General features: G+C 65.7%; 55 protein-coding genes. 34 read left to right on the top strand and 21 right to left on the bottom strand.

What is annotated here, in order from left to right; translation table 11 throughout:
* Nucleotides 1-309 precede the first annotated feature (309 nt).
* Nucleotides 310-1,200, top strand: coding sequence for a LysR family transcriptional regulator (locus KVT32_RS17525; protein ID WP_217618576.1), 891 nt, complete (start codon nt 310-312; stop codon nt 1,198-1,200).
* Nucleotides 1,201-1,251: 51 nt separating this feature from the next.
* Here KVT32_RS17525 and KVT32_RS17520 read toward each other — a convergent pair whose 3' ends face one another.
* From KVT32_RS17520 to purT, 8 genes are all read right to left on the bottom strand, one after another.
* Nucleotides 1,252-1,806 carry an adenine phosphoribosyltransferase gene (locus KVT32_RS17520; protein ID WP_056319625.1) on the bottom strand — a complete coding sequence of 185 codons (555 nt, stop codon included), beginning with the start codon at nt 1,804-1,806 and terminating at the stop codon, nt 1,252-1,254.
* Between the two features lie 54 nt (nt 1,807-1,860).
* Nucleotides 1,861-3,558 carry a thiol reductant ABC exporter subunit CydC gene (gene cydC, locus KVT32_RS17515; protein WP_217618575.1) on the bottom strand — a complete coding sequence of 566 codons (1,698 nt, stop codon included), beginning with the start codon at nt 3,556-3,558 and terminating at the stop codon, nt 1,861-1,863.
* Nucleotides 3,555-5,303: a thiol reductant ABC exporter subunit CydD gene (cydD, locus tag KVT32_RS17510; protein ID WP_217618574.1), complete on the bottom strand. Its 1,749-nt coding sequence runs from the start codon at nt 5,301-5,303 to the stop codon at nt 3,555-3,557. The genes cydC and cydD overlap by 4 nt, the downstream gene beginning before the upstream one ends.
* The gene (gene cydX / locus KVT32_RS17505; protein WP_056319618.1) at nt 5,300-5,425 is read right to left on the bottom strand and encodes a cytochrome bd-I oxidase subunit CydX; all 126 of its coding nucleotides are present in this window, start codon (nt 5,423-5,425) and stop codon (nt 5,300-5,302) included. The genes cydD and cydX overlap by 4 nt, the downstream gene beginning before the upstream one ends.
* 16 nt (nt 5,426-5,441) lie before the next feature.
* Nucleotides 5,442-6,596, bottom strand: coding sequence for a cytochrome d ubiquinol oxidase subunit II (gene cydB, locus KVT32_RS17500; protein ID WP_217618573.1), 1,155 nt, complete (start codon nt 6,594-6,596; stop codon nt 5,442-5,444).
* A 14-nt stretch (nt 6,597-6,610) separates the two neighbouring features.
* Complete coding sequence (locus KVT32_RS17495) at nt 6,611-8,185, bottom strand: cytochrome ubiquinol oxidase subunit I (RefSeq protein ID WP_056319612.1); 1,575 nt, start codon at nt 8,183-8,185, stop codon at nt 6,611-6,613.
* A 126-nt stretch (nt 8,186-8,311) separates the two neighbouring features.
* A complete protein-coding gene (locus tag KVT32_RS17490; RefSeq protein WP_056319609.1) occupies nt 8,312-8,857 on the bottom strand; it encodes a GbsR/MarR family transcriptional regulator in 546 nt (181 codons plus the stop codon).
* Between the two features lie 312 nt (nt 8,858-9,169).
* The gene (gene purT, locus KVT32_RS17485) at nt 9,170-10,387 is read right to left on the bottom strand and encodes a formate-dependent phosphoribosylglycinamide formyltransferase (protein ID WP_217618572.1); all 1,218 of its coding nucleotides are present in this window, start codon (nt 10,385-10,387) and stop codon (nt 9,170-9,172) included.
* A gap of 104 nt (nt 10,388-10,491) precedes the next feature.
* Here purT and KVT32_RS17480 point away from each other — a divergent pair, with 104 nt between their 5' ends.
* From KVT32_RS17480 to KVT32_RS17440, 9 genes are all read left to right on the top strand, one after another.
* Nucleotides 10,492-11,481, top strand: a complete 990-nt coding sequence (locus KVT32_RS17480) for an SIS domain-containing protein (RefSeq protein ID WP_056319605.1) — start codon at nt 10,492-10,494, stop codon at nt 11,479-11,481.
* Nucleotides 11,478-12,086, top strand: a complete 609-nt coding sequence (locus tag KVT32_RS17475; protein WP_175156596.1) for an HAD family hydrolase — start codon at nt 11,478-11,480, stop codon at nt 12,084-12,086. Before KVT32_RS17480 ends, KVT32_RS17475 begins: the two co-directional genes overlap by 4 nt.
* Nucleotides 12,087-12,123: 37 nt before the next feature.
* Nucleotides 12,124-12,756 (top strand): LPS export ABC transporter periplasmic protein LptC, encoded by a 633-nt coding sequence (gene lptC / locus KVT32_RS17470; RefSeq protein WP_056319599.1) that lies wholly within the window; start codon nt 12,124-12,126, stop codon nt 12,754-12,756.
* Nucleotides 12,753-13,376 (top strand): lipopolysaccharide transport periplasmic protein LptA, encoded by a 624-nt coding sequence (gene lptA, locus KVT32_RS17465; protein WP_152382887.1) that lies wholly within the window; start codon nt 12,753-12,755, stop codon nt 13,374-13,376. The genes lptC and lptA overlap by 4 nt, the downstream gene beginning before the upstream one ends.
* A gap of 33 nt (nt 13,377-13,409) precedes the next feature.
* Nucleotides 13,410-14,204: an LPS export ABC transporter ATP-binding protein gene (gene lptB, locus KVT32_RS17460; protein ID WP_128829541.1), complete on the top strand. Its 795-nt coding sequence runs from the start codon at nt 13,410-13,412 to the stop codon at nt 14,202-14,204.
* 217 nt (nt 14,205-14,421) lie between these two features.
* Entirely contained in the window at nt 14,422-14,760 is a 339-nt protein-coding gene (gene hpf, locus KVT32_RS17455; RefSeq protein ID WP_056319592.1) for a ribosome hibernation-promoting factor, HPF/YfiA family, read from the top strand.
* A gap of 337 nt (nt 14,761-15,097) precedes the next feature.
* Nucleotides 15,098-15,553 carry a PTS sugar transporter subunit IIA gene (locus KVT32_RS17450; RefSeq protein WP_056319588.1) on the top strand — a complete coding sequence of 152 codons (456 nt, stop codon included), beginning with the start codon at nt 15,098-15,100 and terminating at the stop codon, nt 15,551-15,553.
* A 20-nt stretch (nt 15,554-15,573) separates the two neighbouring features.
* Nucleotides 15,574-16,500, top strand: coding sequence for an HPr(Ser) kinase/phosphatase (hprK, locus tag KVT32_RS17445; protein WP_006216298.1), 927 nt, complete (start codon nt 15,574-15,576; stop codon nt 16,498-16,500).
* Between the two features lie 25 nt (nt 16,501-16,525).
* A complete protein-coding gene (locus tag KVT32_RS17440; RefSeq protein WP_152382888.1) occupies nt 16,526-17,959 on the top strand; it encodes a PLP-dependent aminotransferase family protein in 1,434 nt (477 codons plus the stop codon).
* Here KVT32_RS17440 and KVT32_RS17435 read toward each other — a convergent pair.
* Together KVT32_RS17435 and KVT32_RS17430 are read right to left on the bottom strand one after the other, a co-directional pair.
* Nucleotides 17,956-19,239 (bottom strand): cytochrome c, encoded by a 1,284-nt coding sequence (locus KVT32_RS17435; protein ID WP_217618571.1) that lies wholly within the window; start codon nt 19,237-19,239, stop codon nt 17,956-17,958. The two genes, KVT32_RS17440 and KVT32_RS17435, sit on opposite strands and share 4 nt — an antisense overlap.
* A 12-nt stretch (nt 19,240-19,251) precedes the next feature.
* Nucleotides 19,252-20,010 (bottom strand): c-type cytochrome, encoded by a 759-nt coding sequence (locus KVT32_RS17430; RefSeq protein WP_217618570.1) that lies wholly within the window; start codon nt 20,008-20,010, stop codon nt 19,252-19,254.
* 193 nt (nt 20,011-20,203) lie between these two features.
* On the opposite strand from KVT32_RS17430, the gene rapZ reads away from it, so the two are divergent.
* Together rapZ and KVT32_RS17420 are read left to right on the top strand one after the other, a co-directional pair.
* Nucleotides 20,204-21,076: an RNase adapter RapZ gene (gene rapZ, locus KVT32_RS17425; RefSeq protein ID WP_056319767.1), complete on the top strand. Its 873-nt coding sequence runs from the start codon at nt 20,204-20,206 to the stop codon at nt 21,074-21,076.
* Nucleotides 21,073-22,032, top strand: a complete 960-nt coding sequence (locus KVT32_RS17420) for a septal ring lytic transglycosylase RlpA family protein (RefSeq protein ID WP_152382890.1) — start codon at nt 21,073-21,075, stop codon at nt 22,030-22,032. Before rapZ ends, KVT32_RS17420 begins: the two co-directional genes overlap by 4 nt.
* Nucleotides 22,033-22,114: 82 nt before the next feature.
* Here KVT32_RS17420 and KVT32_RS17415 read toward each other — a convergent pair whose 3' ends face one another.
* A complete protein-coding gene (locus KVT32_RS17415; RefSeq protein WP_152382891.1) occupies nt 22,115-22,699 on the bottom strand; it encodes a methylated-DNA--[protein]-cysteine S-methyltransferase in 585 nt (194 codons plus the stop codon).
* Between the two features lie 3 nt (nt 22,700-22,702).
* On the bottom strand, nt 22,703-23,638 hold the full coding sequence (rsmI, locus tag KVT32_RS17410; protein ID WP_152382892.1) for a 16S rRNA (cytidine(1402)-2'-O)-methyltransferase: 936 nt from the start codon (nt 23,636-23,638) through the stop codon (nt 22,703-22,705).
* Nucleotides 23,639-23,702: 64 nt separating this feature from the next.
* On the opposite strand from rsmI, the gene KVT32_RS17405 reads away from it, so the two are divergent.
* From KVT32_RS17405 to KVT32_RS17390, 4 genes are all read left to right on the top strand, one after another.
* Entirely contained in the window at nt 23,703-24,182 is a 480-nt protein-coding gene (locus tag KVT32_RS17405; protein WP_152382893.1) for a YraN family protein, read from the top strand.
* A gap of 86 nt (nt 24,183-24,268) precedes the next feature.
* Complete coding sequence (locus tag KVT32_RS17400) at nt 24,269-24,862, top strand: phosphoheptose isomerase (protein WP_056319572.1); 594 nt, start codon at nt 24,269-24,271, stop codon at nt 24,860-24,862.
* Nucleotides 24,859-25,605, top strand: a complete 747-nt coding sequence (locus KVT32_RS17395; protein ID WP_217618569.1) for a BON domain-containing protein — start codon at nt 24,859-24,861, stop codon at nt 25,603-25,605. Before KVT32_RS17400 ends, KVT32_RS17395 begins: the two co-directional genes overlap by 4 nt.
* Nucleotides 25,602-26,096 carry a peroxiredoxin gene (locus KVT32_RS17390; protein WP_152382894.1) on the top strand — a complete coding sequence of 165 codons (495 nt, stop codon included), beginning with the start codon at nt 25,602-25,604 and terminating at the stop codon, nt 26,094-26,096. Before KVT32_RS17395 ends, KVT32_RS17390 begins: the two co-directional genes overlap by 4 nt.
* 121 nt (nt 26,097-26,217) lie before the next feature.
* On the opposite strand, the gene KVT32_RS17385 is transcribed toward KVT32_RS17390, so the two are convergent.
* Nucleotides 26,218-27,006, bottom strand: coding sequence for a MetQ/NlpA family ABC transporter substrate-binding protein (locus KVT32_RS17385; protein WP_056319563.1), 789 nt, complete (start codon nt 27,004-27,006; stop codon nt 26,218-26,220).
* Nucleotides 27,007-27,281: 275 nt separating this feature from the next.
* Here KVT32_RS17385 and argB point away from each other — a divergent pair, with 275 nt between their 5' ends.
* From argB to KVT32_RS17360, 5 genes are all read left to right on the top strand, one after another.
* Nucleotides 27,282-28,184 (top strand): acetylglutamate kinase, encoded by a 903-nt coding sequence (gene argB, locus KVT32_RS17380; RefSeq protein ID WP_013396740.1) that lies wholly within the window; start codon nt 27,282-27,284, stop codon nt 28,182-28,184.
* A 43-nt stretch (nt 28,185-28,227) separates the two neighbouring features.
* Nucleotides 28,228-28,974 carry a pyrimidine 5'-nucleotidase gene (locus tag KVT32_RS17375; protein WP_062839048.1) on the top strand — a complete coding sequence of 249 codons (747 nt, stop codon included), beginning with the start codon at nt 28,228-28,230 and terminating at the stop codon, nt 28,972-28,974.
* Between the two features lie 53 nt (nt 28,975-29,027).
* Nucleotides 29,028-29,603, top strand: a complete 576-nt coding sequence (slmA, locus tag KVT32_RS17370; RefSeq protein ID WP_056319559.1) for a nucleoid occlusion factor SlmA — start codon at nt 29,028-29,030, stop codon at nt 29,601-29,603.
* Between the two features lie 303 nt (nt 29,604-29,906).
* Complete coding sequence (locus KVT32_RS17365; protein WP_062838929.1) at nt 29,907-31,400, top strand: DASS family sodium-coupled anion symporter; 1,494 nt, start codon at nt 29,907-29,909, stop codon at nt 31,398-31,400.
* A gap of 9 nt (nt 31,401-31,409) precedes the next feature.
* Nucleotides 31,410-32,459 (top strand): Ldh family oxidoreductase, encoded by a 1,050-nt coding sequence (locus tag KVT32_RS17360; protein ID WP_217618568.1) that lies wholly within the window; start codon nt 31,410-31,412, stop codon nt 32,457-32,459.
* A 1,150-nt stretch (nt 32,460-33,609) separates the two neighbouring features.
* Here KVT32_RS17360 and rodA read toward each other — a convergent pair.
* The 5 genes from rodA to KVT32_RS17335 form a co-directional block, all read right to left on the bottom strand.
* Nucleotides 33,610-34,746, bottom strand: a complete 1,137-nt coding sequence (rodA, locus tag KVT32_RS17355; RefSeq protein WP_152382896.1) for a rod shape-determining protein RodA — start codon at nt 34,744-34,746, stop codon at nt 33,610-33,612.
* A complete protein-coding gene (gene mrdA, locus KVT32_RS17350; protein WP_056319545.1) occupies nt 34,743-36,671 on the bottom strand; it encodes a penicillin-binding protein 2 in 1,929 nt (642 codons plus the stop codon). Before mrdA ends, rodA begins: the two co-directional genes overlap by 4 nt.
* 15 nt (nt 36,672-36,686) lie before the next feature.
* The gene (gene mreD / locus KVT32_RS17345; protein WP_371825598.1) at nt 36,687-37,193 is read right to left on the bottom strand and encodes a rod shape-determining protein MreD; all 507 of its coding nucleotides are present in this window, start codon (nt 37,191-37,193) and stop codon (nt 36,687-36,689) included.
* A 49-nt stretch (nt 37,194-37,242) separates the two neighbouring features.
* The gene (gene mreC / locus KVT32_RS17340; RefSeq protein WP_056319540.1) at nt 37,243-38,127 is read right to left on the bottom strand and encodes a rod shape-determining protein MreC; all 885 of its coding nucleotides are present in this window, start codon (nt 38,125-38,127) and stop codon (nt 37,243-37,245) included.
* 84 nt (nt 38,128-38,211) lie between these two features.
* Nucleotides 38,212-39,255, bottom strand: coding sequence for a rod shape-determining protein (locus KVT32_RS17335; protein WP_006216320.1), 1,044 nt, complete (start codon nt 39,253-39,255; stop codon nt 38,212-38,214).
* A gap of 229 nt (nt 39,256-39,484) precedes the next feature.
* Here KVT32_RS17335 and gatC point away from each other — a divergent pair, with 229 nt between their 5' ends.
* From gatC to KVT32_RS17310, 5 genes are all read left to right on the top strand, one after another.
* Entirely contained in the window at nt 39,485-39,793 is a 309-nt protein-coding gene (gene gatC, locus KVT32_RS17330) for an Asp-tRNA(Asn)/Glu-tRNA(Gln) amidotransferase subunit GatC (RefSeq protein WP_056319538.1), read from the top strand.
* A 3-nt stretch (nt 39,794-39,796) separates the two neighbouring features.
* Nucleotides 39,797-41,332, top strand: coding sequence for an Asp-tRNA(Asn)/Glu-tRNA(Gln) amidotransferase subunit GatA (gene gatA / locus KVT32_RS17325; RefSeq protein WP_217618566.1), 1,536 nt, complete (start codon nt 39,797-39,799; stop codon nt 41,330-41,332).
* A gap of 4 nt (nt 41,333-41,336) precedes the next feature.
* Nucleotides 41,337-42,794 (top strand): Asp-tRNA(Asn)/Glu-tRNA(Gln) amidotransferase subunit GatB, encoded by a 1,458-nt coding sequence (gene gatB / locus KVT32_RS17320; protein ID WP_152382898.1) that lies wholly within the window; start codon nt 41,337-41,339, stop codon nt 42,792-42,794.
* A gap of 124 nt (nt 42,795-42,918) precedes the next feature.
* Nucleotides 42,919-43,164 carry a hypothetical protein gene (locus tag KVT32_RS17315; RefSeq protein ID WP_056319758.1) on the top strand — a complete coding sequence of 82 codons (246 nt, stop codon included), beginning with the start codon at nt 42,919-42,921 and terminating at the stop codon, nt 43,162-43,164.
* Entirely contained in the window at nt 43,161-43,634 is a 474-nt protein-coding gene (locus KVT32_RS17310) for a type II toxin-antitoxin system VapC family toxin (RefSeq protein WP_152382899.1), read from the top strand. Before KVT32_RS17315 ends, KVT32_RS17310 begins: the two co-directional genes overlap by 4 nt.
* Nucleotides 43,635-43,685: 51 nt before the next feature.
* On the opposite strand, the gene pyrE is transcribed toward KVT32_RS17310, so the two are convergent.
* Nucleotides 43,686-44,372: an orotate phosphoribosyltransferase gene (pyrE, locus tag KVT32_RS17305; RefSeq protein WP_056319532.1), complete on the bottom strand. Its 687-nt coding sequence runs from the start codon at nt 44,370-44,372 to the stop codon at nt 43,686-43,688.
* Nucleotides 44,373-44,503: 131 nt separating this feature from the next.
* On the opposite strand from pyrE, the gene KVT32_RS17300 reads away from it, so the two are divergent.
* Together KVT32_RS17300 and gdhA are read left to right on the top strand one after the other, a co-directional pair.
* Nucleotides 44,504-45,298: an exodeoxyribonuclease III gene (locus KVT32_RS17300; protein ID WP_056319529.1), complete on the top strand. Its 795-nt coding sequence runs from the start codon at nt 44,504-44,506 to the stop codon at nt 45,296-45,298.
* Between the two features lie 412 nt (nt 45,299-45,710).
* A complete protein-coding gene (gdhA, locus tag KVT32_RS17295) occupies nt 45,711-47,057 on the top strand; it encodes an NADP-specific glutamate dehydrogenase (protein WP_152382901.1) in 1,347 nt (448 codons plus the stop codon).
* A 150-nt stretch (nt 47,058-47,207) separates the two neighbouring features.
* Here the strand turns inward: gdhA and KVT32_RS17290 are convergent, their stop codons facing one another.
* Both KVT32_RS17290 and KVT32_RS17285 read right to left on the bottom strand, forming a co-directional pair.
* On the bottom strand, nt 47,208-47,699 hold the full coding sequence (locus tag KVT32_RS17290; protein WP_217618565.1) for a copper chaperone PCu(A)C: 492 nt from the start codon (nt 47,697-47,699) through the stop codon (nt 47,208-47,210).
* An 18-nt stretch (nt 47,700-47,717) separates the two neighbouring features.
* Nucleotides 47,718-48,617 (bottom strand): LysR family transcriptional regulator ArgP, encoded by a 900-nt coding sequence (locus KVT32_RS17285; protein WP_056319519.1) that lies wholly within the window; start codon nt 48,615-48,617, stop codon nt 47,718-47,720.
* Between the two features lie 156 nt (nt 48,618-48,773).
* On the opposite strand from KVT32_RS17285, the gene KVT32_RS17280 reads away from it, so the two are divergent.
* The 6 genes from KVT32_RS17280 to KVT32_RS17255 all read left to right on the top strand — a co-directional run bounded on the left by KVT32_RS17280 (nt 48,774) and on the right by KVT32_RS17255 (nt 55,589).
* Nucleotides 48,774-49,406, top strand: a complete 633-nt coding sequence (locus tag KVT32_RS17280) for a LysE/ArgO family amino acid transporter (RefSeq protein ID WP_056319516.1) — start codon at nt 48,774-48,776, stop codon at nt 49,404-49,406.
* 76 nt (nt 49,407-49,482) lie between these two features.
* Entirely contained in the window at nt 49,483-50,424 is a 942-nt protein-coding gene (locus KVT32_RS17275) for a LysR substrate-binding domain-containing protein (protein WP_217618564.1), read from the top strand.
* 321 nt (nt 50,425-50,745) lie between these two features.
* A complete protein-coding gene (locus KVT32_RS17270) occupies nt 50,746-51,909 on the top strand; it encodes an ABC transporter substrate-binding protein (protein ID WP_217618563.1) in 1,164 nt (387 codons plus the stop codon).
* Between the two features lie 140 nt (nt 51,910-52,049).
* Complete coding sequence (locus KVT32_RS17265) at nt 52,050-52,922, top strand: branched-chain amino acid ABC transporter permease (protein ID WP_006216335.1); 873 nt, start codon at nt 52,050-52,052, stop codon at nt 52,920-52,922.
* Between the two features lie 3 nt (nt 52,923-52,925).
* Nucleotides 52,926-54,848, top strand: coding sequence for a branched-chain amino acid ABC transporter ATP-binding protein/permease (locus KVT32_RS17260; RefSeq protein ID WP_152382904.1), 1,923 nt, complete (start codon nt 52,926-52,928; stop codon nt 54,846-54,848).
* A gap of 18 nt (nt 54,849-54,866) precedes the next feature.
* Nucleotides 54,867-55,589, top strand: a complete 723-nt coding sequence (locus tag KVT32_RS17255) for an ABC transporter ATP-binding protein (protein WP_175156951.1) — start codon at nt 54,867-54,869, stop codon at nt 55,587-55,589.
* Nucleotides 55,590-56,061 lie beyond the last annotated feature (472 nt).

The following is a 56,061-nucleotide window of genomic DNA, read 5'->3' as shown; positions in this document are numbered from 1 at the left end:
GGACGAAGTATCTGGCGATTGGCGCTTAGTAAAAACCCTTAATTTGGGGAACATATTTGCACGGATGGGACAATTGCGTGCCGGATCCGGGTCATGTCTCTATGTGAAAGGGGCCCGCAATGGTTGCGCTGGATGATGCCAAACCTCGCATTTGTTCAGTTTCCCGCAAGGTGGGTATCGCAATATGAAGCCCCCACGCGATGGAATTGTTGTTCAAAGTGGAGAAATAGACATTTCTACTGGCGGGACAATGATTCCATTTATCATACGAATCTGCCAGAAATGGAAACTTGAGTCTCGAGGACATTCATGGACATTCAGCTTAACGACATCGCGCTATTCGTCGAGGTCGCCAAGCGCAAGAACTTCAGCCACGCCGCCGAAGCCTTGAATATCCCGACCTCCACGCTCTCGCGCCGGGTCAGCGAACTGGAACGCAGCGTGGGCATGCGGCTGCTCAACCGCAGCACCCGCAAGATCGATCTGACCGAAGCCGGCGCCATCTACTTCGAACGTTGCCGCCATATCGTCGACGAGGCCCGCATCGCGCACGACCAACTGCTGGACATGGCCGTGCAGCCCAAGGGCCGTCTGCGGATCTCGCTGCCGACCAGCCTGGCGCAATTGTTCCTGCCCGCCGTGATCCGCGAATTTCGCGAACAGCATCCGGATATCGAATGCGACTTCGATCTGAGCATGCGCCCGATCGATCCCATCAGTAATCCATTCGACCTGATCCTGCGTTTCGGGCAGCAGCCCGATTCCAGCCTCATCTCGCGCAAGATCGTGCTGATGGCGCACCAGCTCTATGCGTCGCCCGAGTATCTGGCCCGCCACGGCGAACCGCGCGTACCGGCGGACCTGACCCACCACGAATGCCTGCGCCCCACCATGCGCGAGGAATCGTCCTTCTGGATGCTCCATTCGGGCGACAAGGTCGAGCGCGTGCAGGTGTCTGGCCGCCTGTCGGCCAATAACGTGGGGATGCTGGGACGATTGGCCGGTCAGGGGTTGGGCATCACCCCGCTGCTGGTGTTCGACGCGATGGAGCGCGCCATCAAGCAAACGGGGTTGGTGCGCGTGCTGCCGGAGTGGAGCCTGACGCCCCTGCCCTTGTTTGCGCTGCTGCCCTCGCGCATGCTGCCGGCCAAGACCAAGGCTTTTCTGGATTTCATCCAGCCCCGCTTGTCTGACGCCTGAGGAAGGTGCGCAGGGCGGCCTCCTGCGAAGGAGGCGGCTGATGCCGTACCGCTACGGCGTCGTGTCTGCGCCGTACTGACAGACCGTGTAGAGCGGCGTGCCGGTGGCAGCCACCTTGGCGGACCCGCCCAGATCCGGCAAATCAATGATCGCGGCGGCTTCCACCACGTTGGCGCCCAGGCGCTGCAGCAGCTTGATGGCCGCGAGCATGGTGCCGCCCGTGGCGATCAGATCGTCCACCAGCAGGACACGCTGGCCCGTACGGACCGAATCCGTGTGCATCTCGACGGCCGCGTTGCCGTATTCGAGCGAGTATTCCTCTGCCACCGTGCGGTAAGGCAGCTTGCCCTTCTTGCGCACGGGCACGAAGCCCAGGTTCAGTTCATAGGCCAGTACGCTGCCCACGATGAAGCCGCGCGCGTCCACACCCGCCACCAGATCCAGGCGCTGGCGCATGTAGCGATAGACGAAGAGATCGATCAGGACGCGGAACGCACGCGGATCCTGCAGCACCGGCGTGATATCGCGGAACGTGACACCGGGTTGGGGCCAGTCCGGAACGCTGCGGATGGTGCGCCGGATGAACTCGGCGTTGTCGGTCTGCATGGATACGGCCCTGAGTGAATTGAAGCAAGGCGAACTATAACCGCGCCGCCGCGCTTAAGCCAGGATTGCCGCATGCGATGACATGTCATGCAGTCGACCGTTGCGCAACACATGGCAACGGTGCACCGCGCCCTCGGGCAGGGCCGCGTGCGTGGCCAGCACCACGGTGCGTCCGCGCACCGCGTGTTCCAGGTCCGCAAAGAATGCCGCTTCGGCCGCGCCATCCAATCCCGCGGTCGGCTCGTCCAGCACGATGACCGCGGCGGGCGCCAGCAACGCCCGGGCCAGGCACAGGCGCCGCGCTTGCCCGGCCGACAGCTGCGAGCCGGTTTCGCCAGCCCAGGTGTCCAGGCCATCGGGCAGACCGCGCACGAAATCACCGAGTCTTGCTGCATCCAGCGCCTGCCAAAGCGCGCCATCGTCGGCGTCGGGATTGCCGATCAACAGGTTCGTGCGCAGCGTGCCCAGAAACAGGGGCGAATCCTGCGAAAGCAGGACGATCCGCCGGTGCCAGTCGGCCTGCGCACATTCGCGCGCATCGCACCCGCCGAAGCGGACCTGCCCTGCCTGCGGATCCTCAAGCCTTAGGATCAGATGCAGCAGCGTGGACTTCCCCGCGCCGCTTGGGCCCAGGATGGCCACGCGTTCGCCCGGTTCGATTCGCAGGTTGATGTCTTTCAGTACCCGCACGCCATCGCCGGCGGCGCGGGCCGGATAGGCGAAGCCGACACCATCCAGTTCCAGCGCGCCGCTGTGGGGCAAGGGGCGCGGCCCCGCCGGATCCTGCATGTCGGGTTCGCATTGCGTGACCTCGCGGATGCGCGCGGCGGCCGACATTGCCGATCCCATCCGGGATGCGCCCCGCATGATCGGACCGGCGACCTCGAAAATGCCGATGACGGCCAGCAGCAAGCCCGCCAGGACGGGGGCTTCGATCCGCCCCGCCTCATGCGCGGCAAGCCCAAACCACAACAGCGCCATCACCGCCACGCCCGCGGCCACCTGCAGGAACCATTGCCCGCGCACCGCCACCCGCGCCTGGCTGCGGCGCGCCTGGGCGCTGGCTTCGCACAGACGCTCGAAATGCGCCAGCGTCTCGGCCTGGGCATGCAGGGCCACCATGTCGGCGTGGCCGTCAACCGCATCCAGCGTGGCGGCGCGCAACCCCGCCGCGCTTTCCTGCGCGGCTGCGCCCGGCTTGCGCGCCGCGCGCAGCAGCCACAGGGGCACGATCACGCACGCCGTCAGCAGCGCCAGTGCAAAGACCAGCGCCGCCGCGGGAACCCATTGCCCCAGCACGGCGGTCAGCACCGCGCCGGCAACGATGGCGGTGGCCAGCGGCGCCAGCACAAACAGAAAGACCGTATCCAACGCATCGACGTCGTTCGTCATGCGGGCGACCAGATCGCCGCTGCGATAACGCGCAAGCTGACGCGGCGTCAGCCGGATCAGCGCCGAAAACACCAAGGCGCGCAGATCCGCCAACAAGCGCAGCGTGGCGGCATGACCGACCACCCGGTCGGCATAGCGCGACACGATCCGCAGGAAGGACAGTCCCCGCACCAGCGCGGACGGCGCAAACAGGTTGAAGACGCTGCCGGCGCCGGCCAGGAACGCGCCCGTCAGGAACCAGCCCGACACGCCCAGCAGTCCCACGCCGGCGGCCACGGTCGCCAGCGCACAGAACAATGCGAGCAAAAGCCCGCCTTTGCGGCGTGCGTATAGCGGCAGGAGCAACAACAGATTCTTCATGCGTCTTCCACGGCGCCGGCGGCGATGCGCGCCACGCGCGGCAAGCGCGCGGCCACCGCGGGCGCGTGCGTCGCCAGCACCAAGGTGCGGCCAGCGGCAAATTGCAGAATCTCATCCAGCACCCGGGCCTGCGTCGCGTCGTCCAGGTGGGCGGTGGGTTCGTCCAGCAGGATAAGCCCCGGATCGCGCAGGAACAGGCGGGCCAGCGCCACGCGCTGCGCCTGCCCGCCGGACAAGCCATGGCCGCGGCTGCCCAGCACGGTATCCAATCCTTGCGGCAGGTCCTGCGCGAACTCCAGCACGCAAGCGCGGCGCGCGGCATCCTCGATCTGCGCATCCGTGGCGCCGGGCCGGCCCAGCCGGATGTTGTCGGCGATCGATCCGGCCAGCAATTGCGGCCGCTGGCCGATCAGCGCCACACGCTGGCGCAAGGCGGTCTCGTCCCATTGCGCCAGCGGCAGGCCATCGATGCGAATATCACCGTCGGCGGGCCGCAGGCGCGCGATGGCTTCGATCAGGGTGGACTTGCCGATACCGCTGGGTCCCATCAGCGCCATGTGCTCGCCGGGCGCGAGCGCAAGCGCCGCATCGGCCAGCACCGCGTGGCCGCGGCCCGGCGCCTCGACCCGCAATCCATCGATGACAACCGCGGCGCCCTTGCCGGCATGCGCGGGCTTGCCGCCCAAAGCGGGCGCTGCTTCGGCCTCGGCTTGCGGCAGGCCATCGAACAGGACGGCAATTTGCGTGACGGCGGCCAGCGCCGTCGCGCGGTCGTGATAATGGGCGGCAAACTGGCGCAGCGGCGCGTAGACCTCGGGCGCCATCAACAGGCAGAACAGCCCGGCCTGCAGCGTCAGCGGCGACCAGCGCATGTCCAGAAATCCCAGGTAAGTCAGGCCGATGTAGACCGCAATGCCCGCCACGCCCAACGCGGCAAAAAATTCCAGTACGGCCGAGGACAGAAACGCGATGCGCAGCACCGACATCGTCCGCTGGCGCAGCGCATCGCTGGCGGCCACGACGGACTGGGCCTCGGCCTGCGCGCGCCCATACAGCTTCAGCGTGGACAGCCCACGCAACCGGTCCGCGAAAAACCCCGACAGCCGGGCGAACGCACGCAGGTGGCGGCGGCTGGCGCCTTGCGCGCCCCACCCCACCAGCGCCATGAAGAGCGGAATCAGCGGCGCCGTGATCAGCAGCACCAGGCCCGCGATCACGTCGACGGGCAGCAGCACCACCGAGAACGCCACCGGCAGCATCGCGGCCGCAGCCATCGCGGGCAGATACTTCGCAAAGAAGCCATCCAGCGCCTCGACCTGGTCGACCACCGCGCTCGCCAGTTCGCCTGACGCTTTGCCGCGGCTCCAGTAAGGGCCTTTTTGCACCAGCCGCAGGAACAGCGACTGGCGAACGTGGCGCTTGATGCGCTCGGAGGCATCCGCGCCGGCGCGCTCGCCCGCCCAGGCGATGCAAGCGCGCAGCAGCATCAGCCCCGCAATACCGGCGATGCCGCCCAGCAGTTCGTGCCGCGGCGTGCCACCCACGATCGCCGCGTCCAGCACGCTGGCAAGAAGCCAGGCCTGCACGACGAGCAATGCGCCGCTGACCAGCGGCGCGGCGCCCGCCACGATCAGCGGATACCGCGCCGTCCTGGCCAGTCCCATCAGCCACCGCGACTGTTCGCGCGGCGGCTTCTGCAGGGACGCCGACGGGTCGTGCTCGAGGCTGCTTGCGCCGCCGCTCACTCGACGTCGCGGCTGGCGCGCGGGTCATGGGTCTGACCTTCGCGCAGCTCGAACCACATCGCATTGAGAATGGCGAATGCGCACGCCAGGCCAAGGCCGAGAATCCACGAGAAATACCACATGGACGAGGCTCCTTTATCAGTACGAGTTGGGCGTGTCGCCCACCGAATCATGGGTGACCTTGCCGCGCATGACGCGGTACACCCAACCGGTGTAGACGGTCACGATCGGCAGGAAGATGGCCACTGCAATCACCATGATCCACAGCGTCAGGTGGCTGGACGAGCCGTCCCAGATGGTCAGGCCGGCCTTCGGATTGGTCGAGGACGGCATGATGAACGGAAAGAGCGAGAAGCCCACCGTCAGGATTACGCCGGCGATCGATGCCGAGGACGACAGGAATGCCAGCATGTTTGCGCGCACGGTCAGCAGCAGCGCAGCCAGCACCGCGCCGGCCACGCCCAGCGCGGGCGCGATCCACATCCACGGCCACTTCGCGTAATTGGCCATCCAGGCGCCGGTCTGCACCGACACGGTCTTGAGCATCGGATCGGACGGCGCGGACATATCGACCGCGCTGGTGATTGCATGGCCCGGCACGCCGCCCGCGACCCAGAAGCCGCCGGCCACGAACAGCGCGGCCGTCAGCACCGCACACAGACGGCCCCAGTTGCGAGCGCGCGAGGACACGGGATCATCCGTGCGCCAGGCCAGCAGCACCGCGCCGTGCATGGCCAGCATCACCACGCTCAGCACGCCTGCAAGCAGGGCGAACGGCATGAACAGCTGGAAGAAGTGCCCTTCGTAGATCGGGCGCAGCGTCACGGCATCGAAGGTGAACGGCACGCCCAGCACGATGTTGCCCATCGCCACGCCGAACACCAGCGACGCCACCACGCCCGAGAAGCACAGCACGGCGTCCCAGCGATTGCGCCAGCGCGTGCCTTCCATCTTGCTGCGGTACTTGAAGCCCACCGGCCGCAGGATCAGCGCCAGCAGGACCAGCATCATCGCCAGGTAAAAGCCCGAGAACGATGCGGCGTAGAGCAAGGGCCACGCGGCAAAGATGGCGCCGCCCGCGGTGATGAGCCAGACCTGATTGCCTTCCCAGACCGGCCCCACCACGTTGATGACGATGCGGCGCTCGGCGTCGGTCTTGGCGACCACCGGCAACAGCGCCGCCACGCCCAGGTCAAAGCCGTCCATGACGGCAAAGCCGATGAGCAAGGCGCCCAGCAGCACCCACCACACCACGCGCAGCGTGCCGTAGTCAAAAGGAATTAGGGTATCCATTTGCGTTTCTCCCCTCAGGCGCGCACGGCGGCGTGGACGGGATCGGCGGCGGCGTCACCCGGCGCCGGCCCGTCGGATTTCGGTCCGGCCTTGATGGCGTGCAGCATGACCTTCACGCCGATGATGAGCAGGATCGTGTACAGCACCAGGAAGATCGACAGGCTGATGACGAGGTCGGTCATGGTCAGGCCCGACGCCGCGTAGTACGTGGGCAGCACGCCTTCGATCACCCAGGGCTGGCGGCCGTACTCGGCGACGAACCAGCCGCTTTCGATCGCGACCCACGGCAGCGGCAGGCTCCACAACGCCACCTTGAGCAACGCCGGACGCTTGTCCAGGCGGCCGCGCGAGGCAAGCCAGAACGCCACGCCGAAGAACAGGATCAGGTACATGCCCACCGCGACCATGATGCGGAACGCCCAGAAAAGCGGCGCCACGGTCGGCACGGTATCGATCGCGGCCTGCTTGATGTCCGCTTCGGTGACCTTGCTGATGTCGGGCTGATGGCGCTTGACGAGGAGCGCGTAACCCAGGTCCGGCCAGGTCCTGTCGAACACCATGCGCGCATCCACATCCTTCGGGTTCGCGCGGATCTTCTGCAGGGCCTCGTAGGCCACGATGCCGTCGCGGATGCGATTCTCGGCGCGCAGGATCAGGTCGTTGATGCCCAGCAGCGGCGTGGTCAGCGAACGCGTGCCGATAATGCCCATGACATAGGGAATCTCGATCGCGAAGTCGTTGCGGCGCTCGGCCTGGTTCGGGATGGCGATCAGATTGAAGGACGCGGGCGCGGGCTCGGTGTGCCACATGGATTCCATGGCCGCGATCTTCATCTTCTGGTGTTCGGTGGTCAGATAGCCGCTTTCATCGCCCAGCACGACCACCGACAACGCGCCGGCCAGGCCGAAGCTGGCAGCTACCGCCATCGAGCGCTTGGCCAGGTCGATATGACGGCCGCGCAGCAGATACCACGCGCTGATCGACATGACGAACATGGCGCCCGCCACGTAACCGGCGCTGACGGTATGCACGAACTTGGCTTGCGCGACCGGGTTGAAGATGACCGCGGCGAAGTCGGTCATTTCCATGCGCATCGTGTCCGGATTGAAGACCGCGCCGACCGGGTTCTGCATCCAGCCGTTGGCGATCAGGATCCACAGGGCCGAGAAGTTCGTGCCGAAGGCCACCAGCCAGGTCACGGCCAGGTGGCTGACCTTGGACATGCGGTTCCAGCCGAAGAAGAACAGGCCGACGAAGGTGGCTTCCAGGAAGAACGCCATCAGCCCTTCAAGGGCCAGCGGCGCGCCGAAGACGTCGCCCACGTAGTGGCTGTAGTAGGACCAGTTCATGCCGAACTGGAACTCCATCACCACGCCCGTGGCCACGCCCAGCGCGAAGTTGATGCCGAACAGCGTGCCCCAGAACATCGTCATCTTCTTCCAGATGGCGCGTCCGGTCATGACGTACACGCTTTCCATGATGGCCAGGATGAACGACAGGCCAAGCGTGAGCGGGACAAAGATGAAATGGTAGAGCGCAGTCGCGGCGAACTGGAACCGCGAGAGATTCACGACATCGAGATCAATCATGAGGCTGCTCCCAAGGCGTCGACGCGCTGCGGCAACCGGCATGGTTCCCAGGCCGTCTACCGCGCCATGTTAGGGGCGTTGCATACAACTTCATAGAGGTTTCCTGAAAAATCGAGGCGTGACGGGTCAGCCCTTGCCCCGCAATTTGCCGGCGAAACCCAACACCTTCTGAACCTTGGAACCAAGTTTCATGAGGCTTTGCAGGGTTTCGGGCGGCAGCCGTTGAACCTCATCGAACCACCCCGTGGATAGTTCGATGAGCTCCAGCATTTCGGTCATTCGTTGTTGCGCGTAAGCCTCGTCGGGCCCGGACGGCGACTCCAGCAGCGTGTCGCGCAGGAGCGTGAGGGTGGGGTCGACTTCGCGCTTGCGCTTCTCTTCCATGAGGATGCGGAAGATTTCCCAGACGTCCTTGGGGGTCTCGAAGTAGTCGCGGCGGTCGCCCACCTGATGCATCAGCTTGACCAGGCGCCAGGACTGCAGCTCTTTCAGCCCGAGGCTGACGTTCGAGCGCGAAAAGCCCAGGGCCTCGGCGATATCGTCGGCGTTCAGCGGCTGCGGCGCGAGAAACAGCAGCGCGTAGATCTGGCCGACGGTGCGGTTCACGCCCCAACGGCTGCCCATTTCACCAAAGTGCAGGACAAATCGTTCGATCTGGGGGGAAAGCGCCATGAGGATCAGCCAGTAACACAGCGAAGGGCAGCACGACACATGCAGTTACTTCGATTTCAGAAATTTCTGAAATTATCGAACAAACGATGAGAAAGCGCAAACCACACTGCGCTCAGGGGCGAAGGCGCAACTGGGCGCCATTCAGGGCGCGGGCAGGCCAAATTAGCCGCCGAACGTGACAGCCATACAACACAAATCGGGGAATGGCGCGCAGCAAAAACGCCACCGGCCGGTTGGCGGGTGGCGTTGATGGGGGTGAAAAAACGGGGAACGGCGGGCGTTAACCGGTCCGGGACAGGCCAGCGCGGACGATCAGCCGGCCTTGACGGTCACGGCGGCCGACACGCGCTTGGCCTTGGCGCGGGCGGCGGCAACGTCTTGCGCCACGGCCAGACCCACGCCCATGCGGCGCTTGACGAAGGATTCGGGCTTGCCGAAGAGGCGAATGTCCGTGCCGGGCTCGGCCAGCGCCTCGGCCACGCCATGGAACGTCACCGCCCGGGCTTCCACACCGCCATAGATGACGCTGCTGGCGCCGGGCTGGCGCAGGCTGGGGTCGACCGGCAGCCCCAGCAGCGCGCGCGCGTGCAGTTCGAACTCGTTCTGCACCTGGGTAATCATGGTGACCATGCCGGTGTCGTGCGGACGCGGGCTGACCTCGGAGAACCAGACCTGGTCGCCCGCCACGAAGAGCTCGACGCCGAAAATGCCCAGTCCGCCCAGCTCGGACGTGACGGCCAGCGCGATGTCGCGCGCACGCTGGAGCGCCGCCGGAGACATGGGGTGCGGCTGCCAGCTTTCGACGTAGTCGCCGTCGACCTGCTTGTGGCCGATGGGTTCGCAGTAGCAGGTCTCGACCTGGCCGTCGGCCCCGCGGGCCCGTACGGTCAGAAGCGTGATTTCGTAGTCGAAGCGGATGAACCCCTCGACGATGGCGCGGCCGCCCCCGACCCGTCCCCCTTCCTGGGCGTAGCGCCACGCGGAGGCCACGTCGTCGGCGCTCTTGATGACCGACTGCCCCTTGCCCGACGAGGACATGACCGGCTTGATGACGCAGGGATAGCCGATGCCGCCGTCGATGGCCTGGCGCAGCTCGTCCTCGGTGTCGACAAAACGGTAGGGCGAGGTCGGCAGCCCCAACGTCTCCGCCGCCAGGCGGCGGATGCCTTCGCGATTCATGGTGAGCTGTGCCGCGCGGGCCGTCGGGGTGACCCGCGCCACGCCGGCCGCTTCCAGTTCCACCAGCAAGCTGGTGGCAATGGCCTCGATTTCGGGGACAATAACGTCCGGTTGCTCCGCTTCGATGACCTGCCGCAAGGCCTGCGGGTCGGTCATCGACACCACATGCGCCCGGTGCGCCACCTGATGGCCCGGGGCGTCGGCATACCGATCCACTGCAATGACTTCGACGCCCAGGCGCTGCAGGGCGATGATGACCTCTTTGCCCAGTTCACCGGAACCCAGCAGCATGACGCGGGTAGCCAAGGGGGACAGTGGCGTGCCAAGGACGGGACTGGAAATGCTGGACATGGAGCGGGCCTGGAAGGAAAGTTTGAAAGCCGTTGAAAGACTCGCCAGCATGCCATACGCCCCTGCGCGGGGCAAACTAGCGTACTGCGATTAAAATCCGCCCCATGAACGACCATCCCACCTCTTCGTCCGGCACCGCGCTGGCATCTGCGCGCAGAACGCTTCAGATTGAAAGCCAAGGGCTGCAAGACCTGTCCGCCCGGCTGGACGACAGCTTCACGCGTGTCGTTGACCTGCTGCTCGCCTGCCGCGGACGGGTGGTCGTCAGCGGCATCGGAAAAACGGGACACATCGCCCGCAAGATCGCCGCGACGCTGGCCTCCACCGGCACGCCCGCCTTCTTCGTGCATGCGGCCGAGGCCGTCCACGGCGACCTGGGCATGATCACCCGCGACGACGTTCTCATCGCGATCTCCTATTCCGGCTCAGGCTCGGAATTGCTGACCATCCTGCCCGTCGTGCGCCGCATGGGCGCGGGGCTGGTTGCCATCACTGGCAACCCGCAATCCGAACTGGCCCGGCAGGCCGACATCCACCTGGATGCCAGCGTGGCCCAGGAAGCCTGCCCGATGAACCTGGCGCCCACCGCCAGCACGACCGCCGCCCTGGCGCTGGGCGACGCCCTGGCCGTCGCCTGCCTGGAGGCCCGCGGTTTCGGGCCGCAGGACTTCGCCCGCTCGCACCCGGGCGGCGCGCTGGGCCGCCGCCTGCTCACCCACGTGCGCGACGTCATGCGCCAGGGAGACGCCCTGCCCATCGTCATGGCGGGCACCCCGGTATCGCAGGCGCTGGAGGTCATGTCGGCCAAGGGCATGGGCATGACCGTCGTCACCGACGCGCAGCACCGCCCGCTGGGCATCTTCACCGACGGCGACCTGCGCCGTCTCATCGCGCGGCACGGCGACATCCGCAGCCTGACCGTCGAGGCGGGCATGACGCGCTCGCCGCGCAGCATCAATCCCGAGGCGCTGGCGGTCGAGGCCGCCCGGCAGATGGACGAACAACGGCTCAATCACATGCTGGTGTTGGACAATGACGGCGCGCTGGTCGGCGCATTGCACATGCACGATCTGATGGCCGCTAAAGTGGTATGACTATGAACCTTTCTGCTTCCGTGAATCACCCGGCCGAAGCGCTGGTGCTTGCCCGTATCCCTGCCATCGTGCGCGAACGCGCCGCGGCCGTGCGCCTGATGGTTTTCGACGTGGACGGCGTGCTGACCGACGGCAGCCTCTATTACGGCGAAGGCGGCGAACTGCAAAAGCGCTTCCACGTGCTGGACGGCCACGGGCTGCGGCTGCTGATGGAAGGCGGCCTGAAAGTGGCGCTGATCACCGGACGTTCCGGCCCCATCGTCGCCCGCCGCGCCGCGGAACTGGGCATCGCCGAAGTCATCCAGGGCGTGCGCGACAAGGGCAGCGCCCTGACCGAACTTGCGCAGCGCTGCGGTGTCCAACTGAATCAAACCGGCTACATGGGCGATGACATCATCGACCTGCCGGCCTTGCAGCGCGCCGGCTTCGCGGCCAGCGTGCCCAACGCTCCCGGCTACGTCAGCCAGGCGGCCCACTGGGTTTCCACCCTGCCCGGCGGAAGCGGGGCCGTACGCGAATGCTGCGATCTCCTCTTGGCCTCGCAAGGCCGCCTGGGCGCATTCCTGGCATCGCCGGGCCTGCTCGGCCCCGGAGCCATCCAGTGATCGCCCCGTTAACGAATACGCCCTCGCGGCGCACCCGATGAAAGAACGTTTTCCCTCACTGATCGCGCTGTTCCTGCTGCTGGTGCTGGTCACCAGCTCGTGGTGGGCGGCCGATTACGCGCAGCGCGCCATCCAGGTGGACCCGCCGCGCCGCGTCACCCACGAAATGGACGCATGGTCGCGCGAATTCGTGATGCTGCGCACCGATCCCACGGGCAAGCCCATCAATCGCCTGGAAGGCGACTACATGGAGCACTTCCCCGACGACGATTCGTATCACGTCACCGCGCCGCGCGCGGTGGGCCAGCGCGAGACCAATCCGATCACGGTCGCGGTTTCCAAGACGGCCGTGATGGAACAGGGCGGCAAGCGGATCGTCATGCAGGGCGACGCCCACGTGCTGCGCCAGCCCGATGCCGAAAACGACATGCTGGACGTGCGCAGCCAGCAACTCATCATCCTGCCCGATGACGACGTGGTCTTCACCGACCTGCCCGCCACGGTCCTGAAGGGCCGCTCGCGCATGCAGGGCACGGGCATGCACTACAACAACAAGACTCGCCAATTACAGGTGTCGGCGTCGACCGACGTGGAAATTGCGGGTTCGGAAGGCAGGCAGCAGCGCCGCACCGAAATTCCTGCCAACAACTCTAACCAGAAAAAACCATGACCGACCTTCGGACCCTCTTCGCCCCGACGACCCGCCTGATGGGCGCCGTGCTGTTGACGGCTTGCGCGTTTGCGCCGGCCCATGCCGCGGACCCGAAGGCGGCAGCGCCGGCTGAAGAGCCCAGCACGCTGATCCTGTCGGACACGCTGCACTACGACGACGTGAAGAAACAAAGCGTGTTCACCGGCAACGTCAACATGACGCGCGGCCTGATGACGCTGACGTCCGACACGCTGCAGATGAACGAGGACGCGCAGGGCAACCAATATGGCACGGCCACCGCCAACAAGGGCAAGGTCGTCACCATCCGCCAGGAGCGCCCTGAAAACTTTGAACTCATCGAAGGCAAGGGCCTGCGCGCCGAATACGACGGCACCAACAGCACGTTCGACCTGATCGGCCAGGCCATCGTGACCCGCTACGTCTGTGGGAAACCGTTCGATACCATTCGCGGCGAACGGGTACGCTACAACGAGAAGTCCGGCACATACGAAGCACAAGGTGGCCCGAATTCCGCCGCGGCTGGCGGACGCGTGCGTTCCTTGGCCGAACCGCGCGCCAAGCTGGACGCCGCCGTCGCCGAATGCCGCAAGCAGCAGGCAGCCAAGAAAGGGCGCTGAAGCGCTTCCCATGCAACACCAATCGCAGCCACGATGAACCAACCTTCAGTGCCGACCCCCGTGACCTCCGCCCCTTCGGGCGTCAAGCAGGGCAGCCTGCGCGCAACCGGACTGCGCAAGACCTACAACGGCCGCACCGTGGTGCAGGATGTGTCCCTGTCCGTGGTCAGCGGCGAAGTCGTGGGCCTGCTGGGCCCCAACGGCGCCGGCAAGACCACCAGCTTCTACATGATCGTCGGCCTGGTGCCCGCGGATGCGGGCCGCATCGAAATCGACGGCGCCGTCATCACGGCGATGCCCATCCACAAGCGCGCGCGCATGGGCCTGTCGTACCTGCCGCAGGATGCTTCCGTGTTCCGCCGCCTGACGGTCGAACAGAACATCCGCGCCGTGCTGGAACTGCAGGTGGGTCCGGACGGCCGTCCGTTGTCGACGCCCAAGATCAACGAGCAGATGGAGTCGCTACTCGAAGAACTGCAGATCGGCCACATCCGCAGCAATGCCGCAATTTCACTCTCGGGCGGCGAACGCCGCCGTGTCGAAATCGCGCGCGCGCTGGCGACCAGCCCGCGCTTCATCCTGCTGGACGAACCGTTTGCCGGCGTGGACCCGATCGCGGTCATCGAGATCCAGCGCATCGTGCGCTTCCTGAAGGGCCGCGGCATCGGCGTGCTGATCACCGACCATAACGTGCGCGAAACCCTGGGCATCTGCGACCGCGCCTACATCATCAGCGAAGGCAAGGTGCTGACCGACGGCCACCCCGAGGAAATCGTGGGCGACCCCGCCGTTCGCCGCGTGTATCTGGGCGAACACTTCCGGATGTAACCCCATGCTGAAAGACCCCGTAACGCCTGGGAAAGAAGGGCCATACGCCCTAGGGGTTCAGCCATAAAATTGCCATGAACTTGCGGTAGGTCAGCTTGTTTTATCGGCCCGAGTCTATACACTAGTACTAAACGAACCTGCTTATTGAAGGAGAACGCCTAACGACTTCACCGCGCCTTTTGCGCACCTTTTTCCTCTTTTAGAAGGAGAGCACACTATGAACCTGAGCATCTGCGGTCGTCACCTCGACGTCACCCCGGCCATCCGGGAATATGTCATGAACAAACTGGCGCGAGTGCTGCGGCATTTCGATCACGTCATCGATACCCAGGTCATGCTCTCAGTAGAGCCCCTGCGGCATAGAGCCGAAATCACCATGCGACTGAGCGGCAAGGACATTCATTGTGAAGCAACCGATGAAAACCTCTATGCAGCCATCGACCTTCTTGCTGACAAAGTCGACCGTCAGGTCATCAAGCACAAGGACAAGGTAAGAAGTCATTCAGCAGAGTCCGTGAAGCGGCAAGCGGCGACCCTCTCGCCACCCCAGCAGTAACGCGCTTCATGACCGCTCACCTGAGCGACTAGCCGTACAGGGATCCCAGGATCCTGCCTAAGTCCCGGTGTCCCGCTAGACCTTGTGTCCAGCCGGGGCATCGGCAAAGTCCCCTCCCCCCTCGTGTTTCATCCCGCTGGCCCCCGCCGGCCGATTGGCGTTTTCCTGGGCTTTTGCCGGACGTGCGCCGCGCCGTGATGATCGCCACTCCCAGAATGCCCACAACGCGCCGCGATCAGACTATGCTGTCGCTCTTGTGCCCCGATCGCTTCCGGTCGTCCGAAACGTCCGGGGCGGTTGATTGTTGCAGTGCGTCATATAACCCTATAATGCCCTGATGAATCATTTGTCGCGCATCCTCCCCGCCGGCAACGTCGTGCTCGATATGCTCGCCACGAGCAAGAAACGTGCGTTCGAACAGGCCGGTCTGCTTTTTGAAAACAACAACGGCTTGGCACGCGCGCTCGTGTTCGACAGCCTTTTTGCCCGCGAGCGTCTGGGGTCAACCGCCCTCGGCCAGGGCGTGGCCGTGCCGCACGGCCGCGTGAAAGGTCTGGAACAAGCGCTGGCGGCATTCATCCGCCTTGCCCAGCCCATCACGTTCGACGCGCCCGACGGACAACCCGTGTCGATGCTGCTGTGCCTGCTGGTGCCTGAAACGGCCACGCAGCAGCACCTGGACATCCTGGCCGAACTCGCCCAGCTCATGTCCAACAAGGCATTGCGCGAGGCGCTGGCCACCGAGCCCGACCCGGCCATCGTGCACAGAATGCTCACGACCGGCCAACTCTGATCCCACGCGGAATCGCTGCCATGCTCACGGTGCAGGAACTCGTCGACGACAACGCCGACAAAATCCCTTTTAACTGGATCTCGGGCCAAGGCGCGGCGGACCGCGCGATTCCCGATGACGGCATGGCGGCCGCCGATCTGGTCGGCCACTTGAACCTGATCCACCCGTCTCGCATCCAGGTGTTTGGCCAGGAAGAGCTGGCGTATTACACGCGCTTCGACCTGCGCCGCCGCATGCACCACATGGACGAGCTGCTGATCGGCGGCGTCCCTGCGATTCTGCTGGCCGATGGCCTGACGCCGCCGCAAGACCTCGTCGACCAATGCGACCAGCACCAGGTACCGCTGCTGTCCACGCCGGTCGCGGCCGCGCAACTGATCGACCTCTTGCGCATCTATCTGGGCAAGAAGCTGGCGCCCACCACCACGGTGCACGGCGTGTTCCTGGACGTGCTGGGACTAGGCGTGCTGATCACGGGCGAATCGGGTCTGGGCAAGAGCGAACTGGCGCTGGAACTGATCTCGCGCGGCCACGGCCTCGTGGCCGACGACGCAGTCGAGTTCTCGCGCACCGCGCCCAACATGATCGAAGGCCACTGTCCGCAATTGCTGCAGAACCTGCTGGAAGTCCGCGGCCTGGGCCTGCTCGACATCCGCACCATCTTTGGCGAAACCTCGGTGCGCCGCAAGATGCGGCTCAAGCTCATCGTTCACCTGGTGCGCGCCACCGCGCAGGACAAGTTCGAACGCCTGCCGCTGCAAGACATCACGCAGGACATGCTGGGTCTGCCCGTGCGTAAAGTGATGCTGCAGGTGGCCGCGGGCCGCAACCTGGCCGTGCTGGTCGAGGCGGCCGTGCGCAACACCATCCTGAAATTGCGCGGCATCGACACGCTGGGCGAATTCATGGAACGCCAGGCCATGGCGATCCTGCAAAGCAGCAAATGAGCCCGCGTCGTCGCCCTGCGGCATCGTGAGCCTTTACGAGACCCTGGCCGACGAGATCGCCACGTCGATCGCAAGCGGCGTGCTGCGCGCCGGCGACAAGCTGCCCTCCGTGCGCGACGCGTGTGCCGCGCGCGGCGTCAGCCCCTCGACGGTGTTCCAGGCCTACTACCTGCTTGAAGCACGCGGTCTCATCCGCGCGCAGCCGCGCTCGGGCTACTACGTCAACGCCCCCGCCGAATCGCTGCCGCCCGAACCCGGCGCCTCATGCCCCGACGGTGAATCGACCGAACTGGCGATCAGCGAACGGATCTTCGACATCCTGGGCTCGGTGCGCAATCGCGATGTCACCCCGCTGGGCTCGGCCTTCCCTTCGCCGCTGCTCTTTCCGCTGCCGCGCCTGGCGCAGGCGATGGCCACGCATCTGAAGCGCCAGGACCCGCGCGACACCGTTGAGGACCTGGCACCCGGCAATCCGCGCCTGCGCCGGCAGATCGCGCTGCGCTACCTGATCGGCGGCATCAACCTGCCCGCCACCGACATCGTCGTCACGAATGGCGCGCTCGAAGCCCTGAATCTCTGCCTGCAGGCGGTCACACAGCCGGGCGATACCGTCATGGTGGAAGCGCCGACGTTCTACGGCGCTTTGCAGGCACTGGAACGCCTTGGGCTGAAAGCGCTGGAAGTGCCCACGCATCCGCGCACCGGCATCGACCTGGACGCGATGCAGGCGGCCATCCTGCGCCACGCGCCACGCGCCTGCTGGCTGATGACGCAATTCCAGAATCCGCTGGGCTGCCTGATGCCTGACGACAACAAGCGCCGGCTCGTCGAACTGCTTGCCCGGCACGACATTCCGCTGATCGAAGACGACGTCTATGGCGAGCTCTACTTCGGCGCGACGCGGCCCGTTCCCGCCAAGGCCTACGACACGCGCGGGCTGGTGCTGCACTGCTCATCGTTTTCGAAATGCCTTGCGCCCGGCTATCGCATTGGCTGGGCCAGCGCCGGGCGCTACGCCCAGCAGGTGCAACGGCTGAAACTGTCTTCGACGTTGTCGGCGTCCGGCCCCGCGCAGGGCGCGATTGCCGAATACCTGGAACAAGGCGGCTACGACCGCCATCTGCGCCGGCTGCGGCAGACCTTGCAGGCGCAGCAGGAGCGCATGGCCGACGCCATCGCGCAGGCCTTTCCTGCCGGCACACGCGTGACGCGGCCGCAGGGCGGATTCTTCCTGTGGCTGGAACTGCCGGCCGCCGTGGAGGCGCTGTCGCTGCACCGCCAGGCGCTGGCGCGCGGCATCAGCGTGGCGCCCGGCCCGATCTTCTCTGCCAGCGGCCAATTTGGCAGCGCGCTACGCCTGAACTACGGGCACCCGTGGGACGCAAGCACCGAAGCGGCGATCCGCACGCTGGGCGACCTGGCGCACGAGGCCTGCCGCGCGGCCACCGCCGGGCGCTAGTTCAACGTCGACGACGCCCGTGCGCGCTTGACCTCCAGGCCGCTCACCGCGCCTGCTTCGTTCCCCCAACTGTTGCGGATGTAGGTCACCAGCATCGAGATGTCGTTGTCGTTGAGCACCTGGCCGAACGGCGGCATGCCGTGCGGACGCGGGTTTGCGGCCGTGGCCGGGGCGTAGCCGCCATCGAGCACCATGCGAATGGCGTTCAAGGGCGATGGCGCGGTCACCGTGGGATTGCCGGCCAGCGCGGGCCACGCCGTGCCGCTGCCTTTGCCGTCGGCCTGGTGGCATTGCGCGCATTGCTGACGGTAGAGCTTGCCGCCCAGTTCCATGGCCGCGGGCGCGGGGATGGCGGCGCGCGCATCGGTCGCGGGCGGCGTGGCGGGCAACGACTTCAGATAGGTGCCGATGGCAAGGGCGTCGTCGTCGGTCAGGTGCTGGGTGCTGCCCAGCACGACTTCGGCCATGGGTCCGCTGACGGTCGAATGCGCCGAAATGCCGGTCTTGAGCAGCGCGGCAATGTCCTGCGCGGACCAGCGCCCCATGCCGGTCTGCATGTCGTTCGTGAGCGGCGGCGCGTACCAGTCCAGCACCGGAATCACGCCCCCCGCCAGCGCGTCGCGGGTACGCGTGGCGCCCAGGCTGTTGCGCGGCGTATGGCAGGCCGCGCAATGCCCCAGCCCCTCGACCAGATACCGGCCGCGATTCCATTGGACCGACTGGCCGGGATCGGGCTCTTGCACGCCAGGCTTGAAGTACAGCGCGCGCCACGCCGCCAGCAGCGCGCGTTGGTCGTACGGGAAATTCATGTCGGGCGGACGGTTCGCCTGCCTGACGGGCGACACGCTGCGCAGATAGGCAAAGAGCGCGTCGGCGTCGCTGCGGTTGACCCGCGTGTACTCGGTGTACGGGAACGCCGGATACAGCAAGGTGCCGTCCTTCGATTTACCGTTGTGCAGCGCCTGCCAGAAGTCGTCGGCCGTCCATGCGCCGATGCCGGTCTCCGGATCGGGCGTGATGTTCGGGCCGTAGACCGTGCCGAAGGGCGTGGGAATGGGCGTGCCGCCTGCAAACGTCTTGCCCCCCTGGCTGGTGTGGCAGGCCATGCAGTTGCCGGCCAGCGCCAGATAGCGGCCGCGTTCGATCAGCGTGGCGCCCTCGGCTGCCGCGGCAGTGGGCCCGGTGCTGGCATCGTCACGCGTGCCCAGCCAATACAACCCGCCGACGCCCGCCACGGCCACCAGCAACAGGACACCCAGCACTCTTTTCATCAGCGTCATTCGCGGCCCCGTTCAGCGTTGCGCCTGGCTGCCGCATTCCGCGGGCAGCCGGACCGAATTCGCGGCATCAGGCACGTAGGGCTCGGCGACAGGCTGCGACGACAGCCAGGCCGCCAGTGCGCCGATGTCGGCAGGCGTGAGCTTGTGGGAGATGTCGGCCATGCAGTCCGGCGCGGCGGCGCGGCGCAGGCCGTTCTTCCAGCTGCCGATCTGCGCGCCGATGTAATCGCGGGGCAGCCCCAGCAGGCCGGGAATCGCGGGCAGCATGCCCGAGAGCGCCGCGCCGTGACAGGACGCACAGGCCGGCAGGCCGCGCGCCGCGTCGCCATCGCGGGCGAGCTTGCGGCCAGCCTCGAGCGTGGCCGCGGACACGTCCGCGCGCACGGGCGCCGGATACGGCACATGCTGGTCGGCAAAATACGCGGCCATTTCGCGCAGGTAGTCGTCGGGCAGCCCCGCCAGCAGGTGCGTCATGGGCCGGTACTGCCGCCGTCCGTCGCGAAAATTAAGCAGCTGGTGGTAGAGATAGTCTTGCGGCTTGCCGGCCAGCCGCGGGTAGTAGCCATCGGCCCCCGCCCTGCCCTGCGCGCCATGACAGGCCGTACAGGCCGCCACGCGCGCCGCCATGGTGTCGGGCTGCAAGACCGGCGGGTCGGGCTGCTGCGCCAGCGCGGGCGCGGACATAAACACAACAGCCGCCGCGGCCAAGGCCCTTGGGATCGTCCAAAACCGCAGCAGTGAAACACTACAAGAGGAAATGAGGGCTAACATCTAGGTCGAATTCCAAACCCCGAATCGAGACGGCGGGGCGCGTAAAGTGGAACTGCGATGGAACTGCGGAGTTTGCGGCCCCTAGCTTACGTCAGGGCAAACAGCAGGGAACAGAAGCAGTTCCTGAGTTTATGGCCATATCAGATGCTATCCCGCCGGCATCGTCCTGGAAAAGCGTGCCACAATCATGTCCATGTTGAAAGTCGTCCTCGTCACCGGCATTTCCGGCTCCGGCAAATCCGTCGCGCTGCGCATGCTCGAGGACGCAAGCTATACCTGCGTCGACAATCTTCCCGTTCGCTTCCTGACCGAGTTCATTGCCCAGGCGCGCGATGACGGCATGGAGCGCGTGGCGGTCGCCATCGACGTGCGCTCGCCGGGCGAGCTTGCCGAACTGCCCGATGTGGTCACCGCGTTGCGCGCCATGGGCACCAGCCTGCGGGTCGTATTCCTGGATGCCAACACGGCCACGCTGGTGCAGCGTTATTCCGAATCGCGCCGCCGCCATCCGCTGACCGACCGCCTACAGCGCGGCGGCACCGCGCCGTCGCTGACCGAGTGCATCGCCCTGGAAAGAGAACTGCTGGCGCCGCTGCGCGAGCAGGAACACGTCATCGACACCTCGGACCTGACGCCCGGCCAGCTTCGCGCCTGGATCCGCGACCTGATCAAGGCAGACCGCGCGCCGCTGGTGCTGACGTTCGAATCCTTCGCGTACAAGCGCGGCGTGCCCGGAGACGCGGACCTGGTGTTCGACGTGCGCTGCCTGCCCAATCCCCATTACGACCGCAATCTGCGCCCGCTGACGGGCCGCGACGAGCCCGTGGCCACGTGGCTCGCGGGATACGAGCAGGTGGGGCTGATGATCGACGACATCGCGGGCTTCCTGAAGCGCTGGCTGCCGCTGTACACGCAGGACACCCGCAACTACCTGACCGTGGCCATCGGCTGTACCGGCGGCCAGCACCGCTCGGTGTACGTGGTGGAACAGCTGGCGCTGCGCTTTGCCGATCACGACCCGCTCCTGGTGCGCCACCGCACGCAACTGCCCGACGAAACCGCATGACGCTTTCCCGCCCCCTACATCTCATTTCCGTGCTGCTGCTGGCGATCGCCGTGGCAGGCTGCTCGACCAGCGGCGGACGCAAGAAGGGTGGTTACTACAAGGACGACGGGCCGGATGCCAATCCGCCGTCGAACCTGGATCAGATTCCAGACGCCGTGCCCAAGCTGGAACCCTACGCCAGCGGCGCGAACCGGCCCTACGTCGTGTTCGGCCAGCGCTACGTGCCGGACACGAGCGGACAGCCCTACAAAAAGCGCGGCATCGCGTCGTGGTACGGCAAGAAGTTCCATGGCAACTCCACGTCGATCGGCGAGACCTACGACATGTATGCCATGACGGCCGCGCACACGACGCTGCCGATTCCCAGCTATGCGCGGGTGACCAGCCTGGTCAACGGCAAGACGATCATCGTGCGGGTGAACGACCGCGGGCCCTTCCACAGCGACCGCATCATGGACCTGTCGTACGTGGCCGCCTACAAGCTGGGCATCATTGGCCCGGGTAGCGGCCAGGTGGTCGTGGAAGCGATCCAGGCCGACGAGATCCGCCGGCTGGCCTCGCAAGGCGCGCCCGCGGCCCCCGCGCCGGAGCCGGAATCGGCCACAGGCTCGACGCCCGTGATGGCGCCCGTGGCCGCGACGCCCGTGGCGCTGACGCCTGAGCCCCTGGCGCCAGCCGCGCCCAGCCGCGCGCCGATGCGTCCGGCGGCCGGCGCGGCCAGCGGCAGCGTCTACCTGCAGGTGGGCGCGTTCAGCCAGCCCGCCAATGCGCAGTCGCTGGTCAGCCGCATCAACACGCAACTGGGCGCCGAAGGCGCGCCAGCGGCGACGGTGGAACAGACCAACAATCTTTACCGGGTGCGGATCGGTCCGTATCCCGACCGCCAGAGCGCGCTCAATGCCGTGCCGCTCGTGTCGGACCGCATCGGCATTCTGCCGACCATCGCGTCGCAATAACGCATCGCGGTAATTGGCCAGGCCGGCGGCCAAATCAGCGGCCTAGTCGGCGCCCAAATAAACGGCCGGGCGCCGGACTTGCCTACCAGGATAGCTCTGCCTGCCCGTCGCAGACCCGGCGGGCGCGCGCGCTGCGGCTGAGATAGCGATTGCCCTCGTGGGCCAGCAGCGCCTGCTTGCGGGGCAACCCGCCGCCAAAACCCGTCAGCGACGTGTCCGCGCCGATCACGCGGTGGCACGGAATGATGATGCTGATGGGGTTGCGGCCCACGGCACCGCCCACCGCCTGCGCGCCCTTGGGCCGGTCCACGGCGCGGGCCAGCTCGCCGTAGCTGGTGAGCACGCCGAATTCCAGCGCGCACAGCGCATGCCAGACCTGATGCTGAAACGTCGTTCCCACGGGGTCGAGCGTCACGTCGAACACGCGCCGCTCGCCGGCGAACCACTCGTCCAGTTCGCGCCGCGCCTGTTCCAGGAAGGGGTCGTTGCCGGACAGCGTCCAGCCTTCCGGCGACGGCAGCAGCGCCTGATCGGTGAACCAGGCGCCGCGCAATCCCTTGGGACTGGCGACCAGGCGCATCTCGCCCAGCGGCGTCGGCATATCGCGATAGGTCAGCCGCTCGTTCGGGTCGGCCGGTTTGTTGGACACGAGCGTCGAATACGCCATGGATTATTCCTGCGTCTTCTTGCGCGCCAGGGCGCGGTTGTACAGGACGTCGCGAGGCTGGCCGGTCACCTTGGCGGCGACGCGCGCGGCATCGCGCACGGACAGCGATTCCAGCAAGGCGTCCAGCAGAACGTCGTGGGCCGGGTCCACATCCTCGTCCGCGGCCGCTTCGGGCTCGGCATGGACGATCAGCACGAATTCGCCCTGCTCGCGGTGCGGATCCGCGGCCAGCCAGGCGGACGCCTCGCTCAGCCGGAAAGTGCCGATCTCTTCGAAACGCTTGGTCAGCTCGCGCGCCACGGTCAGTTCGCGGTCGGGACCGCACACCTCGAGCAGGTCGGCAAAGGTGGCCGCCAGCCGGTGCGGCGACTCGAACATCACGACGGGCGCGGGCAATGCGCACCACTGGCGCAGCCAGCGCTGGCGGGCCACCGCCTTCGGTGGCGCAAAGCCCGCGAAGGCGTAGGCGGGGTTCTCGTCCGTGGTGACGCCACTGCCCATCAGCGCGGCGATCACGGCGCTGGGGCCGGGCACCGGCACCACGGCATAGCCGGCCGCGCGCACCGCCCGGACCACCCGCGCGCCGGGGTCGCTGACGGCGGGCGCGCCGGCGTCGGACACCAGCGCCACGCGCTGGCCTTGCGCCAGGCGCTCGCAGATGGCCTGCGCCGCGGCTGCCTCGTTGTGGCGGTGCGCCGCCATGAGCGGCGTGCCCACGCCCCAGGCATCGAGCAGCGTGCGGCTGGCGCGCGTATCTTCGGCAGCGATCACGTCAGCCCGCTGCAGGGCGTGCCAGGCACGCAGGCCCAGGTCGCCCAGATTGCCGATGGGCGTGGCCACGACATACAGCGTCGAGGCGGGCCAATGCTGGCCGGCCACGCGTTCCGACACGCGGGACCAGGCATCGCTGGCAACGGGAGGTGAGACGTTTTGATTCATTGCAGCCTGCGGACTCGGAAAACCATGTCAGTGTAGCCGCCTATGCCCGCTGCCTTTGGAATCCATGACGGACGACACCCTGCGCCTGGCCTGCGAACTTGCCCTGGCCGCCCGCCGCCGCGCCGCCAAACGCCGGCGGCGCACCGGACGCGCGCCGGCCGACCGTCCGCCCCCGCGCCGCTCGCCCACGCAGCGGCGCGGCGATCATCATGAAGCGGCCGCGCTGCGCCTGCTGCTGGCGCACGGCCTGACGCTGCTGGCGCGCAACCTGGCCTGCCGCGCCGGTGAAATCGATCTGGCCATGCGCGACGGCAACACGCTCGTCTTCGTGGAGGTCCGGGCGCGCGCCAACCGCCGGTTCGGCGGGGCCGCCGCCAGCATCGGCCGGGAAAAGCAGGCGCGGCTGGCGCGGGCGGCGGCGCTGTGGCTGCCCGAACTGGCCCGCCGCCACTGGCAAGGCACGCCCCCGCCCGCCCGTTTCGACGCGGTGGTTTTCGACGACGGCGAGCCGGCCTGGCTGCGCGGCGCTTTCTGGCTGCCCTGATCCGGCTGGCGCAGTCCGGCGCCGGCCCTCGGCGATCGTTGCGCGAGGACAGAACCGCGGCCCGGCCCCGTGAGATAATCGCGCCCATGGATATGACCTCTCGTATGACGTCGCACTTTCGCGACGCCATGGCCGCTCACGAACAAAGCATGAACGTCCTGGCCGAACCGCTGGCCGTGGCCGTGGACGTGCTGTTCGGCGCCCTGGCGAACAACGGCAAGATTCTGGCTTGCGGCAATGGCGGCTCGGCCGCCGACGCGCAACATTTCATCGCCGAGCTGGTGGGCCGCTTCGAACGCGAACGCCTGCCGCTCGCGGGCATCGCGCTCAATACCGACACCTCCATCCTCACGGCGGTCGGCAACGACTACGGCTTTGACGAAGTCTTTGAACGGCAGGTCAACGCCTTCGGGCAGGCCGGCGACGTGCTCGTGGCCATTTCCACCAGCGGCAATTCGCCCAACGTGGTCCGCGCCATGGAAGCCGCCAGCGCACGCGAAATGCACGTCCTGGCCCTGACCGGCAAGGGCGGCGGCGTCATGGGGGAACTCATTACCCCGATGGACGTCCATCTATGTGTTCCCAGCGATCGCACCATGCGCATCCAGGAAGTCCATATTCTGCTGCTGCACGCGCTGTGCGACGGCATCGACGCTCTTCTGCTTGGAGACACCGAATGATTCTTGACGTCAGACCCGCAGTCCGCCCGCTGATGCTTGCCGCCGCGCTGTCCACCGCGGCGCTTTCGCTGACGGCCTGCGCGCCTTTGATCGTGGGCGGCGCCGCCGCCACCACGGCGATGGTCGTCACCGACCGCCGCACGTCCGGCGTCCAGCTCGAAGACCAGAACATGGCGTTCAAGGCGCAGAACCTGATCTCCCAGAAGCTGGGCGATACCGCACGTGTCAATGCCATGGCCTACGGCGGCCACCTTCTGCTGACGGGCGACGTGCCCTCCGAAGAAGCCAAGAACCAGGCCACCACCATTGCCCAGGGCGTGGAAAACGTGAAGCAGGTCATCAACCAGCTCAATGTCGGCCCCATCGCCTCGTTTGGCCAGCGCTCCAACGACACCTGGCTGACCTCCAAGGTCAAGACCGCCCTGCTCAACACCAAGTACGTGCCCTCCGGCACCATCGCCGTCACGACCGACCGCGGCGTCGTCTACCTGATGGGCAAGGTCACCCAGGCCGAAGGCGACTACGCCGCCAACGCCACCGCCGACGTCGGTGGCGTGACCAAGGTGGTCAAGCTCTTTGAAACCATCAGCCGCGAGGAGGCGATCCGCCTGTCGGGAAGCGGCTCCAAACCCGCCACCACCGAAAGCAAGGCGCCCATCGAAAGCGGCACCGGTCCGACCACCGACAACACTGCCGGCACCGGCGGCACGAGCGGCGGCGTCGAAGCAATGCCCATCAAATGAAAAAAGCCATCGTAGCGCTCGCAGTCCTGGTCGCAGTCGGCATCGGCGCGTGGTTCGCCATGCGCCCGGCCCAGACCGCCCCCGACGTCACCTTCACCACCCTGGAAGGCAAGACGTTCTCGATGCAGGACCTGCGCGGCAAGGTCGTGCTGGTCAAATTCTGGGCGACCAGCTGCGTCACGTGTGTCAAGCAAATGCCCGACACCATCTCCGCCTACAACGAGTATGCGGACAAAGGGTATGAGGCCATTGCGGTCGCCATGAATTACGACCCGCCCAACTTCGTGCTGAACTTCGCCGAGACCCGCAAGCTGCCGTTCCCCGTTGCGCTGGACACCAAGGGCGACATCGCGCGCGCCTTCGGCGACATCCGCCTGACGCCCACGGCGTTCCTCATCGACAAAGAGGGACGCATCATCAAGCGTTATCTGGGCGAATACGACGAGGCCGAATTCCACGCCACGGTGGAAAAGGCCCTGGCCGCCGGCTGATCCGCCCAAGCACGCAGCCCCCAAACAAAACGCCGCCCGCAAAATAACGGGCGGCGTTTTGCTTGGGGGCATGCCGATGGGCGGGTGCGGGCAGCTCACGGCCCCCCTCCCGCGCCGTGCATCAGAAGGCGGGAACCACCGCGCCCTTGTACTTTTCCTGGATGAAGGTCTTGACCTCCGGCGAGTGCAGCGCGTCGACCAGCTTCTTGATGCCCGGGGCGTCCTTGTTGTCGCTGCGGGTCACCAGCACGTTGGCGTAGGGCGAATCGGCGCCTTCGATGAACAGGGCGTCCTTGGTCGGCACGAGGCCGGCTTCCAGCGCGTAGTTGGTGTTGATCAGCGCCAGATCCACGTCGTCCAGCGCACGCGGCAGCATGGCCGCTTCCAGTTCGCGGAACTTCAGCTTCTTGGGGTTCTCGACAACATCCGCGGCCGTGGCCAGGATGTTGGCCGGGTCCTTGAGCTTGATGACGCCCTGCTTTTGCAGCAGCACCAGTGCGCGGCCGCCATTGGACGGATCATTGGGGATGGCGACCGTGGCGCCGTCCTTCAGGTCCGACAGGCTCTTGATCTTCTTGGAGTAACCGCCGAAGGGCTCGACGTGGACCAGCGCCACCGGCACGAGGGTCGCCTTGCGGTCCTTGTTGAAGCTGTCCAGGTACGGCTTGTGCTGGAAGAAGTTGGCGTCCAGCTGCTTGTCCGCCAGTTGCAGGTTGGGCTGCACGTAGTCGCTGAACACCTTGATGTCGAGCTCCACGCCTTCCTTGGCCAGCTTGGGCTTGACCACTTCAAGGATCTCGGCGTGCGGAACCTGCGTGGCGCCGACGACCACCTTCTCGGCATGGGCCGCATTGGCGGCAACCAGAAGGACCGACGCCGCCAGGGCGGAACGGACGAAGTTCAAACGCATGTCTTGCCTCTTTTATGTATGAAAAACGGGGATAGATGTCCCCGCAGGTTCGGGCGAGCCCCCTTTTGCGGGGCCAGCCGTTGTGAAAACGCCCCCAATTTACCTGAATGCCGGTTATTTGTCGGGCATAAGGACATGGCTTTCCAGCATAAGAAACCTGAGGGGACTACAATCCGTCGTATGCTTGCGCTAGCCGCGTTCCAACCGCGTTCTTGTGCAGGCATTTTTTTAACGCCCGCTAACTTACCTGTTATTTATTTGCCGACTTAGCTGCCATGACCGACACCCCCGACCCTGCTGCCGTTTCGTCTCCCGCCGTCAAAGCCGCCGTGCTGTCCGAGGCTCTGCCGTATATCCGACGATTTCACGGCAAGACCATCGTGGTCAAGTACGGCGGCAACGCCATGACGGAAGAGCGATTGCAGCGCAGCTTCGCGCACGATGTCGTGCTGCTCAAGCTGGTGGGTCTGAACCCGGTGGTGGTCCACGGCGGTGGTCCGCAGATCGATGACGCCCTGCGCCGCATTGGCAAGCAAGGCACCTTCATCCAGGGCATGCGCGTCACCGACGCCGAGACCATGGAAGTCGTGGAATGGGTGCTGGGCGGCCAGGTCCAGCAGGACATCGTCATGATGATCAACGAGGTCGGCGGCAAGGCCGTGGGCCTGACCGGCAAGGACGGCGGCCTGATCCAGGCCCAGAAGAAACTGATGGCCAACAAGGACAACCCGTCCGAGCCCATCGACATCGGCTTCGTGGGCGACATCACCATGGTCGAACCGGCCGTCGTGAAGGCCCTGCAGGACGACCAGTTCATTCCCGTCATCTCGCCCATCGGCTATGGCGAAGACGGCACGGCGTACAACATCAATGCCGACGTGGTCGCCGGCAAGATGGCCGAAGTGCTGGGCGCCGAGAAGCTGCTGATGCTGACCAACACCCCCGGGGTGCTGGATAAGGGCGGCAAGCTGCTGCGCAGCCTGTCCGCCCAGACCATCGACGAGCTCTTTGCCGACGGCACGATCTCCGGCGGCATGCTGCCCAAGATCTCGTCCGCGCTGGACGCAGCCAAGAACGGCGTGAACTCGGTGCACATCGTCGACGGCCGCGTGCCGCACTGCCTGCTTCTTGAAATCCTGACCGACCAGGGCGTCGGCACGATGATCAGCTCGCACTGATGCAGCCCGATTTCGCAGCACTGCGCGCCGTGAGCCTCTCATGATGCAAGCACGTCGCCAGCTGCTGCGGCCCGCGGTCCGCATGCGCCGGTCGCGCGGGATCGCCACGGGCGCGCCCGAGCGCCTGTGGCTCTTCGACCTGGACAACACGCTTCACGACACCTCGCACGCCATCTTCTCCAAGATCGATCACGGCATGACGATGGCGGTGGCCGAGGCGCTCAACGTGGACGTGGATGCCGCCAACCTGGTGCGGTCGCAGTATTGGAAACGCTATGGCGCCACCATGATCGGCATGGTGCGGCACCACGGCGTCAATGCGCATGACTTCCTGCATCGCAGCCATGACTTCGACGTCGCGCCGCTGATGCGGTCGGAAAAGGCGCTCGCCGACAAGCTGCGCCGCCTGCCCGGCCGCAAGGTGCTGCTTACCAACGCGCCGCTGCACTATGCGCGCTCCGTCCTGTCGCACCTGGGCATCCTGCGCCAGTTCGACAGCCTGTGGGCCATCGAGCACATGCGGCTGCATGGCCAATACCGTCCCAAGCCTTCCGCGGCACTGCTGCGCTACGTGCTGGCGCGCGAAGGCGTTCCCGCCCACCGCGCCGTGCTCGTGGAGGACACGCTCGCCAACCTGCGGGGCGCCCGCGTGGCGGGCTTAAAGACGGTCCACGTCTACCACCCCGGCACGCCCTTCGGCCGCGGACGCTCGCACCGTCCGGCCTACGTCGACTTGCGGGTAAACTGCGTCAGTGATTTGCTGTTACGCCGACGCCCCCTGCGGGCCTGACGGCGCGCTCCACTCCCCCTCCACCCGTCATCCTGCGCGAAGCAGTCCCTTCCATGGCGAGCAAACCCGGCGAGCGCAAGACCCAGATTCTGCAGACTCTGGCCGAAATGCTGGAGCAGCCGCACGCGTCCCGCATCACCACGGCCGCGCTGGCCGCGCGCCTTGAGGTTTCCGAAGCCGCCCTCTACCGGCACTTCGCCAGCAAGGCGCAGATGTTCGAGGGGCTGATCGAATTCATCGAAACCAGCATCTTCACGCTGGTGAACCAGATCGCCACCGCCGAGCCCTACGGCGTGCCCCAGGCGCACAAGACCGTCGCCATGCTGCTGACCTTCTCGGAACGCAACAAGGGCATGACGCGAGTGCTGACCGGCGACGCGCTGGTCACCGAAGACAACCGGCTGCAGGAACGCATCAACCACATCAACGATCGCATCGAGGCGTCGCTAAAACAGTCGCTGCGCATCGCGATCACCGATGGCGGCCTGCCGCAGGAAGCCAATGTCGCCGCGCACGCCAGCCTGCTGACGCATCTGGTGCTGGGCCGCTGGCTGCGCTACGCGCAGAGCGGATGGCGCGTCACCCCCACGCTGCATCTGGACGAACAACTGCGCCTGGCCTTGGGCTGAACCGCCTGCATTAGCGTCATTTCACGGAACAATGCGCGCGGCCCTTGCGGGGTAAAACGCATTCATCGTGACCCGATTGGTTCGTGTAAATGCAACACTCACTTGCTTGCCCCACGCAGGGGGCGACGAGCATAATGCCCGGGACAAGTTTTCCACAAGCGCTGTTCTCCGCTTGCTTGATGTTCATCAATACGGGTTTTCCTCAATGCCGTCACGATCATCCTGTAGCGTCGACACACCGATTTGATTGACCCCGTGCTCGCGGGCGGTGTTTCGTCAGTTTGACCTCAACCGGAGAAGGATATGGCCGCGGAAACCGCAGTCCCCGCCTCGCAAGCCCCCAAAAAAGCCAAAATACCCATCGGGCTCATCGCCGGCATCCTCGTGATGATCGGCGTTTTAATGATGCCCCTGCCCGCGGACCTGCCCGTTGCAGGACACCGCATGCTGGCTATCCTGGCGTTTGCCGTGGTCGTCTGGATCACTGAAGCTGTCTCCTACGAAGCCAGCGCCATCATGATCACGACGCTGATGGCCTTCCTGCTGGGCACCGCACCCACCATCAAGGATCCCAACGTGCTGTACGGCACGTCGGCCGCCATCAGCATGGCGCTCACCGGCTTCGCAAATTCGGCGCTGGCGCTGGTCACCGGCGCCTTGTTCATTGCCGCCGCCATGACCTTCACGGGGCTGGACCGCCGCATCGCGCTGGTCACGTTGTCCAAGGTGGGCACCAGCACGCGCCGCATCCTCATCGGATGTATCGCCGTGACAATCGTGCTGAGCCTTGTCGTGCCCAGCGCCACCGCGCGCAGCGCCGCCGTGGTTCCCATCATGATGGGCGTAATCGCGGCCTTCGGCGTGGACAAGCGCTCGAACATCGCCGCCGGCATCATGATCATCGTGGCCCAGGCCACCAGCATCTGGAACGTCGGCATCCAGACCGCCGCAGCGCAGAACCTGCTGACGGTCGGCTTCATGGAAAAGATGCTGGGCGAACGCGTGGCCTGGTCGGACTGGCTGATTGCCGGCGCCCCCTGGTCGCTCATCATGTCCGCCGTGCTGATCGTCATCGTGCTCAAGCTGCTGCCGCCTGAAAGCAACAGCATTGCCGGCGGCAAGGAAGCCGTCGAAAAGTCGCTGCTCGACCTCGGTCCCATGACCGGCGCGCAAAAGCGCCTGATGGCTGTGTCCATCATGTTGCTGCTGTTCTGGTCGACCGAAGGCAAGCTGCACAAGTTCGACACCACCTCGACCACCTACTTCGGCCTCGTGCTGCTGATGTTGCCGCGCTTTGGCGTGATGACATGGAAAGACGTGCAGTCGCGCATCCCATGGGGCACGGTGATCGTGTTCGGTGTCGGCATCAGCTTGGGCACGGCGCTTCTCACGACGCAGGCCGGCCAATGGCTGGGCAACCAGGTGGTGCAACACACCGGCCTGGATCACCTTGGCCCGCTCGCCATCTTCGCCATCCTGGCCGCCTTCCTGATCGTGATCCACCTGGGCTTTGCCAGCGCCACTGCACTGACCTCTGCCATGCTGCCCATCCTGATCTCGGTGCTGGCAACGCTGCCGGGCGACTTCAGCCGCCTGGGCATGACGATGCTGCTGGGCTTCGTGGTCAGCTACGGCTTCATCCTGCCCATCAACGCGCCGCAAAACATGGTGTGCCTGGGTACCGAGACGTTCAACGCCAAGCAGTTCGCCAAGGTCGGGATCATCGTGACCATCGTCGGCTACCTGCTGATGCTGCTGATGGGCATGACGTACTGGCGCTGGCTGGGCTGGCTGTAAGGAATCTTCATGAAGATCACGATTGCCCAAGCCAACGAATACGGCCGCCGGGTGCTGATGGCACAAGGCGTGCCCGAGGACATCGCCCGCGACGTGGCCGAACACCTGGTGGAATCCGACCGCGTCGGCTACACCAGTCACGGCCTGTCCATCCTGACCAACTACCGCCGCGTGTTGTCCGAGGGCCTGGCCCAACCCGACGGCCGGCCAGAACTCCTCAACGACCGTGGCGCCATGCTGGCCTACGACGGCCACCACGGACTCGGTCAGTACGTGGGCAAGGTCGTCATCGAAAAGGCGATCGAGCGCACACAGGAACACGGCCAGTGCATCCTGACCCTGCGCCACAGCCATCACCTTGGCCGCATGGGCCATTTTGGCGAAATGGTGGCGGCCAAGGGCCTGATCCTGCTGGCCTTCACCAACGTGATCAACCGCTCGCCCACCGTCGCCCCGTTCGGCGGCGCGCAGGCGTGCCTGACCACGAACCCGCTGTGCTTTGCCGGCCCCCTGCCTGGCGGACGTCCGCCGTTCATCGTGGACATGGCCACCAGCTCGATCGCGGTGAACAAGGCGCGCGTGCTGGCGGCGAAGGGCGAACAGGCGCCGCCGGGGTCGCTGATCGATGCCGGCGGCAACCCAACGACGGACCCGGGCGCGCTCTTCACCGACCCGCCCGGCGCACTGCTGCCATTCGGCGGCCACAAGGGTTACGCGCTGGGACTGGTGGCCGAACTGCTCGCCGGCGTGCTGTCCGGCGGCGGCACCATCCAACCGGAACATCCGCGCATCGGCGTGGCGACGAACAACATGTTCGCGCTGCTGCTGGATCCGCAGGTGGACTTCAATACGGATTGGCGGTCGATGGAAGTCGGCGCCTTCATCGACTACCTGCATGCGTGCAAGCCGCAACCCGGCGTGGAAGCGGTGCAGTATCCGGGGGAGTACGAGGCTCGCAATCGGGCGGTCAATGCGGATTCGGTGGAGTTTGATAGCCGGATTTGGGACGGGTTGACGAAGTTGGCCGTGGAGCTTGGGGTGCCTGAAGCGTTGCCTTGAGGAAGGTTTTGAAACGGCGGCGTTGAAGCGGTCGGTGTTAGCGGTGGCCGTTTCAATGGCGAAACGTTGAGGCTGGCATTCAGGCGGGTTCTTTTGACGCCCGCCGCAGCGGGGGCTGGGGTGCGCGGGGCTACGATTGCGGTCCGGAGCCTTCGCTCCGGACTGCCCCTTCGTCAACGTCGTACGCCTTCGGCTCCCTTCGGTTTCCCTCGGGCGCATCTACACGCCCCGCGCACCCCAGCCCCCGCTACGACGTGCTCCAGTCGCTTCAGCTTTGCCGGCGGCGGGGCGAGTTGGGTTCTTTAGGTTCTTGCCCACGATGGGGGGAGAGAGAAAGATCTTGCGGTGCCCGCCCCCGGGCGGCCGCGCGGGCGGCCTTCGGGGGCTTACGCGGCGTCTTTCGTCGTGGTGACGACGCTTCGCGTGTGGCTGCGCCTGCTCAAGGTGTCTGAACACGCTCATCGGTCCGCTTGTAGCGATAGCTAATCACTACAGTGGCCAAGATACAAGGTGTCTGACACCCTGGTGAGATTCGCGTCATACCGAACGCATCTCTCTAGGGTGTCAGACACCGGCACAAGACGGAAAGCCGACATTCATTGCGCTGTCCGAACCCAACTGCGAATCACGCCCGGCTCGCCATTAATCGTCACTTGAACCCCAGTGCCCGATGGGCGGCGCGCGTACGGGTCGGCAAGTTGTGGCTGGCGGTCGACGCGCGCCGCCCATCACCGCCCCTCCCCTTGTTCGTGATGCCATCAGCACACAAACCTCCGCCAGCGCGAAGCGCACAACGCCACGACGTCCCACCGGCCCGATGCCGATTGCCGCCGCCCGGGCGGCAGCAATTCGGCAGCCCCGCAGATCCCCTTCCCCGACCACAGGTCTTACAGCGCCACATACCAAAGACCCTCGCAGCACGGCGACGCGGTCACCGTGGGTGCGAGCGCCGTCGATGCGCCCGAGGGAATCTGAAGGGAGCCGAAGGCGGACGAAGATGACGAAGGGGGGGGCCGCCTAGGCAAGTCCGGAGCGAAGGCTCCGGACCGCAATCGTGGGCGATCGTGCCCACGGTGACCGCGGCGTCGGGCGACCTACGAAGAACTCCGTAGCGCAAAGACTATCGCCCTACGAAGAACAACCATCAACATCAAGTCTTCACAGACCGATGCCGACTAATACTCATCATGATCCCGAACGCAATCCCCATCGTGAACAACGCCGTCCCCCCGTAGCTCATGAAGGGCAACGGCACCCCCACCACGGGCAGGATCCCCGTCACCATGCCCACGTTCACGAAGACATAGATGAACAGCATCATCGTCAGCGCGCCGGCCAGCAGGCGGCCGAATTGCGATGAGGCCCGGGAGGCGATCGTCAAACCGCGCGCCATCATCAGGCCGTACAGCACCAGGATCGCGATGCCGCCGTACAGGCCGAATTCCTCGGCGTACACCGCGAAGATGAAGTCGGTCGTGCGTTCGGGGATGAAGTCCAGGTGCGTCTGCGTCCCCTTCATGTAGCCCTTGCCGTAGACGCCGCCTGAGCCCACCGCGATCATCGATTGGATCGTGTGAAAGCCCTTGCCCAGCGGATCGGAGCTGGGATTGAGCAGCGTGCAGACCCGGTGCTTCTGGTAATCGTGTAGCACCACCCAGTCCACGTCCGGCTCGCAGAGCTGGTCTTCGTAGTAGACAAGCGTGCCGATGGCAATGATGCCAGCCAGCATGACCGGCACCAGCAGCTTGAACGAGAGGCCGGCGAAATAGATCACGAAAAAGCCCGCGCCGAACACCAGCAGCGCCGTGCCCAGGTCGGGCTGCAGCACGATCAGGCCGAAAGGCGCGGCCAGCATCGCGGCCGCGGCGAGGAAGTCGCGTACGCGGACTGCGCCTTCGTGACGCTGGAAGTACCAGGCCAGCATCATCGGCACCGCGATCTTCATCATCTCGGACGGCTGGATGCGCGTCACGCCCAGGTTCAGCCAGCGGGTCGCGCCCTTGCTGGTCTCGCCGAAGAATTCGACGCCCAGCAGCAGCACCACCCCCACCACGTAGAACGGCAAGGCCAGCTTCATCAGCAGCTTCGGCGGAATCAGCGCCATCGTCCACATCGCGAAGAAGGCGATGATGAAATTGCGCGACTGTTCCGCAAAACGCCAGTCGGTGCCGCCGACGGCCGAGTGCATCACCGTCAGGCCCAGCGCCGCGAACATCGTCAGGATCGCGAGCAGCGGCCAGTCGAAGGCCGTGAAGACGCGCAGCAGGATCAGGCCAAGACGCTTCATTGTTGGCGCACCAGGTCGGAGGCGATGTCGTCGACGGTCGCCATGGTGTCTGCGCGCTCGGGACGAACGATCTTGTCCTGGCGGTCCTTGGCCAGCCAGTAGTCGAAGACCTTGCGCGCGACGGGGGCCGCCACGCTGGCGCCCCAACCGGCGTTCTCGACGATCAGCGCCACGGCGATGCGCGGGTGCTCAAGCGGCGCGAAGCCCATGAACAGCGCGTGGTCGCGCAGACGCTCGTCGATGGCGCTGGCGCGGTAGTGGCCGCCGCGCAGGCTGAACACCTGCGCGGTGCCGGTCTTGCCGGCGGCCTGGTAGGGCGTGTTGGCGAACGCGCGCCGCGCCGTGCCGGCCCGCACCACGTCGGCCATGGCATTTTTGATGACGTCCACATTGGCCTGCTTGAGCGGAATGCGATAGTCGGGCGGCGACTCGGTCGGCTTGGCCACACCCGAGCGCGGATCGCGCACCGCGTGCACCAGGTGCGGACGGCGGTACAGCCCGTTGTTGGCCAGCGTGGAGGTGCCCTGCGCCAGCTGAAGCAGCGTGAACGCGTTGTAGCCCTGGCCCACCGCGACGGAAATGGTCTCGCCCGCGTACCAGCGCTGGCGTTCCTTGTCCTTGTAGGCCGCGCGCTTCCAGTCGGTGGACGGCAGCACGCCGCGCTTTTCGCCTTCCAGGTCGATGCCCGTGATCTGGCCAAACCCGAACTGCTTGGTGAAATCGTGCAGGGCGTTCACGCCGATTTCGGGGCCAAGCGAATAGAAATAGGTGTCGGAGGACACGACGATGGCCTTGTGCATGTCCGTCATGCCATAGGCTGCGCCGCCGGCGTTGCGGAATTTCTGTCCGCCGAATTCGTAGTAGCCCGGGTCCGAGATACGGTCGGTCGCGCGGCGCTTGCCCAGTTCCAGGGCGGCCAGACCCACGAAGGGCTTGTAGGTGGAGCCGATGGGATAGGTGCCGTACAGGGGACGGTTGATCAGGGGATGGTCCGGCGATTCGTTCAGCATGCGCCAATTGTCGACATCGATGCCGTCCACAAAGAGGTTCGGATCGAATGACGGCTGCGACACGAAAGCCAGCACTTCGCCCGTGTCCGGATCGATGGCGACGAGCGCGCCGCGCTGGCCTTCGAACGCCTCTTCGGCCACCTTCTGCAGTCCCATGTCGATGGACAGCATGATGTCCGAGCCAGGCACCGGATCGATGCGGCGCAGCGTGCGCATGGGCCGACCACCCGCCGTCACCTCGACTTCTTCAAGGCCGGTGCGGCCGTGCAGTTGCTCTTCCCAGGTCTTTTCGATGCCCTTCTTGCCGATGACCTCGGTGCCGCGATAGTTGCCCAGTTGCCCGGCGCGGTCCAGTTCCTCGATGTCGTTGTCGGCGATGCGGCCGATGTAGCCCACCACGTGCGCAGCCGACACGCCCTGCGGGTACTCGCGCACCCAGCGGGCGCGCAGTTCCACGCCCGGAAATTGAAACGCGTGCGCGGCAAACCACGCGGCCTCGGTTTCGTTCAGGTTGTTGCGAAGCTGCAGACTGGCGTAGCGGCTGGACTCGGCGGCGCGGCGCTTGAAGCGGCGCTGGTCGGACGGGCTGATGTAGACGACTTCGGTCAGGCGCTCGAAGAGTTCGTTCATGTTGCCCGCGTGGGCCGGCACGACTTCGAGGGTGTAGGTGCGGTAGTTGCGGGCCAGGACCTCGCCGTTGCGGTCCAGGATCTCGCCGCGGCGCGGGGGAATCGGCACGACCGCGATGCGGTTGCGGTCGGCGCGTTCGGACAGGCCTTCGTAGCGGTCGACCTGCAGGTACCAGAACCGGCCCACCAGCACGCCAAAGCATACCAGCGCGAAGGCGCCGCCCACCCACGCGCGCAGGCGGAAGCGCTGCTTCTGCTGCTGGCCGGTTTTCTTGAATTCAAACATGACGCGACGCCGCCGTCAGGCGGATGAGGATTCGGCGTCGTCGACACCACGTTGCGGCAGGTGCAGCACCCAGCCCGCCAGCGGCCACAGGGCAGCGGTCAACAGCACGCTGATGCCCCAGTCCCAGCCCGGCCATTTGCCGGCCAGCCACGCGTGGATGATCTGGGTGACAAAGCGCGCAATGAAGAACACAGGCAGCATGTGCATGGCCTGGCTCCAGAGGTCGAAGCGCTGCAGCCGGCGGTGCAGGACCACCGCGCCGTAGGCGACGAGCGTGTACGACAGCGCGTGCTCGCCCAAGAGGCCCGCGTCGTGCACGTCCATCAGCAGGCCGAAGAAGAAGGCCGAGAACAGGCCCACGCGGCGCGGCTCGTGCACGCACCAGAAAGCGATGATGAGCAGCAGCACGTCGGGCGCGCCCTGCCACAGGCGCCACGGCAGCAGCGACACCAGCCACGCGAGCAGCACGGTGCCCCAAACGAAGAAGGCATGCGCGGGCCCTGACAGCCTGTCGGGCTGCACGTTGCTGGGCGTGCCAAGGCGGCGCGGAGACTGCCCTGCGGCTTGTTGGTTAGTCCGATCCACCGGAATCGACCTCCTGACGGTTGGACTCGGCGCGATCCACATCCACTTGCAGAACCAGGAAGTGGCGATAGCGTTCGGGGTGGGCCAGGGGTTCACACACGGCGCGCGCGAAACCGGATGCGGTATCGCGTTCGACCGAGGTCACCTTGGCCACGGGCAGGCCGGCGGGAAAGAGGCCGCCGACGCCGCTGGTGACAATAGTATCGCCTTCCTTGATGTCGGCATTGGCCGCCAGGTAGCGCACTTCCATCTTGCCGGGGGAATTGCCGCCAAATGCAATCAGACGCAGTCCGTTGCGCAGCAATTGCACCGGGATGGAGACCTGTTCGTCGGTGACCAGGGCCGCCTCGGCGGTCATCGGCGTCACGCGGACGATCTGGCCGACCACGCCGCCTTCGTCGATGACGGGCATGCCGGGGGCAAGACCGGCCTTGCTGCCCTTGTTGAAGACCAGACGCTGGGTGAACGCGTTGGTGGGTTCGTACATGACTTCGACCACCACCGCGGACTGCGCCACGGTGTCGGTCACACCAAGCAGGCGGCGCAGCTGGGAGTTTTCGGCGGCGAGCTGGGCGGCGTGGGACGCGACCTGGGCAAGCTCGATGCGCTGGCGTTGCAGGGCCTCGTTTTCGCTGCGGATGAGATTGGCCGCGTTGACCCACTCATTGACTTGCTGGACGAGGTCGCGCGGCGCCATGACGGCGCGCTGGAAGGGATAAAGCGCCACGGCGATTGTCCGGCGCGCCGGCTCCAGCATGCGCCATTGTGAATCCATGACGATCAGGGCCAGAGCAAGGACGACCAGAACGACCAGCCGCACCTCTGCCGGTGGGCCGCGCCTGAATAGGGGGGGAGTCCCTTGTCGTTGCATGAATCTCAGCCCGGGCGCCCGCGTCCGAGGCCCCCGCAGCGGCCGGAGCCAGAAAAAAGCGGGGCTCCGGGCTGGCGGGCAATATTAGTCGTTGATGAAGATGGCGCCCAGTTTCTCAAGGTGTTCCAGCGCCTCGCCGCAACCGCGCACGACGCAGGTCAGGGGATCGTCGGCCACCACGACCGGCAGACCGGTTTCTTCTTGCAGCAGGCGGTCCAGGTCGCGCAGCAGCGCGCCGCCACCGGTCAGGGCGATGCCCTTGTCGGTGATGTCGGCGCCCAGCTCGGGCGGCGTCTGTTCAAGGGCGATCTTGACGGCGGACACGATCTGGTTGAGCGGATCGGTCAGCGATTCCAGGATCTCGTTGGACGAAACCGTGAAGCTGCGCGGCACGCCTTCGGCCAGGTTGCGGCCCTTGACTTCGATTTCGCGGACTTCGGAACCCGGGAACGCCGAGCCGATTTCCTTTTTGATCAGTTCGGCCGTGGGTTCGCCGATCAGCATGCCGTAGTTGCGGCGGATGTAGTTGACGATGGCCTCGTCGAACTTGTCGCCGCCGACGCGCACGGAACCCTTGTAGACCATGCCGCCCAGCGAGATGACGGCCACTTCGGTGGTGCCGCCGCCGATGTCGACGACCATCGAGCCGCTGGCGTCGGACACGGCCAGGCCGGCGCCGATGGCAGCGGCCATGGGTTCTTCGATCAGGAATACATGGGAGGCGCCGGCGCCGAGGGCCGATTCGCGGATGGCGCGGCGTTCCACCTGGGTGGAACCGCAGGGAACGCAGACGATGATCCGCGGGCTGGGCGCCAGCATGTTGCGGGGGTGCACCATGCGGATGAACTGCTTGAGCATCTGCTCGGTGACCGTGAAGTCGGCGATCACGCCGTCCTTCATGGGCCGAATGGCCTCGATATTGCCTGGAACGCGGCCGAGCATCTGCTTGGCTTCGTGCCCGACGGCTTGAATGATCTTCTTGCCGTGGGGCCCGCCTTCATGACGGATTGCGACCACGGAAGGCTCATCGAGAACGATGCCCTTGCCGCGGACGTAAATCAGCGTATTGGCGGTACCGAGGTCAATCGCCATATCGCTGGAAAAATAACTGCGCAGGAATCCGAACATGGGAGCTCAGCTAAATTCTGGGGGGAATTGGGGTCAAGCCGCGGGGCGTTTGGCCCGTAAAACGACGGGTCCGCCTGTCATCACGGCGATTAAACCGTGAATCATAACTTATAATTTCCCCGGAAATAGCGCATAAATGCAGGCTATTCAAGCTTTGTAACGGGTTTGGCATGTGCATACTGCCCACTCCCGCCCCGCGGCCTTCGCTCACCGATTTTTGCAATTCCCCATGGCGCTCAACGACAAAGATGTGGCCCGCATTGCCCGGCTGGCCAGAATCGAACTGACCCCCGACCAGCGCACCGTCGCGCAGGCCGAACTCAACGGCATCCTCCACTTGATCGAGCGGCTCCAGTCCGTCGATACGCAAGGCGTGGAACCTTTGGCCCATCCGCTGTCCGCCCACGAAGACATCGTATTGCGCCTGCGTGAAGACGCCGTGACCGAAGCCGGTTCGCAAGCCCGCCGCGAGGAACTGCTGGCCAACGCGCCGGATGCCCAGGACGGCCTGTTCCTGGTTCCCAAGGTCCTGGAATAAGTCATGACGAAACCTGCCCTGCACACCCAGTTCGAGGGGATCGCCGCCCTGCGCACGGCCCTCGCCCAACGCGAAGTCAGTGCCGTCGACCTGGCGCAAAGCGCCTTGTCGGCCGCCGAAGCGGCCAGCGGCCTGAACAGCTTTTTACATATTGACGCCGAATTGACGCTGGCCCAGGCGCGCGCAGCCGACGCCGCGCTGGCGGCCGGTACCGCCGGGCCGCTGGCGGGCATCCCGATCGCCCACAAGGACGCCTTCGTCACGCGCGGCTGGCGCACCACCGCGGGCAGCAAGATGCTCGAGGGTTACACCAGCCCGTTCGACGCTACCGTCGTGGAGCGCCTGCAAGCGGCCGGCGCGGTTTCGCTGGGCAAGCTGAACTGCGACGAATTCGCCATGGGCTCCGGCAACGAGAACTCCGCCTACGGCGCCGTGAAGAACCCGTGGGACCACGCTGCCGTGCCCGGCGGCTCGTCGGGCGGTTCCGCCGCCGCCGTGGCCGCCCGCCTGGTCGCTGCCGCCACCGGCACCGACACCGGCGGCTCGGTTCGCCAGCCCGCCGCCCTGTGCGGCGTGAGCGGCATCAAGCCCACCTATGGCACCGTGTCGCGTTACGGCATGGTGGCCTTCGGCTCCAGCCTGGACCAGGCCGGCCCGCTGGCCCCCAGCAGCCGCGACCTGCTCGAACTGCTGGACGTCATCAGCGGCTTTGACCCGCGCGACGCCACCAGCCTTGAAAAGTGCGACGGCGCCGTCAACGAGCCTGGACGCGTGCGCCGCGACTTCGACGCCGCGCAAGGGCGCTTCGACGCCGCCGGCAGCCAGCCCCTGAAGGGCCTGCGCATCGGCGTGCCCGAGGAATATTTTGGCGCCGGCCTGGCGTCCGACGTGGCCGCTGCCGTGCAGGCCGCGCTTGAGCAGTTCGAGGCGCTGGGCGCCGTGCGCGTGCCGGTCTCGCTGCCGCGCACCGAGCTGGCCATTCCGGCGTACTACGTGATCGCCCCCGCCGAAGCGTCCAGCAACCTGGCGCGCTACGACGGCGTGCGCTACGGCCACCGCGCCAAGCAGTACGGCGACCTGAACGAGATGATCAGCCGCTCACGCGCCGAAGGTTTCGGCGACGAGGTCAAGCGCCGCATCCTGATCGGCACCTACGTGCTGTCCCACGGCTATTACGACGCCTACTACCTGCAGGCGCAGCGCCTGCGCCGCCTGATCGCGCAGGACTTCCAGCGCGCCTTTGCGGACCAGTGCGACGTCATCATGGGACCGGTCACGCCCACGGTCGCCAAGAACATCGGCGACAACCGCGACGACCCGACCGCCGACTGGCTGGCCGACGTCTACACGCTGGGCGTGAGCCTGGCGGGCCTGCCCGCCATGTCGATCCCCTGCGGTTTCGGAGGCGAAAAACAAAATCGCCCCATCGGCCTGCAGATCATCGGCAACTACTTCGACGAAGGCCGCCTCCTGGCCATCGCCGACCGCTACCAACACGTGACGGACTGGCATCAGCGTGCCCCTGTCCAGCAAGGCTGAGAACATGAACTGGGAAATCGTCATCGGCCTGGAAACGCACACGCAGCTTTCCACGGACTCCAAGATCTTTTCGGGCAGCAGCACGCAATTCGGCGCCGCGCCCAACACGCAGGCCAATGAAGTCGACCTGGCCTTGCCGGGCAGCCTGCCGGTCATGAACCGCGGCGCCGCCGAACGCGCCATCCGCTTCGGTCTGGCCGTGGGCGCCAAGATCGCGCCGCGCTCGGTCTTTGCGCGCAAGAACTACTTCTACCCTGACCTGCCCAAGGGCTACCAGATCAGCCAGTACGAGCTGCCCGTGGTGGTGGGCGGTTCGCTGTCGTTCTTCGTGGGCGAAGAAGAAAAGACCGTCAACCTGACGCGCGCCCACCTGGAGGAAGACGCCGGCAAGTCCCTGCACGACGACTTCAGCCTGGCCAATGGCAGCCCCGCCAGCGGCATCGACCTGAACCGCGCCGGCACCCCGCTGCTGGAAATCGTGACCGAACCCGAAATGCGCTCGGCCGCCGAAGCCGTGGCGTATGCGCGCGCGCTGCACAGCCTGGTCGTGTGGCTGGGCATCTGCGACGGCAACATGCAGGAAGGCTCGTTCCGCTGCGACGCCAACGTGTCGGTGCGCCCGGTGGGCCAGAAGGAATTCGGCACCCGCACCGAGATCAAGAACGTCAACTCGTTCCGCTTCCTGGAACGCGCCATCACCTATGAAGCGCGCCGCCAGATCGAGCTGATCGAGGACGGCGGCACCGTGGTCCAGGAAACGCGTCTGTACGACGCCGACCGCGACGAAACGCGAAGCATGCGCAGCAAGGAAGACGCGCACGACTACCGCTACTTCCCCGATCCCGACCTGCCCACGCTAGTGATCTCCAGCGACTGGGTGGACGAGGTCCGCGCCGCCATGCCCGAACTGCCGGCCGCCCAGCGCGCCCGCTTCGAATCGGAATACGGCCTGCCCGCCTACGACGCGGCCCAACTGACCGTCAGCCGCGACCTGGCCGCCTACTTTGAAGCCGTGGCGCACGCGCTGCCGGCCGGTCAGGCCAAGCTTGCGTCCAACTGGGTCATGGGCGAAGTCGCCGCGGTGCTCAACAAGGAAGAAAAGACCATCGCCGAATCGCCCGTCGCCGCGCCCGCGCTGGCGGCCCTGATCGGCCGCATCATCGACGGCACGATCTCCAACAAGATCGCCCGCGAGGTCTTTGGCGCCATGTGGGCCGGCGAGAACGGCGGCGACGCCGACGCCATCATCGAGTCCCGCGGCTTAAAGCAGATCAGCGACACGGGCGCCATCGGCGCGATGATCGACGAGGTGCTGGCCGCCAACCCGGCCATCGTCGATGAGTACCGCGCTGGCAAACAAAAGGCGTTCAACTCCCTGGTTGGCCAGATCATGAAGGCCGCCCGCGGCAAGGCCAACCCGCAGCAGGTGAATGACTTGCTGAAGCAGAAGTTGGATAGTTGATGGGCAGCCGGTTCGCCAAACGGGGGACCGGCGCAATATCAGACTAAGTCAAAGGCCGCGGCATCTTGCCGCGGCCTTTTGCTTGGCCAAGAATGATCTGGTCGAATTCGCCGGAGACTTGGCCATGAAATACATCGAGGTCAGCAGCAACGACCTGCTGCACCGATTCACCGACTACCTGCAGGCCCTAAACCAGGGGCAGCACTTCATCATCGCGGTCGACGGCGTGCGCCGTGCCAGGCTGACGCCCGTCCTGCCCGAAACCTCGCTCGACGCGCACGACGCCCTTGAGGCCATGAAGCGCCTGCAGACAGCGGCCCCCGTCTCTCACGAAACCATCCGCGAATGGATCGAAGAAGGGAGAGAATGAACACCTTCAATCTGGTACCCGATGCGTCGGTCGCGCTTGCATGGCTGCTCGATCGTGTGGATATTCACGAATCGCTCCTTGCCCGGCACCTGCTCGACGTCGCCCACGGCTCGCAAAACACGGTGCCTCACATCTGGCGCGTCGAGGTCGCCAATGGCGTTCTGCGTGCCGAGCGCAGCCGGCGTATCTCGCAGGATCAGGTCGCTGCATTCAACCAGCTTCTGGACAGCCTGCCCTTTCGCCCTGACCACGACGATGCCGCTCACCACATCGCGCGCACCTGCGAGATCGCCCGCACCCATGGTTTGACGGCTTACGACGCGAGCTATCTCGAGCTCTCCCTTCGGCACCGCGCCTGTCTGGCCACCTTCGACCGAAAGCTGGCGGACGCGGCGCGTGCCAGCGGCGTTACCGTGTTCGGCCAACCCCATGGGGTCGCCGAACCCGTCGCGAATTATGTTTGCCAATAAAACGGGCGGCCATTGGCCGCCCTACGTGTTGCTTCCGGCAGACCGGCCCGTTTACTTCACCCCGTACTTCGTCCGATACGCCAGCACGGCATCCCGGTTCTCGGCAAACGCCGCATCGTCTTGCAGCAAGGCCAGGATGTCAGTCAGCGAAGCAATCGCGACCACGGGGATGCCATAGGTCTTGGCCACGTCCTGCACGGCCGAATGCGGCGACAAGGCGTCATCCGGGCCGGCGCGCTCCATGCGGTCCATCGCGATCAGCACGGCGGCCGGCTCTGCGCCCGCGGCGCGGATGATTTCCACCGATTCGCGCACCGACGTGCCGGCAGTGATGACGTCGTCGATGATGACGACCTTGCCCTTGAGCGGCGCGCCGACCAGGGTGCCGCCTTCGCCATGGTCCTTGGCTTCCTTGCGGTTGTAGGCAAACGGCACGTCGCTGCGGCCCTGCATGTCAGGATGGCCGGCCAGCGCCACGGCGGTGGCGGTGGAAAGCGGGATGCCCTTGTACGCCGGGCCAAACAGCATGTCGAACTCGACGCCGGAATCCAGCAGGGCCTGCGCGTAGAACTGCGCCAGCTTGCCGACCGAGCGGCCATTGTTGAACAGGCCCGCGTTAAAGAAATAGGGGCTGATACGGCCCGACTTGACCTTGAAGCTGCCAAAGCGCAGAACGCCCTCGTTCAAGGCGAAGCGGACGAAATCCAGGGCGGTGACGGAGGACTGGGCGGCGGGCATGCAAGGGGTTCCGGTAGGTGGCAGACCCCGCATTTTATCCGCTGTCGGGGACTTTCCCGGACGGCGCCGCCGAGTCGGTTAAATTCCTGGCATTGTCCGCCCCCCTGCGGCCGCATTACAGGAGTTTCGCTTTGCTGCGCATCACGTCGATCAACCTCAATGGCATCCGGTCCGCCTTCAAGAAGGGCCTGCAACCGTGGATGGAAAAGCACGCCGCCGACGTGCTGTGCCTGCAGGAAATCAAGGTGTCCCACGAGGACCTGACCGACGACCTGCGGCATCCGCCCGGCTACACCGGCCATTTTCACCACGCCGTGAAAAAGGGCTACAGCGGCGTGGGTATCTACCTGCGAGATGCTGCCGAGCGCGTAAACAACGGCTTTGATTGTGAAGAGTTCGACAACGAAGGCCGCATCATCCGCGCCGACTGGAAGGATCTGTCGATCATCAGCGCTTACCTGCCTTCCGGCTCCAGCGGCGACGAACGCCAGCAGGCGAAGTACCGCTTCCTGGACCGGTTCGGGCCGTGGATCGATGCCCTGATGCATGAGCACAAGACGACCGGCCGCGAATTCGTCATCTGCGGCGACTGGAACATCGCGCACAAGGAAATCGACCTGAAGAATTGGAAGGGCAACATGAAGAACTCGGGCTTCCTGCCCGAAGAGCGGGCCTGGCTCACGGACGTTTTCGACAAGCGCGGCTTTGTGGACGTGTTTCGCACCATTGATGACCGTCCGGACCAATACACCTGGTGGAGCAACCGCGGCCAGGCCTGGGCCAAAAACGTCGGGTGGCGCATCGACTACCAGATTGCCACGCCAGGCATCGCCGCCAAGGCGCGTAACGTCGCCATCTACAAGGACGAGCGCTTCTCGGATCACGCGCCGTTGACGATCGATTACGACACCACCTTGCGCGCGTGATTTTTCTCAATATTTAATTGGGGTCGTATTACGTGCGAGTCACGGGCCGCTACGCCTGCAAGCGGCCTGACAATGACCTCGTGGCCTGAGGGCACGGGTAGCCGCCCCTATGACGAGGCAGGAATTTAAAACGGGGACATATTAATTTCCCCTGATATTTCAAGCATCACGCCCAAACGCGCATCTTTGGATTCCGCATCCGGAGACGCCCGCCCGGAAATACGTCCCCGATTTTTGCTCCGAAAAATCCGTTTGTTATCAACGTGATGGCGCGGTTTTTCGCTTTGCGCAGGGCAACATTTTGCCCCTACAATCGCCGCACCATACCGGTGCAGTCTTGCACCAAAACAAACTGATCGCGCCCCAATCTGGCGCAATTTCCGCACCTATTCGAAGCACCCCCGAGGAGATCATGGTGAAAGTGCAGAGTCTGGACGACTTTCTGCGTGGCGTCGCCGCGCGCGACCCGCAGCAACCCGAGTACATGCAAGCCGTCCAGGAGGTGATGCTCAGCTTGTGGCCTTTCGTCGAGAAGCATCCCCACTACGCTGAACACGCCCTGCTCGAACGCCTGGTCGAACCCGAGCGCGTCATCCAGTTCCGCGTCTGCTGGACCGATGACCAGGGCCGCGCCCAGGTCAACCGCGCCTTCCGCATCCAGCACAGCTCGGCGATCGGCCCGTTCAAGGGCGGCATGCGCTTTCACCCGTCCGTAAACCTGTCGATCCTGAAGTTCCTCGCCTTCGAACAGACCCTGAAGAACTCGCTGACCACGTTGCCCATGGGCGGCGGCAAGGGCGGCTCGGACTTCGATCCCAAGGGCAAGTCCGACGCCGAAGTCATGCGCTTTTGCCAGGCGCTGATGATCGAGCTGTACCGCCACCTGGGCCCGGACACCGACGTGCCGGCCGGCGACATCGGCGTGGGCGCGCGCGAAGTCGGCTTCATGGCCGGCATGATGAAAAAGCTGTCCAACTCGACGGCCAGCGTGTTCACCGGCAAGGGCCTGACCTTTGGCGGCAGCCTGATCCGTCCCGAGGCCACCGGCTACGGCACCGTGTACTTCGCCGAAGAAATGCTCAAGCGCGTGGGCAAATCCTTTGATGGCCTGCGCGTTTCCGTGTCGGGCTCGGGCAACGTGGCGCAATACGCCATCGAGAAGGCGATGGCCCTGGGCGCCCGCGTCATCACCGTTTCGGATTCGAACGGCACCGTCGTCGACGAGGCCGGCTTCAACCACGAGAAGCTCGTGGCGCTGATGCACATCAAGAACGATCTGCGCGGCCGCCTGGACACCTACGCCCGCCAATTCGGCCTGCAGTACGAGGCCGGCAAGCGCCCGTGGCACGTGCCCGTCGACGTCGCCCTGCCCTGCGCCACGCAAAACGAGCTGGAGCTGTCGGATGCGCAGACGCTCATCAAGAACGGCGTGCTGGCCGTCGCCGAAGGCGCGAACATGCCCGCCACGCTTGAAGCCGCCAAGGCCTTCGTTGCCGCCCGTGTGCTGTACGCGCCGGGCAAGGCCAGCAACGCCGGCGGCGTGGCCGTGTCGGGCCTGGAAATGGCACAGAACTCGGCCCGCCTGTCGTGGACCCGCGAGGAAGTGGACGCCCGCCTGCACGCCATCATGCGCGACATCCACGAAAACTGCGTGCGTCACGGCCACTCCGAGCGCGAGTACGTGAACTACCTGGACGGCGCCAACATCGCCGGCTTCGTGAAGGTCGCGGACGCCATGCGCCAGCAAGGCCTGTATTGATCGCTGCCCGCTGACCCTCGCCCGCAGCGGCGCAGGCAAGCGGATCAAGCAAAAGGCCGACTCATTGCGAGTCGGCCTTTTTATTGGCGGCGGCAAGGCCGCAGCCACTTGGCAAGCCTGCCGCGCCCCGAGGACGCGGGCTTGCCGGGATCAGTGCTTCATGCCGCCATGACCGTGGCTCATGCCGGGGTTGTGCGAGGCCGGCATGACCTTGAACTGAACCGCCACTTCGCCCGCCTTTTCGAACTTGAGCGTGGCGGGCACGGTGGCGCCGTCCTTGAACGGCGCCTTCAGCTTGATGAACATGACGTGGTAGCCGCCCGGGCTGAGCTTGACCTCGGTGTCGGCGGGCAGCGCGATGCCGCCTTCGACCTGACGCATCTTGGACACGCCGTTCTCGGTCTGCACGGTGTGCAGTTCCACGCGCTCGGCGGCATCCGACGACACGGACAGCAAGCGGTCCGGTGCCTTGGCGTCGTTGTCGATATCCATGTAGCCCGCACCGTTGGCCTGGCCCGGCGCGGAAGCGCGCACCCAGAGATCGTCGATTTCGACCTGGCCCACCTTGTAGTCCTTGGCCCACGCCGAACCGGCGGTGCACAGGCCAATCGCGGCAATGGCGGCAAACTTGCGGATGTTCATGCGTGTCCTCCTGAGACGTTAACGGCGCCTGACCAGGCTGCGGGCGGCTGACAGCACCGCGTCGGTCAAGGCTTCCATGGCCTCGGAGTTTACCCGCCAATGCTGCCAGTAGAGCGGCACGTCCTCCCACGCCCGGCCGCGCAGCAGGACGAGTTGACCGGCATCAAGGTGTTCCTGCACCAGCGGCAGCGGGTTCATGGTCCAACCCAACCCGCCCAGCGTCGCCTGCACGAATGCGCGCGTGGACGGCACCCACCAGACCGGCGGCTCCCACGGCGCGGGATCGGCGATCTTGTGCGCAAAGCGCGCCTGCAGGGCGTCCTTGCGGTTGAACACCAGCACGGGCGCCTGGGCCAGCGTCTGCGCATTGACCCCCGACGCGAAGTAGCGCTTGTGGAAGTCGGGTGTGCAGGTGGCCACGTAGCGCATGCTGCCCAGCGCATGGATGCGGCAACCCTGCACGGGATCGGCCAGCGTGGTCACGGCGCCCAGCACGGAGCCGTTGCGCAGCAGGGCGGCCGTGTGGTCCTGGTCTTCGGACAGCATGTCGAGCGTGGCGCGGGTGCGCGCGGCGAACTGCAGGGCGGCGTCGACGAACCAGGTTTCCAGGCTGTCGTGATTGACGGCGATCGGGATGCTGGCATGGGGAATGTCGTCATCGGCCACGCCCAGCCGGTTCAGCGCGTCGTGCTCGAGCAAGGCGGTCTGCTCGGCCAGTTGGACCAGCACCTGGCCATCGGCCGTGGCGGCTGCGGGCACGGTGCGCTGGACCAGCAGCCGGCCCATGCGGTCTTCCAGGGCCTTGATCCGTTGCGACACCGCCGACGGCGTGACGCTGAGCGACAGCGCCGCGCGCTCGAAACTGCCTTCGCGCACCACCGCGGCCAGTGCGCGCAGGTTGCCGTGATCGATTCTCATGACATTAGCCACGCTTAATATAGTGAAGGAAAATTAGCTGTATTTCACATGCATGGCAAGGGAAAATCACACCATGCCGGCCGCTCCACGCGCCCGGCCACCCATCGAAACGCCGCCACAGGCGTTGCAGTCACCGGTTTCACAGGTATCCCTTCCATGTTTGCCACGTTGTCATCCCCCGCCTTCCTCACCGCCTGGGCCAGCGGCACGGCCACGGGCCTCGGCCTGTTCGCTGTCGTGGGCGCGCAAAGCGCGTTCATCCTGCGCCAGGGCCTCATGCGCGCGCACCTGCTCAGCGTCGTCGCCATCTGCGCGCTGATCGACCTGGTGTTCATCTTCGCGAGCGTGTCCGGCCTGCAGGCACTGACCGCGTGGTTCCCCTGGCTGACGACGGCCGTGCTGTGGTTCGGCGTGGCCTTCCTGACCTGGTACGCGGCGCAGTCCGCGCGCCGCGCCTGGACGGCCACGGGCGGCCTGGCCGCCGCCCGCGACGTGGTGCCGTCGCGCCGCGCCGCCATGCTGGGCGCGCTGGGCTTTTCGCTGCTCAATCCGCATTTCTGGCTGGACATGGTGGTGGTGGGCTCGCTGGCGCATGGCTTCGAAGACGCCCGCATGGCCTTCGCGGCCGGCGCCTTCACGGCCAGCCTGCTGTGGCTCGCCGTGCTGGGCATCGGGTCACGCCTCTTCGCCCCGTTCTTTGCCAGCGCGACGGCCTGGCGGGTCCTGGACGGCGTCATCGCCGCAGTCATGGCCGGGTTGGCGGTCAGCCTGGCGGTCAAGGGCGTCTGAGGCTCGCAGGCCATCACTTTTATAATCGTCGCCTCACCACTTTCCGTCGGGCGCAGGGCCGGCCCGCCACCGCTCCATGCGCGGACCTTCCCCTTCCAAAGACGTGCGCCTGCCGCCGCTTGCCGCCATCCAGGCGTTCGAAGCCGCGGCCCGGCTGGGTTCTTTCGAGCGCGCCAGCGAAGAGCTCTTTGTCACCGCCAGCGCCATCGGCAAGCGTATTGCCTCGCTTGAGACGCTGCTGGACGTCACCCTGTTCATCCGCAGCAGCCGCGGCGCAACCTTGAGCGCGGCCGGACGCGAGTATCTGGAACAGGTGCGCACGGCGCTCGACCTGCTGTCGGACGCCTCGCTACACAAGCGCAACGAACCCAAGCTTGAAACGCTGCGCGTGGTGTCCACGCCCACGTTCGCCCGGCAGGTGCTGATCCCCGCCTTGCCCGGCTTCACCGCCGCGCATCCCGACGTCGAACTGGAAATCATGCTGTCCATTCCCTACTTGGACATCATGCCGCCCAACGCCGATGTGTGGATCCGCTTTGGCAGCGGCAAGTATCCCGGCCTGAACGCCCACCCCCTCACGCACGATCCGGTGTTCGCGGTGTGCTCACCCGGCTACCAGACAGCGCGTGGCCCGTTCCTGCGGCCCGCGGACCTGGCGCGCGCGGACCTGCTGCGTTGTCCGATGGAACCGTGGCGTCCGTGGCTGGCGGCCGCCGGCCTGGACTGGCCCGAGCCGTCGCGCGGCGTGTGGCTGGTGGACCTGGGCATGATGCTCGCCGCCGCACGCGCGGGCCAGGGCGTGGCGCTGACGCGCCGGTCGCTGGCCGCCGAGTGGCTGGACGAAGGCAAGCTGGTCCGCCTGCTGGACGTGGAAATCCCCGGCGAGTCGCAGTACTACCTGTGCACCGAAACCACACGCGCACCTGGCGGCGCAGTCCAGGCGTTTTCCCTATGGCTGACAGAGGTCTGCCAGCGCGCAGCCCAATGGCCATGCGGGCCCGAGGCCGGTCAGGAATAAATTTCCACTTGATTGCGGAATGAATTTCCGCACGACGCCGCACCCTGATCGCTAGGATGCGGCCAGCACGTCTGCGCGCGCCCGGCGCACCGATGCCGCTGCGGGCCCGCCATCAGGCTAAAGACGTTCAGCAGTCTGAAAGGAACCTTGCAGCGGCACTAGGTATTTACGCGGAAAAGCGCCGCCGGGTCAGATTCGCGTAAGCGATTAAGCAGACAGTCACGACACGCAATAAAGGAGCGCGCCAACAAAACAACCCACGCCGACTGGCGCCGGCACACGGCTTTCCACGCAGTTCACCCAATTACAACGGAGACATCGATGGATTTTCGTTTGAAGCTGCTTGCAGGAACCCTTGCATTTGCCGTATCGGCCGCGTCCTACGCCGCCGACCCCATCAAGATCGGCGTGGCCGGCCCCTACACCGGCGGCTCGTCCTCCATGGGCGTCAGCATGCGCGACGGCGTGCGCCTGGCCATCGAAGAGATCAACAAGAACGGCGGCGTGCTGGGCCGCCAGCTCGTCGCCGTCGAACGCGATGACGAAGCCAAGAACGAGCGCGGCGTGCAGATCGCGCAGGAGCTGATCAACAAGGAACAGGTGACCGCCACCGTCGGCTACATCAACACGGGCGTGGCGCTGGCCTCCCAGCGCTTCTACCAGGACGCCAAGATTCCGGTGTTCAACAACGTGGCCACCGGCAGCGTGATCACGCATCAGTTCAAGGCGCCGGATTACCCCGACAACTACGTGTTCCGCAACGCCGCGCACGACAGCATCCAGGCCCCGATGATCGTCGAAGAAGCGATCACGCGCCGCGGCTTCAAGAAAGTGGCGATCCTGGCCGACTCCACCAACTACGGCCAGCTTGGCCGCGAGGACCTGGAGAAAGCGCTGGACGCCAAGGGCATCAAGCCCGTGGCCGTCGAAAAGTTCAACATCAAGGACGTCGACATGACGGCCCAGCTGCTCAAGGCCAAGGCCGCGGGCGCCGAAGCCGTGCTGACCTACGGCATCGGCCCAGAGCTGGCGCAGATCGCCAACGGCATGACCAAGCTGGGCTGGAAGGTGCCGATCATCGGCAGCTGGACGCTGTCGATGGCCAACTACATCGACAACTCCGGCGCCAACGGCGAAGGCGCGCGCATGCCGCAGACCTTCATCCAGGACCCGGACACGCCCAAGCGCAAGGCGTTCATCGACGCCTACCTGGCCAAGTTCAAGCCCAAGAACAACCGCATCGACTCGCCGGTGTCGGCCGCGCAGGGCTATGACTCGATCTTCCTGCTGGCAGCCGCCATCAAGCAGGCAAACTCCACCGACGGTCCCAAGGTGCGCGAAGCGCTGGAAAACCTGCAGACCCCGGTCGAGGGCGTGGTGATGACCTACAACAAGCCCTTCTCGCACGACAACCACGACGCGATCACCGCCAAGGAAGTGGTCATCGGCGAGGTCAAGGGCGGCCGGGTCGTCAAGGCCAACTAATCCCGACAAGCAGGAAGGCGGCGGCTGCCCGGCCGCCGCCGCCCGCGCCCCAAACTCAGGACGCGGGGCATGCAGCCGCCTGAAAACAGCGTTCTGCCCAAGGGGGTTGGGACGGAACACAGCGCCTCAAGACACACACCATGATTCTTCTACAGCTCATCTATAGCGGTATCGCGCTAGGCATGATCTACGCGGTCATTGCCTTTGGCTACCAGCTCACCTTCGCCACGTCCGGCACCTTGAACTTCGGCCAGGGCGAAGCCCTGATGCTGGGTGCGCTCGTCGGTCTGACGCTTGTCGGACTGGGCGTGAACTACTGGGTCATGATTCCCATCGTCTGCATCTTCGGCTTCGCGCAGGGCGCGCTGGTCGAGCGCGTGGGCGTGCGGCCCGCCATCAAGACGCGATCCGAATTCGGCTGGATCATGGCCACCATTGCACTGGGCATCATCTTCAAGAACGTGGCCGAGAACATCTGGGGCCGTGACGACCTGCGCTTTCCCTCGCCGCTGCCCGAGGCGCCCATCCAGGTGCTGGGCGCAAACGTGCTGCCGATGGAGTTGCTGGTGGTGTTTGGCGCGCTGGGCATGATGATCCTGGTGGAAATCTTCAACCGCAAGTCGATCTACGGCAAGGCCTTCGTCGCCACGTCCAACGACCGCGACGCGGCCGGCCTGATGGGCATCAACACGGGCATGGTCATCACGTTCTCGTATGCGCTGTCGTCGCTGACCGCCGCGTTCGCCGGCGTGCTGGTCGCGCCGCTGACGCTGACCGGCGCCACGATGGGCGCGGTGCTTGGCCTGAAGGCGTTTGCCGTCGCGATCATTGGCGGCCTGTCCAGCGGGATGGGCGTCGTGGTGGGCGGGCTGATCCTGGGGATCGCCGAGACGACCACCGGTTTCTATCTATCAACGGGATACAAAGACGTGCCGGGATTGGTATTGCTGTTGCTCGTGCTGACCTTCAAGCCCGCCGGCCTGTTCGGCAAGACCGCGATCAAGAAGGTGTAAGCGATGAAACCCCTGCACCTTCTCCTATCCATCGTGGCCGTGGCCTGCCTGGCCGCCGTGCCGCTGGGCGTGACCAACACGTACTACCTGCACCTGATTGAAACCATCATGATCTATTCGATCCTGCTGTTCGGGCTCGATATCGTGGTGGGGTACACCGGCCAGGTGTCGCTGGGCCACGCGGGCCTGTTCGGCATCGGCTCGTATGTGGCCGGCGTGCTGGTCTTTCACCTGCAGATTCCGATCTGGTTGACCTTGCCTGCCGCCATCCTCATCGCCGCCGCTTTCGGCGCGGTGCTGGCCCTGCCGGCGCTGCGCGTCACGGGCCCCTATCTGGCGATGGTGACGCTGGCATTCGGCACGATCATTCAGATCCTGATCAACGAAATGACCTTCCTGACCGAAGGCCCGCTGGGCATCAAGATCTCCAAGCCGTCCATCGCGGGGCACGTACTGACCAAGGCCGAGTATTTCTGGCTGGTCGCCGCGCTGCTGGTGATCTCGCTGATCGTGGTGCACCGGATCCTGAAGTCGCACCTGGGCCGCTCGTTCGAAGCCCTGCGTGACAGTCCGATCGCCTCGGACTGCATGGGTGTGTCGGTGTACCGCCACAAGGTGATCGCGTTCGTCATCAGTGCGGGTTTTGCCGGCCTGGCGGGCGCGCTGTATTCGTATTCGGAACAGTACATCTCGCCGAACACGTACAACTTCGAGCTCACGATCCTGTTCCTGCTGGCCATCATCATGGGCGGACGCAAGAGCCGCACGGGCGCGCTGCTGGGCGCGTCGATCATCGTGCTGCTGCCCAAGATGCTGGACGACATCGGCACGTTCCGCCTGATCGCGCTGGCGGTGGCGATCCTGGTGACGGTAGGCAGCGCCGTGGCCATCTCGAAGGGCCGCACCGAGCCGCGCAAGGTGGCGGTGCCGGTGATCGGGACGATCGTGCTGGCTGTCTTCTCCTACTGGCTGGACGCCGTGACCGACTGGCGCCTGACCATCTTCGGCGCCATGATCCTGTTCGTCGTGTATTACCTGCCCGACGGCATCGTGGGCTTCGTGCGCAACCTGTTCTTCTCCTCGCGCCGCGCCGCGCTGACGGTGAAGAAGGACCTGGTGAAAGAACAGGACGCCGTGCCCGACGCGGTGGCGGGCAAGGGCGAGACGCTGCTGGCGGCCAAGAGCGTGCTGATGCAGTTTGGTGGTCTGAAGGCGCTGAACGAAGTGGACCTGACCGTCAAACGCGGCACGATCCACGGGCTGATCGGACCGAACGGCTCCGGCAAGAGCACCATGATGAACGTGCTGACCGGCATCTACGTGCCCACGGCCGGCGCGGTGGAGTTTTCCGGCAAGTCGCTTGTCGGCCTGCCCCCGGCCCACATCGCCGAGGCCGGCATCGCCCGCACGTTCCAGAACGTGCAGCTCTTTGGCGAGATGACCGCGCTGGAGAACGTGCTGGTGGGCCTGCACCACACCTTCACGACGGGCCTGGCGGGCATCGCGCTGCGCACGCCAAAATGGAAGACCGAGGAACAGGGCGCGCGGGCGCGGGCCATGGCGCTGCTGGAGTTCGTGGGGCTGGAGTCGCTGGCCAACGAAGAAGCGCGCAACCTGCCGTACGGCAAGCAACGCCTGCTTGAGATCGCACGCGCGCTGGCGCTGGATCCGCAACTGCTGCTGCTGGACGAGCCGGCGGCCGGCCTGACCGCGCCCGACATCGTGGAGCTGCTGGCCATCATCCGCAAGGTGCGCGACCACGGCATCACGCTGATCCTCATCGAACACCACATGGATGTGGTGATGGGCGTGTGCGACACCGTGTCGGTGCTGGACTTCGGCCAGAAGATCGCCGAAGGGCTGCCGAATGAAGTGCAAAGCAACGCCAAGGTGATCGAGGCGTATCTGGGCGGCGCGCCCGCCTGACGCCAAGGGGACAACAAGATGCTATCGATCAAGAATCTGGAAGCAGGCTACGGCAAGGTGAAGGTGCTGCACGGCATCAGCATGGAGGTGCCCAAGGCAAAGGTGGTCACGCTGATCGGCTCGAACGGGGCCGGTAAGACGACGACGATGCGGGCATTGTCGGGGATGATCCGGCCGACGGCGGGCGAGATCACGCTGGGCAGCAAGCGCATCGACGGGATGGAGTCGCATCGGATTGCCCGATTGGGACTGGCGCATTCACCAGAGGGCCGCCGGGTGTTTCCGACGCTGTCGGTGACGGACAACCTGCTGCTGGGCGCCTTTCCTCGCCTGACGGGTAGCCGGCCGAAGGGTGATGTGCAGGCGGATCTGGGGCGGGCGATGGATCTCTTCCCTCGGCTGAAGGAACGGCGCGATCAGCTGGCAGGCACGTTATCGGGCGGCGAGCAGCAGATGCTGGCGATGGCGCGTGCGGTGATGCTGAACCCGGAACTGGTGCTGCTGGACGAGCCGTCGATGGGACTGGCGCCGATTCTCGTGGAGGAAGTGTTCCGGATCATTGCGCGGCTCAAGGAAGAAGGCGTGACGATGCTGCTGGTGGAGCAGTTCGCGGCGGCGGCGTTGAATGTCGCGGATTATGGGTATGTGCTGGAGAATGGGCGGATTTCTGTGCATGGGAGTGCGGAGAAGCTGAAGCATGATCCGGCGGTGGTGGCGGCTTATTTGGGTGGGTCGCATTGAGGTTTTTTTGGGGGGTTTTTTTTAGGCTGGCGTTGAGGGTGGTTCTTTAGACGCCCGCCGCAGCGGGGGCCGAGGCGCGCGGGGCTACGATTGCGGTCCGGAGCCTTCGCTCCGGACTGCCCCTTCGTCAACCTCGTACGCCTTCCGGCTCCCTTCGGTTTCCCTCGGGCGCATCTACACGCCCCGCGCGCCTCGGCCCCCGCTGCGACGGGCTCTTGTAGATTCAGCTTTGCGGTCTGCGGGGCGAGTTGAGTTCTTTAGGTTCTTGCCCACGGTGGGGGGAGAGAGAAAGATCTTGCGGGGCCCGCCCGCGGCGGCCGCGCGGGCGGCCTTCGGGGGCTTACGCGCCGTCTTGCGTCGGGGCGATGACGCTTCGCGTGTGGCTGCTTCATGTCTAGATACCGTCTTGACCGTCAAGCGCTCAGGCGTAGTCGGGCCGATACGGTGTCCGAGTTTTAAGCACGCCGAAGCA

It is taken from the genome of Achromobacter sp. GbtcB20 (assembly GCF_019091095.1).
GTDB classification, from domain to species: Bacteria; Pseudomonadota; Gammaproteobacteria; order Burkholderiales; family Burkholderiaceae_B; genus Achromobacter; species Achromobacter mucicolens.
Note: the sequence above shows the minus strand (reverse complement) of the source record. Positions and strands in the feature narration are given on the sequence as shown.

Coding starts and splice junctions, on each gene's coding strand:
- KVT32_RS17280 (WP_056319516.1), top strand. CDS start 48,774: ATGTTTGCCACGTTGTCATCCCCCGCCTTCCTCACCGCCTGGGCCAGC.
- KVT32_RS17390 (WP_152382894.1), top strand. CDS start 25,602: ATGAAAAAAGCCATCGTAGCGCTCGCAGTCCTGGTCGCAGTCGGCATC.
- KVT32_RS17395 (WP_217618569.1), top strand. CDS start 24,859: ATGATTCTTGACGTCAGACCCGCAGTCCGCCCGCTGATGCTTGCCGCC.
- KVT32_RS17385 (WP_056319563.1), bottom strand. CDS start 27,006: ATGCGTTTGAACTTCGTCCGTTCCGCCCTGGCGGCGTCGGTCCTTCTG.
- slmA (WP_056319559.1), top strand. CDS start 29,028: ATGGCGAGCAAACCCGGCGAGCGCAAGACCCAGATTCTGCAGACTCTG.
- cydC (WP_217618575.1), bottom strand. CDS start 3,558: ATGAAGAATCTGTTGTTGCTCCTGCCGCTATACGCACGCCGCAAAGGC.
- KVT32_RS17365 (WP_062838929.1), top strand. CDS start 29,907: ATGGCCGCGGAAACCGCAGTCCCCGCCTCGCAAGCCCCCAAAAAAGCC.
- KVT32_RS17285 (WP_056319519.1), bottom strand. CDS start 48,617: ATGAGAATCGATCACGGCAACCTGCGCGCACTGGCCGCGGTGGTGCGC.
- mrdA (WP_056319545.1), bottom strand. CDS start 36,671: ATGTTTGAATTCAAGAAAACCGGCCAGCAGCAGAAGCAGCGCTTCCGC.
- KVT32_RS17490 (WP_056319609.1), bottom strand. CDS start 8,857: ATGGCGCTTTCCCCCCAGATCGAACGATTTGTCCTGCACTTTGGTGAA.
- rapZ (WP_056319767.1), top strand. CDS start 20,204: ATGTTGAAAGTCGTCCTCGTCACCGGCATTTCCGGCTCCGGCAAATCC.
- cydX (WP_056319618.1), bottom strand. CDS start 5,425: ATGTGGTATTTCTCGTGGATTCTCGGCCTTGGCCTGGCGTGCGCATTC.
- mreC (WP_056319540.1), bottom strand. CDS start 38,127: ATGCAACGACAAGGGACTCCCCCCCTATTCAGGCGCGGCCCACCGGCA.
- KVT32_RS17420 (WP_152382890.1), top strand. CDS start 21,073: ATGACGCTTTCCCGCCCCCTACATCTCATTTCCGTGCTGCTGCTGGCG.
- KVT32_RS17310 (WP_152382899.1), top strand. CDS start 43,161: ATGAACACCTTCAATCTGGTACCCGATGCGTCGGTCGCGCTTGCATGG.
- KVT32_RS17525 (WP_217618576.1), top strand. CDS start 310: ATGGACATTCAGCTTAACGACATCGCGCTATTCGTCGAGGTCGCCAAG.
- KVT32_RS17415 (WP_152382891.1), bottom strand. CDS start 22,699: ATGGCGTATTCGACGCTCGTGTCCAACAAACCGGCCGACCCGAACGAG.
- KVT32_RS17520 (WP_056319625.1), bottom strand. CDS start 1,806: ATGCAGACCGACAACGCCGAGTTCATCCGGCGCACCATCCGCAGCGTT.
- gatB (WP_152382898.1), top strand. CDS start 41,337: ATGAACTGGGAAATCGTCATCGGCCTGGAAACGCACACGCAGCTTTCC.
- KVT32_RS17360 (WP_217618568.1), top strand. CDS start 31,410: ATGAAGATCACGATTGCCCAAGCCAACGAATACGGCCGCCGGGTGCTG.
- KVT32_RS17375 (WP_062839048.1), top strand. CDS start 28,228: ATGCAAGCACGTCGCCAGCTGCTGCGGCCCGCGGTCCGCATGCGCCGG.
- rsmI (WP_152382892.1), bottom strand. CDS start 23,638: ATGAATCAAAACGTCTCACCTCCCGTTGCCAGCGATGCCTGGTCCCGC.
- KVT32_RS17335 (WP_006216320.1), bottom strand. CDS start 39,255: ATGTTCGGATTCCTGCGCAGTTATTTTTCCAGCGATATGGCGATTGAC.
- lptA (WP_152382887.1), top strand. CDS start 12,753: ATGACCGACCTTCGGACCCTCTTCGCCCCGACGACCCGCCTGATGGGC.
- KVT32_RS17270 (WP_217618563.1), top strand. CDS start 50,746: ATGGATTTTCGTTTGAAGCTGCTTGCAGGAACCCTTGCATTTGCCGTA.
- KVT32_RS17275 (WP_217618564.1), top strand. CDS start 49,483: ATGCGCGGACCTTCCCCTTCCAAAGACGTGCGCCTGCCGCCGCTTGCC.
- rodA (WP_152382896.1), bottom strand. CDS start 34,746: ATGAAGCGTCTTGGCCTGATCCTGCTGCGCGTCTTCACGGCCTTCGAC.
- KVT32_RS17480 (WP_056319605.1), top strand. CDS start 10,492: ATGAACGACCATCCCACCTCTTCGTCCGGCACCGCGCTGGCATCTGCG.
- KVT32_RS17475 (WP_175156596.1), top strand. CDS start 11,478: ATGACTATGAACCTTTCTGCTTCCGTGAATCACCCGGCCGAAGCGCTG.
- KVT32_RS17400 (WP_056319572.1), top strand. CDS start 24,269: ATGGATATGACCTCTCGTATGACGTCGCACTTTCGCGACGCCATGGCC.
- cydB (WP_217618573.1), bottom strand. CDS start 6,596: ATGGATACCCTAATTCCTTTTGACTACGGCACGCTGCGCGTGGTGTGG.
- KVT32_RS17435 (WP_217618571.1), bottom strand. CDS start 19,239: ATGACGCTGATGAAAAGAGTGCTGGGTGTCCTGTTGCTGGTGGCCGTG.
- KVT32_RS17260 (WP_152382904.1), top strand. CDS start 52,926: ATGAAACCCCTGCACCTTCTCCTATCCATCGTGGCCGTGGCCTGCCTG.
- hprK (WP_006216298.1), top strand. CDS start 15,574: ATGCTCACGGTGCAGGAACTCGTCGACGACAACGCCGACAAAATCCCT.
- KVT32_RS17255 (WP_175156951.1), top strand. CDS start 54,867: ATGCTATCGATCAAGAATCTGGAAGCAGGCTACGGCAAGGTGAAGGTG.
- KVT32_RS17405 (WP_152382893.1), top strand. CDS start 23,703: ATGACGGACGACACCCTGCGCCTGGCCTGCGAACTTGCCCTGGCCGCC.
- lptC (WP_056319599.1), top strand. CDS start 12,124: ATGAAAGAACGTTTTCCCTCACTGATCGCGCTGTTCCTGCTGCTGGTG.
- pyrE (WP_056319532.1), bottom strand. CDS start 44,372: ATGCCCGCCGCCCAGTCCTCCGTCACCGCCCTGGATTTCGTCCGCTTC.
- KVT32_RS17450 (WP_056319588.1), top strand. CDS start 15,098: ATGAATCATTTGTCGCGCATCCTCCCCGCCGGCAACGTCGTGCTCGAT.
- hpf (WP_056319592.1), top strand. CDS start 14,422: ATGAACCTGAGCATCTGCGGTCGTCACCTCGACGTCACCCCGGCCATC.
- argB (WP_013396740.1), top strand. CDS start 27,282: ATGACCGACACCCCCGACCCTGCTGCCGTTTCGTCTCCCGCCGTCAAA.
- gatA (WP_217618566.1), top strand. CDS start 39,797: ATGACGAAACCTGCCCTGCACACCCAGTTCGAGGGGATCGCCGCCCTG.
- KVT32_RS17495 (WP_056319612.1), bottom strand. CDS start 8,185: ATGATTGATCTCGATGTCGTGAATCTCTCGCGGTTCCAGTTCGCCGCG.
- KVT32_RS17290 (WP_217618565.1), bottom strand. CDS start 47,699: ATGAACATCCGCAAGTTTGCCGCCATTGCCGCGATTGGCCTGTGCACC.
- gatC (WP_056319538.1), top strand. CDS start 39,485: ATGGCGCTCAACGACAAAGATGTGGCCCGCATTGCCCGGCTGGCCAGA.
- KVT32_RS17430 (WP_217618570.1), bottom strand. CDS start 20,010: ATGTTAGCCCTCATTTCCTCTTGTAGTGTTTCACTGCTGCGGTTTTGG.
- KVT32_RS17265 (WP_006216335.1), top strand. CDS start 52,050: ATGATTCTTCTACAGCTCATCTATAGCGGTATCGCGCTAGGCATGATC.
- KVT32_RS17315 (WP_056319758.1), top strand. CDS start 42,919: ATGAAATACATCGAGGTCAGCAGCAACGACCTGCTGCACCGATTCACC.
- purT (WP_217618572.1), bottom strand. CDS start 10,387: ATGTCCAGCATTTCCAGTCCCGTCCTTGGCACGCCACTGTCCCCCTTG.
- gdhA (WP_152382901.1), top strand. CDS start 45,711: ATGGTGAAAGTGCAGAGTCTGGACGACTTTCTGCGTGGCGTCGCCGCG.
- lptB (WP_128829541.1), top strand. CDS start 13,410: ATGAACCAACCTTCAGTGCCGACCCCCGTGACCTCCGCCCCTTCGGGC.